This window comes from Streptomyces sp. NPDC058576 (assembly GCF_042718715.1).
Classification (GTDB): Bacteria; Actinomycetota; Actinomycetes; order Streptomycetales; family Streptomycetaceae; genus Streptomyces.
Genome location: NZ_JBHXPF010000021.1, coordinates 56,146 through 109,657 on the forward strand (window position 1 = coordinate 56,146; position 53,512 = coordinate 109,657).

The window sequence follows — 53,512 nt, forward strand, 5'->3', positions numbered from 1 at the left end:
CGGGCGGTGCGGGCGTAGGTGCGGGCGTGCGCGCAGTCGGCGCGGGCGACGCGGGCGTAGGTGCGGTCGGCACGGGAGCGGGAGGCTCGGGCGTAGGTGCGGTCGGCATGGGCGCGGGCGGCGCGGGCGACTCGGGCGCGGGCCCGTTCACTTCAGGCCTTTCAGGCCCGCCGGAGTGCGCCCGCGCACCGCCGCCGAGGTGAGGACGGCCAGCGCGCCGAGGGCGGCGAGCGCTGCGGCGGGGGCGAGGACGGCCCAGGGGGCTCGTTCCGCGTACGGCATGTTCTCCGACAGCATCCGGCCCCACTCCGGCGCGGGCGCCTGGGTGCCGAGGCCGAGGAAGCCCAGGGAGGCGAGGGCCAGCGCGATGGCGGGGACGCGGAGGAGGGCGTGGCGCACCACCGGCGGCAGGACCCCGGGCAGGATGTGGCGGCGCAGCAGGTGGGCCCGGTCCGCGCCGAGGGCGACGGCGGCGGCGAGGTGCGGGGCCGCCTTCTCCTGGGCGTGCAGGGCGGCGGTGTGGGCGGCGAGCGGGGCCCACCCGACGGCGGCCACGGCGGCGGCCGCGCCCCAGGGGCCGGGTCCGGCGATGCCCGCGACGACGAGGCCGGCGAGGACGGCGGGGAGCGCGTTCGCGGTCTCGGTGAGCGCCCCGGCGCGCAACGCTCCGAGGAGCAGCCCGAGCACCAGGGTGACGGCCCCGACCGCGACGGCGGCCAGGGCGGTGCGGGCGGCTCCGTGGCCGAGGCGGGCGAGGACGTCGCGGCCGAGGTTGTCGGTGCCGAAGGGGTGCGCGGCGGAGGGGCCCGCGAGGCGGGCGGCGGTGTCGACGTGGAGGGGGTCGCGCAGGAGGCCCACGACGGTGACGGCGACCAGCAGGCCGCCGAGGAGGAGGGCGGCGACGGTGAGCGCGCGGCGGCCGGGGAGCCGGGGCGCGACGAGCGCGGGCAGCGCTCGGTCGGTGAGGGCCGGGCCGAGCAGCACGCGGACGGCGAGCCGGGAGGCCAGCCCCGCGGCCACCCCGAGGAGCAGCAGCACCAGCACAGCGGCCTGGAGGACGGGCAGGTCCTGGGCGAGGGCGGCGGCCAGGGCCGTACCGCCGAGGCCGGGGATCGCGAACAGCGTCTCGACGGCGACCGCCCCGCCGGTCAGCCCGACCGCGACCAGGCCGAGCTGGGGCAGCAGGCCCGGGAGCGTACGACGCAGGGCGTGGCGGGCGACGGTCCGGCCCGGCATGCCGCTCGCGACGGCGGCCCGGGCCCAGGGTTCGGCGAACGCGCCGGGCAGGGCGTCGTCCAGGAGCCGGCCGAGCAGGGCCCCGGCCGGTACGCCCATGGCGAGCGCGGGCAGCACGAGCTGGCCGGGGGCGCCCCAGCCCAGCGCGGGGAACCACCCGAGGTGCACGGCGAACACGGTGGCCAGCACGGCGGCGAGCAGGAACTCCGGGAGCGCGGCGAGCACCGCCGCGCCCACTCCGGCGCGCACACGGACGATCCGGCGCGCGGCCCCGCGCCGGAGGGTGGCCGCACTCAGGGCGAGGGCGAGCAGGACGGCGACGGCGAGCGAGACGCCCATCAGGGTGAGGGAGTTGCCGAGGGCGGCGGTGACGTCCGGGCCGACGGGCTGTCCGGAGACCCAGGACTCCCCCAGGTCGCCCCGGAACAGTCCGCCGAGCCAGCCGCCCAGCACGTGCGGCGGCCCGCCGTCGAGCCCGGTCTCGGCACGGATCGCGGCGAGGGTCTCGGGGGTGGGGGCACGGTCGGCGTACCGGGCGTGCAGGATCGTGCGGGCCGGGTCGGTCCGGGTCAGCCAGGGCAGCAGCCCGATCACCGCGACGACGGCGAGGAGGGTGCCGAGCCGTCCGGCGAGGTACTTCACGCGGTCACCCGATGCGGGTGTCGGCGGTGATGAGGGTGCGCTCCATCGGGTCGAGGGCGACGCCCTGGACGCGGGTCTCGTCGTAGCCCTGCACGAAGCGTTCGTGGACGAGCGGGACGAGGGCGTCGGAGCCGAGGATCGCGGCCTCGGCGGTCATCTCGGCCCGGTGGCGGGCGTCGGTGCCGGCGAGGGCGGCGGCCTGGTCGACGGCGGTGTCGACGGGCTCGGCGCAGAGCTGGGTGATGTTGAAGCTGCCGTCGCAGGTGAAGTCGGAGGCCAGGTAGGAGACCGGGTCGGCGGTGTCCAGGAGGGTGTTGCGGGCCTGGATGAACGCGTCGTACTTCCCGGCGAGCGCGTCGGCCTCCATCTGCGCGTAGTCGCGGACGACCTGCTTGACGGTGAACCCGCGCTTCTCCAGCTGCTGCTGGACGACGGTGGCGGCCTCGGGAAGCTCGGGCCGGTTGGTGTAGGTGGCCAGCACGATCTCCTTCGTCTTCGCCACCTCGGCGGGGGCGGCGGCCTTCGCGCGGCCGGTGGGGGCGGTGCGCAGGCCGGCGGCCCAGGGGACGCCGGGGCCCAGCAGCCCCTCGGCGGTGTCGGCGCGGCCTTCGTAGACGCCGTCGACGAGGGCCCGGGAGTCGATGGCCTCGCGGGCTGCGGCGCGCATCGCCGGGTCGGCGAAGACGCCGCGCTCGGTGTTGAGGGAGAGGCCGTTGGTGCGGGCGGAGGGGAATGCGTGGACCAGGCCGTCGCCGAGCAGCGAGGCCTGCGAGATGGGGACGTACTCCGCGATGTCCACGTCCCTGGTCCGCAGCGCGTTGGCGCGGGCGGTGCCGTCGGCGACGAACTTCACGTCGACGCCGGGGGCCTTGGCCTTCGAGCCCCAGTAGGTGTCGTTGCGCTCCAGGGCGGCGCTGACCGCGCCGTTGACCTCGGCGAGGGTGAAGGGTCCGGTGGCGTGCCCGGCGGGGTTCACCTTGCCGCCGTCCCCGTACGCGGCGGCGGACAGGATGCTCAGGGAGGGGTTGGCGAGCCGCTGGGGCAGCAGCGGGTCGGCGTCCTTCGTGGTGATCCGTACGGTGGCGGCGCCCTCGGCCGTGGCGGTGAGCGTGGTGTCGGAGAGCACCCGGGGCTTCGGGGAGGCCTTCTGCGCGGCGGTCAGCGAGCGGGCCACGGCGGCGGCGTCGAGCTTGCTGCCGTCCTGGAAGACGGTGTTCCCGCGAACGCTGAACTCCCAGGCGCGGTCGCCCTCGCGCTTCCAGGCCGTCGCCAGCGCGGGCTTCGCCTCGCCGTTCTTGTCGAGCCGGGTGAGGCCCTCGACGACGGCGAGCCGGCTCAGGGTGACGGCGTCGTCGCCGTACGGGGACATGGCCTGGGCGGGTGGGAAGGCCAGGGCCGCCCTCAGCCGCTGGTTCCCGTCGGAGCCGCCGGATCCTCCGGAAGAGGTGCAGGCGGTGGCGGCGGTGGCGAGGAGCGCGGTCGCGGCGATCGGCAGCGCGGCGCGGTGGAGGCGGCGGGGCGTGAGCATGGGATCGACCTTATGTGAAAACGATTGTCATCTAACCGGCGGGGGTGGTGGTCGCACCGAGGTCCGGCAGCGGCATCGGCAGTTCGAAGTGGACGATCCCCTGCCCGCCCCCGGGCAGCGTCCGCTCGTCGCACACCTCGTGGGCCAGCGAACGCCAGAAGGGCTCGGCGCCCGGGACGGCGGGGTCGGTGTGCAGGTACAGGGCCGTGTAGCCGCCCGCCCGCGCGGCGAACTCCCTCAGCTCCCGGACCAGTTGCCGGGCGAGTCCGTGCCTGCGGTGCTCGGGGCGCACATAGATCCGGCAGAGCTGCGCGGTGGACCCGGAGGGGAAGCGGTCGGCGACCCACCGCGGGTTGGGCGGCGCCTGCGGCCCACGGTCGCGTACGGCCCCGGTGGCGACGATCTCGCCGCCGTGCTCCACCACGAGCAGGGTGCAGCGCTCCGGGCGCAGATAGGCGGACTCGGGGTCGATGATGTCGGCGTGCCAGCGGGGTACGTAGCCGGACTTCAGGTCGCGGTAGACGGTGTCGAGCATCACGGCCCGCGCCCCGCCGAGGTCGTCGGCGGTGGCGGTGCGCAGGACGTACCCGGCGTCCCCGTGACCGCTGTCGGCGCCGGTCCGGCCGGCCACCGCCCCCGTCATCACCGTGGTCGCGCTGGTCACCGGTACCACTCCTGCCTCATGGAGCACATCGCTTGCACCTTCAGCGTACGTGCAAGCGATGTGCAGCAGGCGCGGCGGCGCAGGCCGGCGGGTGGGGCCTGAGCCCGGGTCGGTCAGCCGGTCCGGTAGACCAGGGCGGTCGCGATACCGGCGATGCCCTCGCCACGGCCGGTGAAGCCGAGCCCGTCGGAGGTGGCGGCGGAGAGCGAGACCGGGGCGCCCACCGCGGCGGACAGCACCTTCTGCGCCTCCTCGCGCCGCTTGCCGATCTTCGGGCGGAGGCCCACGACCTGGACGGCGACGTTCCCGATCTCGAAGCCCCCGGCGCGGACGATCCGGGCGGCTTCGGTGAGCAGGGTGATGCCCGCGGCTCCGGACCACTCGGGGCGGCCGGTGCCGAAGTGCTGCCCGAGGTCGCCGAGGCCAGCGGCGGAGAAGAGCGCGTTGCAGGCGGCGTGCGCGACGACGTCGGCGTCCGAGTGGCCGGCGAGGCCGGGCCCCTCGCCCTCCCACCTCAGGCCCGCGCACCACAGCTCGCGGCCCTCCTCGAAGGCGTGGATGTCGGTGCCGATCCCGACGAGCGGGATGACGGGGGCGGGGGCTCCCGTTCCGGGGTTCTCAGAAACCATCGTGGGCCCTCCTGCGGGCGAGTACCGCTTCGGCCAGCACCAGGTCGAGCGGCCGGGTCACCTTGAACGCCTCCTCGTGGCCGGGGACGACGACGACCGGCGCGCCGAGCCGTTCCACCATGCCCGCGTCGTCCGTGGCGCCCTCGCCGTCGACCGCGACCTCGGCGTGCGCGCGCACCAGCGTGTCCCGGTCGAAGCCCTGCGGTGTCTGCACCGCGCGCAGCCTGGCCCGTACGGGCGTGGCGAGCACCGGCTCCGGCTCACCGGGCGTTCCGGCGGGCTCGACCTCCTTGACGGTGTCGGCGAGGGGCAGCGCGGGGACGACGGCGGGCGCTCCGTCCCGTACGGCGGCGGCGACCGCGTCGACCGTGTCGACCGGCACCAGCGGGCGGGCGGCGTCATGGACGAGGACGACGGCGATGTCCTCGGGCAGCGCGTCGAGGCCCAGGCGTACGGACTCCTGGCGGGTCTCACCGCCCGGCACGACCAGGTAGTCGGTGCGCTCGGGCAGCGCGTGCGCGTCGAGGAGGTGCTTCACCTCGGGCGCGCCGTCCGGCGGGGCGACGACCACGACGAGGGAGACGGCTCGGGACGCGGCCATGGCGCGGACGGCGTGGATCAGCATGGGCGTCCCGCCGAGCACCCGGAGGGCCTTGGGCGCGCCCGGCCCGAGCCGTACGCCCCGCCCGGCCGCGGGGATCACCGCGGCGGTACGGGGAGGGCGCGGCCGGTCGGTCGGGGGTGGCGTCGATGACATCGATTGCACTCCGAAGGTCCGAGGGGAAGGTCCGAAGGTTCGGCAGGTTTGTTTCCACGACCGACATGGGTAGGGGCCCAGCGAGCCGGGCGCGACGCCCTGACTCGCGCCGGGCCCCTTCCGTGACCCGCCCGGCCGAGCGCAGGTCGTGGCGGACGGCCACGCAGCACCCGGAGGCCGCCTTGGCCGGCGGCCTTCCGCACGCGGGAGCACACCGCGGGCGTGGGGATCACAGCACGGGCACAACCGGCAGCCGGGCACATGACCGGCGGTCGGGCCCCGGATTCGGTCGGCCACGGGATTCGGCCGGCACCGGATTCGGGTCCGAACATGCCGCAGCGCCCGACGACACAGCGTGAAAACGACTGGTCAGCGGGCACCGCGGCACATTCATACGACCGGTGTGATCCGGTTTCAGGACGCGAGGACCTCGTCGAGCAGAGCCTCGGCCTTGTCCTCGTTCGTGTTCTCCGCGAGGGCGAGCTCGCTCACCAGGATCTGGCGCGCCTTGGCGAGCATGCGCTTCTCCCCGGCGGAGAGACCGCGCTCGCGCTCCCGACGCCACAGGTCACGGACGACTTCCGCGACCTTGATGACATCGCCGGAGGCGAGCTTTTCGAGATTTGCCTTGTAACGCCGGGACCAGTTCGTCGGCTCTTCGGCATACGGTGCACGCAGCACCTCGAAGACCCGGTCCAGCCCGTCCTGCCCGACCACGTCGCGCACGCCCACGAACTCCGCATTGTCCGCCGGCACACGAACCGTCAAGTCGCCCTGGGCGACCTTGAGCACCAAGTAGGTCTTGTCCACGCCTTTGATCTGGCGAGTTTCGATAGCCTCGATCAGCGCGGCCCCGTGATGGGGATAGACCACGGTGTCGCCAACCTTGAACGTCATGTGACAGGTACCCCTTCCGTGGCTATCCAGAGTAACACGAGAATCGCGTCTCCTGAATGGCGTTTTCGCAGGTCAGGGCATATCTCGGGGCTTGACAACAGCAACACGAACGTGCTGCGGAAGGCTTCCGGAAGACGGTATTCGCAGGTCGGAGCCACTGTGCGCCATGAGCGAAACACCCACGTCGCACAGCCCGGAAGCCCCACAGAAGAGGGCGAAAGTCCCGTTTTGTCGGTTTCGAGATGGCGATCATTCCCTACTCCGTTCGGTGATCGCTCACCCGTACGGACGTAACTGTCCGGGCGCAATGAAATTGATCAAGCCACACACGGGACGCCACTTTCCGCCCCGCGAACACGAAGGCGAAGAAGGGCGCGAAGCGGAGAAAGGGAAGGGGCAGCAGGGCGTCCGGAAGAATTGATCAAGCGGATTATGTGAACGGCACATGACCTACCGACCGGTAGAACACTGCTGGAGGGGGCGCCGGCCCGCCCCTGATCGACCAGACTCCGCCTAGAGGCGGGTCGGGTGCAGGGCGGGCGCGGCGGCTCGGTAGCCTAAGGCCGCTGACACACCCTTAGGGCGGCTTTACACCACCGCTCGACGTTCGACGTCCCGAAGCCCGCAGTCCGATCGTTCAAGGAGTTGCCGCCGCCGTGAGCCGCAGCCTTCGACACGGCGCTCTCGCCGCCACCGCCACCCTGTTCTCGATCGTCTCCCTGTCCGCCTGTGCGGCGGGCAACAACGCCGAGACACTCAAGGTCAGGCCGGACAACCCGGCCACCACGGTGGGCAACATCAAGGTCCAGAACGCGAACGTGATCACGCTGCCCGAGGGCGGCGCGGACGGCCCCGCCGTCGTGGCCGCGACGTTGTTCAACGACGGCACCGAGCGCGAGGTGCTGGAGGCGATCACGCTGCCCGGCAGCAACGTCGAGGTGAAGCTCCAGGCGGCCGGCGGCAAGGGTCCCATCGTCGTCCCGGCCGGGGGCCGGGTCATCATCGGCGGCAAGGGCAACGCCGCCGCCGTGATCGAGAACAGCGGCGAGGCCGCGCGCAACGGCGATGTCCAGCAGGTCGTCTTCAAGCTCAGCCTGACCGGCGACGTCGGCCTCGGCGCGAGCGTCTACCCGGCCGAGGGCTTCTTCAAGGACTTCGGCCCCAGCCCGCAGGCCGAGGCGCCCGTCCCGAAGCCCACCTCGACGCCGTCCGGCAGCGCGACCGGCGACGCGGAGAACCCTGGCGCGGCCGAGGGCGGGACGCCCGGCACGCCGGCGGACGGCGCCGCCACCGAGGGCGCCCAGGGCGAGACGGGCGCGCAGGGCGACGCCGGTACGGGCGCGGGCGACGCCGCCTCGGTGCCCGCGGCGAACTGACGCGGCGCTCCGGCCCCGTCACGCAGGCGCACACCAGCACGCACCGCATACGCCGAAGGGGCGCTTCCCGGCCGGGAAGCGCCCCTTCGGCGTACACCGCCCGCGTGGCTCGCGGTTTACGGCTCGAACTTGTACCCCAGGCCCCGCACGGTGACGAGGTAGCGCGGAGCGCCCGGGTCGGGCTCGATCTTGGCGCGCAGGCGCTTGACGTGGACGTCGAGGGTCTTGGTGTCGCCGACGTAGTCCGCGCCCCAGACCCGGTCGATGAGCTGCATCCGGGTCAGCACGCGGCCCGCGTTGCGCAGGAGCATCTCCAGGAGGTCGAACTCCTTGAGCGGGAGGTCGACCTTGCCGCCGGAGACGGTGACCACGTGCCGGTCGACGTCCATCCGGACCGGGCCCGCCTCCAGGGCGGCCGGGGTGACCTCCTCCGGCTCGCCGCGGCGGCGCAGGACGGCGCGGATGCGGGCGACGAGCTCGCGGGAGGAGAACGGCTTGGTGACGTAGTCGTCGGCTCCTATTTCCAGCCCGACGACCTTGTCGATCTCGCTGTCCTTGGCGGTGACCATGATCACCGGAACGTTGGAGCGGCTGCGGAGCTGGCGGCACACCTCGGTGCCGGGCAGGCCGGGCAGCATCAGGTCGAGGAGGACCAGGTCGGCGCCGTTGCGCTCGAACTCGTCAAGACCGTCGGGGCCGGTGGCCGCGATGGCGACCTCGAAGCCTTCCTTGCGCAGCATGTAGGACAGGGCGTCGCTGAAGGATTCCTCATCCTCGACGACAAGCACTCGGGTCACGGAAGAGCCTCCGGGGCAGGGATGGGGTCAAAGGTGTCGGTCTCGTACGGCCCCTCGTCGTCGCCGTTGACGATAAGCGGTCCGCCGGTGGTGCGCTCCCTCGTGACACCCGTTTCGGGCAGTCGGAGGGTGAAGGTGGAGCCCTGGCCCTCGGAGCTCCAGACGGTGACCTCCCCGCCGTGCGAGGCGGCCACGTGTTTGACGATGGCGAGGCCGAGACCGGTGCCACCGGTGGCCCGTGAGCGGGCCGGGTCGACGCGGTAGAAGCGCTCGAAGACCCGTTCGCGGTCCTTCTCGGAGATGCCGATCCCCTGGTCGGTGACGGCTATCTCGATGAGGTCCCCGCCCGGCGAGGCGAGGCGGCGTGCGGCGATGCCGACGCGGGTGTGGGCGGGGCTGTAGTTGACGGCGTTCTCGACGAGGTTGCCCAGGGCGCCGACGAGCTGGCCGCGGTTGCCCCAGACCGTGAGGCCCTCGGCTCCCGCGGAGGCCATGGTGATCTGCTTCGAGCCGGCCTGCTGGCGGCAGCGGTCGATCGCCTCGGCGACCAGCGTCTCCACCTTGACCGGCTCGGCGTCCTCCAGCGGGTCGTCGTTCTGCACCCGGGAGAGGTCGATGAGCTCCTGGACCAGGTTGGTCAGCCGGGTCGCCTCGATCTGCATCCGTCCGGCGAACCGCTCCACCGCCTCCGGGTCGTCGGAGGCGTCCATGACCGCCTCGGAGAGCAGCGAGAGCGCTCCGGTCGGCGTCTTGAGCTCATGGCTGACGTTGGCGACGAAGTCGCGCCGTACCGCCTCTATCCGGCGGGCCTCGGTGAGGTCCTCGACCAGCAGCAGCACCAGCCGGGAGCCCAGCGGGGCGACCCGGGCGGAGACCGCGAGAGTGTCGCCCCGGCCCGTACCGCGCCGGGGCAGGTCCAGCTCGCCCTGCCGTATCTCGCCGTCCCGCCGGGTGTCCCTGGCCATGTTGAGCATCGGCTCGACGGCCAGCCGGCCGCCCCGCACCAGGCCCAGGGCGTACGCCGCCGAGCTGGCCTTGACCACGCTGTCGCTCTCGTCGAGGACGACGGCGGAGGAGCTGAGAACGGAGAGGACGGTGTCCACTCCGTTGGGGAGAGCGGCGTTGTTGTCCGGCCGGAGCGACGTACGCGTGGGGCTTTTCAGGTCGCGCTCGCTCCAGCGGAACGCCAGCATGGCGATCACGCCGGTCAGGAGACCGGCTATCGCCGCAGCTGCGGCGACCGCCGCGTTCACGTCCATGCTTCAAGGTTATGCGGGTGCGCCGACTCCCTCCCAGCCGTCCGAGTGCCTTCTCGAACACTCGTCGCCCAGAGTTCACCGAGGGGTAGGGGCCGGTTCACTTAGGGGGCCGGATCCGGACGCGTTACGGCCCCACCGTGTAACCGTGGGGGTCGGTCCGAGACCCCGGCCTCAGTTTGAAACTGGAGAGGGACTTCCATGCGCGACGCTTACCACGAGGAACTCGATTCGATCGGAGAGGGCCTGGTCGAGATGGCCCGGCTGGTCGGCTCGGCGATCGGCCGGGCGACCACGTCCATGCTCGACGCCGACCTGACGCTGGCGGAGAACGTGATCGCCGGCGACCAGAAGGTCGACGAGCTCCAGCACGACCTGGAGGCCCGCGCCATCGCGCTCCTGGCCCGCCAGCAGCCGGTGGCGACCGACCTGCGCATCGTGGTGACCTCGCTGCGGATGAGCGCCGACCTGGAGCGCTCGGGCGACCTCGCCCAGCACGTGGCGAAGCTGGCCCGGCTGCGCTTCCCGCAGTCGGCGGTCCCGCACGACCTGCACGCCACCATTCTGGAGATGGGCCAGCTCGCCCAGCGCCTGATGGCCAAGGCGGCCGAGGTCATCATCACCAAGGACGTCGATCTGGCGCTCCAGCTGGAGCAGGACGACGACGAGATGGACCTGCTGCACCGCACGCTGTTCCAGCACCTGATGGACGACCGCTGGCAGCACGGCATCGAGACGGCCGTCGACGTGACGCTGCTGGGCCGCTACTACGAGCGCTTCGCCGACCACGCGGTGTCGGTCGCCAAGCGCGTGGTCTACCTGGTGACGGGCGAGCACGCGGACGAGATCCAGGCGGCGTCCCCGGTCGAGGGCGCGTAAGGGCCGATCCGGCAGGGCGCGGCGCGCAGGGCTGTTCCCCGCGCCTCCACGTCGTACCGGCGCATCACCGGCGTACGTGAGTCGCACATCTGTTCCTGCGCGCGTGCGCCGTTGATGCGCCCGCCGGGATGGGCATGCAATGGGGCGGGGGCGGCGCCGTGACCGTACGCAGCGGGTCATGCCGTACGTCCCCGGCGGCGGCGCACCGGCGTCCGCCGCCCTGCCGTATGCCCTGAGGAGGGACCATGGCCGATTCCCCCACGACCGAACCCCAGCGGGAGACCCCGACCGGAGTCGTGCACCGAGCCGTGCTCGGCGCGTGCGGATGCGGGTCGGGCTGCGGATGCGGCTGCCAGTCCGGTGCTCCGTGCCAGTGCGGCGGCTGCTCCGGCTGAACCGCGCCGCGTACGCGACGGCCGGCGCCCGCCCGGAGGGATCCGGACGGGCGCCGCGGCCGTACGAGTGTCGTGGGCCGGTTCAGCGGGCCCGCTCCGCCGCGGGTGCGGCCTCGACCGCCGCCGCGGGTGCGGCGGCCGGCTCGGCCTGGTCCGGGCGGGCCTCGGCCGGTACGGGCGCGGGCTCGGGCAGCACGTCCGCCCCGGCCTGCTCCGCGCGCGGCAGGTTCCGCATCAGCAGCCAGTAGCCGAGCCCGGCGACGGTGCCGATCACGGCGCAGGCGGCCCAGAGCCAGGCGGCTCCGTAGTGGTCGATCACGAAGCCGGACATCAGCGGCGCGACGAGCGCTGCCACCGACCAGGACATCGTGTACATGCCCTGGTAGCGCCCCCGGCCCCGGGAGGGCGACAGCTGCACGACGATCCCCGTCTGGGTGGGCGCGTTCACGATCTCGGCCAGCGTCCAGACGCACACGGTGAGGGCGTACGCCGCGACCGATCCGGCGAAGGCGGTGAGCCCGAAGCCGTACCCGGCGAGCAGCGAGGAGATGATCAGCAGCCGGCGCGGGTCGCGGTCCTGGATGAAGCGGGTGACGGGGATCTGGAGGACCACGATCAGCACTCCGTTGACGGCGATGGCGGTACCGAAGTCGGAGCTGGACAGCCCGTCCGTGCCCATCGCCACCGGCAGCCCCACGTAGCCCTGCTGGAAGATCAGCGACACCAGGAACGACAGCCCCACGACCCCCATGAAGCGCCCGTCGCGCAGGACGGTGGTCAGCCGCACCTCGTCCTTGGTCCGCTTGCCGCCCACGGTCTTCACGACCGCTTCCTCGGGCCGTGACTCCGGCACCTTCAGGAAGACGAGGACAGCGCACACGAGCGTCATCAGGGCCTCGCCGATGAAGCCGGCGAGGTAGCTGTACTCGGCGATGAAACCGGCCCCGGCGGAGGAGATCGCGAAGCCGAGGTTGATGGCCCAGTAGTTGAGCGAGAAAGCCCGGACCCGGTCCTTCGGGGGCACGATGTCCGCCATCATCGCCTGGACGGCGGGGCGGGACGCGTTGCTCGCCATGCCGACGAAGAACGCCACGGTGGCGATGGCGAACGGGTGTTGCATGAACCCGAGCACCGCCACCGACACGGCGGTGGACGACTGGGCGATCAGCATGGTGGGCCGCCGCCCGAGGCGGTCCGTCATCACACCCGCGCCGAGCGAGGAGATGACGCCGCCGAGCCCGTGGAGGGCGGCGACGAGCCCGGCGTACGAGGCCGAGTAGCCCCGGTCCAGGGTCAGGTAGAGGGCCATGAAGGTCGCGACGAACGCGCCGAGGCGGTTGACCAGGGTGCTGGTCCACAGCCACCAGAACTCGCGGGGCATCCCGGAGACGGTCTCGCGGGCGGCTGTGCGCAGACCGGCGACGGACATAAGGATTCCCCCCACGGGACGTGACGACGGATGCGGAAGCGGGTCTCGGGTAACACCCCCGACACCGTTCGAGACATTACGAAGCCCGGCTCCCCGCCCGCCACTGGATTGACGCCCCCCGTCAATCGTCCGCAGGCCGGGCGCCCGCCGGCCCGGCACTGTCCGCGTTGCGGGCGGGCGCGCGGGGGTCGCGCGGGTTCGATTACGCTCGGTCCCATGGCCGACGCACCGTACAAGCTGATCCTCCTCCGCCACGGCGAGAGCGAATGGAACGCGAAGAACCTGTTCACCGGTTGGGTGGACGTCAACCTCACCGAAAAGGGCGAGAAGGAAGCAGTCCGCGGCGGTGAGCTGCTCAAGGACGCCGGTCTGCTCCCCGACGTCCTGCACACCTCCCTCCAGCGCCGCGCGATCCGCACCGCGCAGCTGGCCCTGGAGTCCGCCGACCGCCTCTGGATCCCGGTCCGCCGCTCCTGGCGCCTGAACGAGCGCCACTACGGCGCACTCCAGGGCAAGGACAAGGCGCAGACGCTCGCCGAGTTCGGCGAGGAGCAGTTCATGCTGTGGCGCCGCTCGTACGACACCCCGCCGCCGCCGCTGGCCCGCGACGCCGAGTACAGCCAGTTCGACGACCCGCGCTACGCGACCCTCCCCCCGGAGCTGCGCCCGGACACGGAGTGCCTGAAGGACGTCGTCGTCCGCATGCTGCCGTACTGGTTCGACAGCATCGTCCCGGACCTCCTCACGGGCCGTACGGTCCTGGTCGCCGCCCACGGCAACAGCCTCCGCGGTCTGGTGAAGCACCTGGACGGCATCTCGGACGAGGAGATCTCGGGCCTCAACATCCCGACCGGCATCCCGCTCTCCTACGAGCTGGACGCCGACTTCAAGCCGCTGAAGCCGGGCGGCACGTACCTCGACCCGGACGCGGCGAAGGCGGCCATCGAGGCCGTGAAGAACCAGGGCAAGAAGAAGTAGCTTCTCCGATCATGCCCCCGGCCTGCGCTCACGGCGCGGATCGGGGGCATTTTCACGGCCTGGGCCCGCTCAGGCCGCCGGCTTGCGCCACACCGAGATGTGCTTGCCGGAATCATCGGTGAACGGCGACCCGTCCCAGTCCGCGACCCGGCGTTCCGGCTCCAGGCCCGCGATCCGGGCCATCAGGTCCAGTTCCGCCGGCCAGGCGTACCGGTGGCGGGAGTTGGCGCGGCGGTAGCGGCCGTCCTCGCCGTCGCGGGTGAAGTGGTGCGAGACGAGGATCTGTTCGACCAGGTCGAAGGTGTCGAAGCCCAGATGCCGTTCGGAGACGTCGAACGGGACCGCGACCTGGCCGGGCGGCAGGAACCGCAGCGGTGGCACTCCCAGTTCGATGACGAACCGTCCGCCGGGCGCCAGGTGGCGGGCCGCGTTGCGGAAGCACTCGACCTGTTCGTCCTGGGTGAGCAGGTTCGAGATGGTGTTGTAGACGAGGTAGACCAGGGTGAACTCGCCGGGGACGACGGTGGTGGCCATGTCCCCGATGGTCACCGGGAGGGTGTCCTCGTCGACCTTGCGGCGCAGCACCTCCGCCATGGGCTCGGACAGTTCGATGCCCGCCACCGGCACGCCGCGCTCCCGGAGCGGCACGCCCACGCGTCCGGTTCCGATGGCGAACTCCAGGGCCCGGCCGTTTCCGGCGAGTTCGGCGAGGAAGTCGAGGGTCGGTTCGAGGACGGCGGGCGAGGAGTTCTCGGCCTCCTCGGCGTCGTAGCGGTCGGCGGTCGCTCGGCTCCACAGTTCGCTGCTCGTCACGGGCGACCACTCTGCCGGGCGCCCGGGGGGCCTGTCGACGCAATTAGCCCCTGAGGACGGCCCGGCGCTGTCAGTGCCTGCTGCCACGATGGCCCTCATGACGATCTACCTCCTCACCGACATCGAACAGGCTCTGCGCGGCAGTTGGAGCGCCGAGACCTGCACCTCGGAGTACCGGGACCGCTGGACTCCGGACAATCCGGCGCGGGACCAGTGCGGGGTGACCGCCATGGTGCTCAACGACCTGCTGGGCGGCGAGCTGATCCGGGGAGAGGTCCATGTGGAGGGGGTGCGCACCGACTTCCACTGGTGGAACCGCCTGGGGCTGGGGGTGGAAATCGACCTGACCCGGGAGCAGTTCGGTCCCGAGGAGATCGTCGTCGGCGGTGACGTCGTCGTCCGGCCGCCCGGCGAGTTGCCGCGGCTCCAGGAGGAGTACGCGCTCCTGCGCGAGCGGGTCGCGGAGAAGCTCGGTCCGCGCTGAGCGGCTCGGCCGGGGACGGTCGTGTCGCTCCTGATCCGTGGCCGATCCGTGCTCGGTCGGTCAGGCCGAAATACCCCTCGTACGCACTACGGTGGGCCCATGCCGTCCGTCTGCTTCCAGGGCAAGGAGATCGAGGAGCGCGATCATGGGTGAGTCTCTGAAGACCTTCGTCGGCGGTACCGAGGTCGAGGTGCCCAACAGCATCCCGGACATCCGGGCGGCGCTGCCCGACGAGAGACGCGAGGAGTTCGACCTCGCGATCAACGAGGCCGGGGTGCACGAGATCCAGGCCGTCATGCGGCACTGGATGCTGGAGGCCGTCCCCGATCCCGAGGCCGAGAAGATCCTGGACCGGCTGGCGCAGGACGAGGCCGAGAGGCGGAGCGTCGCTTGAGCTTCCGCATCTCCTACGCACCGCCCGCCGACGACACCCTGGCCAAGATGCGCGGCGGCGAGTCCTTCCGGGACGAGATGGCCCGCACCCTCGGCGAGGAGCCGTACGGCCACGCCTCCTCCGCCGTCAAGAGCGAACGGGACCGGCGTGAGGCGACCGTCGCCGGGGCCATCGTCCTCTACTACGTCTCCCGGTCCGTCCTGACCGTCACCGTCGTCCGGCTCGTGCCCCTGCCCTGATCCACCACGGCAGAGGCACCCCGCCGTACGTCAGGCGAGCTTCTTGTCCTGTGCCGCCACGACCTCCGTCGGCACCTCGAACTTCACGTCGCCGCCGCCGGCCGCCGCCAGGTTGAAGGCGAAGAACGTCGCCATGGTGCCTTCCTTGCGGAGCACCACCAGCTTGAGCGGGGTGGCGTCGCCGTCGTCCTCGGAGGTGACCGTCCAGGCCGCGGCCTCGTCGCCGCCGGTGACCTTCTCCTCGGTGATCGAGGCGACCTTCGTCGGCGTCCCGCTGACCGTGGCGGTGAAGCCGCCCGCGCAGTCCGCCGCGGCCTTCTTCAGCGTGGCGAACGCGTCCGGACCTGCCGTCCCCTCGTACGAGCTGAGGGCGACGAACGTGGACGTCAGGTTGAACGCGTCCTTGAACAGGTCGTCGGCCTCCCCCTCCGCCAAGTCCTCCAGCGACTTGTCGTCGGTCTTCTTCGGCTCCTCGACCACCTTGCGCTTCGTGGTGGCCACCGCCCCCTTCTGCGGCACGCCGGACATGGCGTGGGCGATCGGCAGGCAGGCCGCCTTGTCGACCTTGACGCCGTCCGCCGGAACCTCGTCGGCCGGGCCGGCCTTGGTGACCTTGGTGCCCTTCACGTCGCCCTGGGCGAGGGTGGCCTTCTCCAGCTCGGCGGCGGTGAGCGCCTTGGCCGGGGTCTCCGGGGCCGAGCTGCTCCCGTTCGCGGCGTCCTTGCCGTCCTTGGCGTCGGCGTCCGACGAGCCGCCGCAGGCGGTGGCCAGCAGGGCGAGGGCGGCCGCTGAGGCGGCGAGGGCGGTACGTCGTACGGCAGTGGCGCGCATGGTTCTTCTCTCCGGTTCGAGGAGCAACCGTCCCTTCCCCGTCGGCATTTGGACGCCGTCTGGGACGGGCCGTCGCAGTGAGCACACTTTACGATCGAACCTGTGCTCGATGACCGGTCCGGCGACCCCTCCGGTGATCGTGATTCTGCTGTGATCATCCTGTGAACGCACTGTGGGGAACCGTCGTACAACCCTCCGGGGCAAGACCACCGCCGCAGCCGAAAGGACGTCATCCACCGTGTCCGACCAGGCCCCCGCCGCCCCTCTCGCCCGCGTGCTCGCCGCCCTCGGGGTCCGCGAACGCGACATCGCCTCGCGTGCCACCCTCACCGGTGGCACCTACAACACCGTCACCCGCGTCACGCTCACCGACGGCCGCGACTGGGTGGTCAAGACGCCCCCGCCGCACAGCGCCGCCCTGCGTTATGAACGCGACCTTCTCGTCAACGAGGTCGCCTTCTACACCGCGGCCGCGCGGACCGGCAGCCCCACGATCCCTCGCGTCGTCCGCGGCGAGCCGGACCCGTCCTCGCCGACCGGCGCGTACCTGGTCATGACCGCCCGCCCCGGCCGCCCCTGGCACGAGGTGAGCACGACGGAGGGCCGTACGGGCGGCGGCGACGAGGCCCGGCTGCGGCGCGAACTGGGGCAGCTGGTCGGCCGGTTGCACACCGTCGCCGGGCCCTGCGGCCCCGGGTCCGGATTCGGCTACCCCGCCGAGCCGTTCGGGCCGCTCGCCCCCACATGGCGTACCGCGTTCACGGCGATGACCGAGGCCGTGAACGCCGACGCCGAGACCTACCGGGCCCGGCTGCCCTACCCCGTCGGCCATCTCCGTACGGTGCTCGCGGGCGCGGCCCACCTCCTTGACGAGGTCGCCCGGCCCGCCCTCGTGCACTTCGACCTGTGGCCGGGAAACCTGCTGGTCACCGGGGAGCCCGGCGCGCGCACGATCGGCGGGATCATCGACGGGGAGCGGATGTTCTGGGGCGACCCGGTGGCCGACTTCGTCTCGCTCGCGCTCTTCGGGGACATCGAGCGGGACCGCGACTTCCTCGACGGGTACGCGCAATCCAGCGGCGGAGAAGTGGAGTTCACGGACTCTCTGCGGACCCGCTATGCCCTGTATCGCGCCTATCTCTGTCTCATCATGCTCGTCGAGACCGTCCCCCGGGGCCTCGACCCCGAAGCAGCGGACGAGACCCGGGAGTTGGTCGCGCCGCACCTCGTCGAGGCGATCGACGCGGGAAGGGCCGTCGACGCCTCGGGCGCGGCCGGGGTCAGTCCTCGGCCGGGCGCTTGGTCAGGTGGCTGAACGCGTCCAGATTCCGGGTGGACTCGCCGCGCGACACCCGCCACGCGTACTCCTTGCGGATCGAGCTCGCGAATCCGAGCTCCAGGAGGGTGTTGAAGGCCCCGTCGGCCGCTTCGAGCACCACGCCGAACAGCCGGTCCAGCTCCTCGGCGGTGACCACCGCGAGGGGGAGCTTGCCGACCAGATAGACGTCGCCGAGCGAATCGATCGCGTAACTCACCCCGAACAGGCGGAGGTTGCGCTCCAGCAGCCAGCGGTGCACCTCGGCGTCGTTCTCGTCGGGGTGCCGGACGACGAACGCGTTGAGGGAGAGGGAGTGCTTGCCGACGATCAGGGAACAGGTCGTCGACAGCTTGCGGGTGCCCGGCAGCGTCACGACGTAATTGCCGCGCTCCGGGCTCTCCCAGGCGAGCCCGGCATCATTCAGCGTCGCCTCGATGACCTGGGCCGCTGCTGTCTCGTCGGGTGCGTCAGCCATACAGCGAGCGTACGACAGCCCGGGGCGGACGGCAGGAGGGGCCTGCCCGGGCCGTGACGCACCCCGGTGTCCCGAAGCGGTCAGCCGTGGTGCGTCACGGCCCGGCGGCGGTGGTCGCAGAGCGCGGCCGTGTACACGTCGGCGGTCGCCGAGGCGGCCGTGTCCCAGCCGAAGGACTGGGCGTGCGCCGCGGCGGCCGCCCCCATCCGTTCGACCAGCCCCGGCGTGTCCGCGAACCGCCCGAGCGCGCGGGCGTACACCTCCGGCTCGTGCCCGGGTATCAGAAAGCCGCTGACCTCGTCGCGTACCGCCACCGGCAGCCCGCCCACGGCCGCCGCGACCACCGGCGTACCGGTCGCCTGGGCCTCGATCGCGACCAGGCCGAAGGACTCGCTGTACGACGGCATGACCAGCACCGAGGCGGCCCGGAACCAGTCCGCCAGCCGGTCCTGGCCCACCGGCGGACAGAACCGTACGACGTCGGCGATGCCGAGCCGCGCGGCCAGCTTCTGGAGCCCCTCGGGCTTCGCGAGGCCGCTGCCGCTCGGGCCGCCGACGACCGGCACGACGATCCGGGAGCGCAGGGACGGGTCCCGGTCCAGCAGCGCCGCCACCGCGCGCAGCAGCACGTCGGGCGCCTTCAGCGGCTGGATGCGGCCCGCGAAGAGCGGGATCAGCGCGTCCTGCGGCAGGCCGAGCCGGGCCCGCGCGGCGGCACGGCCGTCGGCCGGACGGAAGCGGTCCAGGTTGACGCCGGGGTGCACGACGGCGACCGCCGCGGGGTCGGCGTCGTAGAAGCGGACGAGCTCGTCGGCCTCCTCGGCGGTGTTGGCGATCAGCCGGTCGGAGGCGTTCACGATCTGGGTCTCGCCGATGACCCGGGCGGCCGGCTCGGGGGTGTCGCCCTCGGCGAGCGAGGCGTTCTTGACCTTGGCCATGGTGTGCATGGCGTGCACGAGCGGGACGCCCCAGCGCTGGGCGGCCAGCCAGCCGACCTGACCGGAGAGCCAGTAGTGGGAGTGCACGAGGTCGTAGTAGCCGGGGCGCTGACCGGCCCAGGCCTGCATCACGCCGTGCGTGAAGGCGCAGAGCTGGGCGGGCAGGTCCTCCTTGGCGAGACCTTCGTACGGCCCGGCGTCGACGTGCCGGACCAGGACGCCGGGGGCCAGCTCGACCGCGGGGGCCAGGGAGCCGGTGGTGGCCCGGGTGAAGATCTCGACCTCGATGTTGATCGCGGCGAGGCGCTTGGCCAGCTCGACGATGTAGACGTTCATCCCGCCCGCGTCGCCCGTGCCGGGCTGGTGGAGCGGGGACGTGTGCACGGAGAGCATCGCGATGCGGCGCGGCTTGCGGGAGGCTCCGGAGAAGCCTCCGGGGAACCTGAGGCGCGCGGCCGTCCGGGTGGAGCCGAGCCGGGAGACGTACTGGCTCACCTCGTCGGTCCTCCTCGATAGGGGCATGCTGCGGGGGGAGGGCGTGGGGTCCCTCCGAAGGTCGAAACAGTGGAACGCGGTCTTTCATTTCCGCTTTGCCAAATCATTACGCGGCCCTCGGCGCGTCGTACGGCGCGCCCACCCGGCCGGGTCGGACCGAGGGGGACCGGGCACCCCTCACCGCGTCGCCTACGCTCGACCCATGCGCCAGCGCCCCATCGGCACCGCCACCCGCGGGACCACCAACCCGAACCGGCTGCGCCGCATGGACCGCTGGATCGCCGACGCGCACGGGCCCGCCCTGCGCCGCGCCGGGACGCCCGTGGCCGTCGATCTCGGGTACGGGGCGGCCCCCTGGACCGCCGTCGAGCTGCTGGCCCGGCTGCGTACCGCCGAGCCGCGCACCGCCGTGGCGGGCGTCGAGATCGACCCGGAGCGCGTCGCGGCGGCGAAGCCGTACGAGCGCGAGGGGCTCACCTTCGTGCACGGCGGCTTCGAGGTGCCGCTCGCGGTGCGGCCCACGCTCATCCGGGCGGCGAACGTGCTGCGCCAGTACAACGAGGACCGGGTCGCCGAGGTCTGGGCGCGGCTGTGCTCCCGCCTCGCCCCGGACGGGCTCCTGGTGGAGGGGACCTGCGACGAGATCGGCCGCCGGCACGTCTGGGTGGCCCTGGGTCCCGAGGGGCCGCGCACGGTCACCTTCGCGACCCGGCTCGGCTCGCTGGAGCGCCCCTCGGACCTCGCGGAACGGCTGCCGAAGGCGCTGATCCACCGCAATGTGCCGGGCGAGCCGGTCCACGCGTTCCTGCGGGACTTCGACCGGGCGTGGGCGGCGGCCTCCCCGTACGCCTCGCTCGGCGCGCGGCAGCGCTGGATCGCGGCGGTGCGGGCGCTGGCCGCCGCTTGGCCGGTGACGGACGGGGTACGGCGGTGGCGGCAGGGCGAGGTCACCGTGGCGTGGGACGCCCTGCGGCCGAACAGCCCCTGAACCGTGGCCCGGAAGGGCAGAGATCGCCCGCTCCGTGAACATCCGGGAACATGCGGGGCCGTCCGGGAACGTCACGGGGGCATCATTCGTCCCAGTGAGTGGGATGCGGGGATGACGCGGATCGAGACATCGCGCGCACCGGGGGGCTTCCTGTCGAAGCGCCCCCGCGCGGGCGGTATGTGACGCGTCAGGTGCCGTCTGCCTCTGTTGCTTTGGGGGTCGGCGTGGCACGATCGCGACGTTGCCCAGAAGTTACTGACGGTACGTCAGATACGCGCCCGGAGGGGGAGCTCGTGAACCGACGGCACTGCGCCACTGCCGCCATCACGCTGATCTGTGCACTGGCCCTGCTGACGTCCACGGGCCAGGCCACGGCCGCCCCGGTCCCGGACCCCTCGCCCTCCCCGTCGTCCTCCTCCCCCGCCGACTCGCCGCAGCGCTACTCCAACGCGGACCTCGAAAAGGTCCGCGAGAAGATCGACACGCTGTACCGGAAGGCGGGCGCGGCGACGGACGCGTACAACCTCGCCGAGGAGCAGACGAAGAAGCAGTCCGGCGAGATCGTGAAGCTCGCCAAGGCGATCGTCGACGGCCAGGCGCGCATCGCCGCGCTGAAGGACCGGGCCGGCGCCCAGGCCCGTGAGCAGTACCGCAACGGCGGCCTGCCGCCCGGCGCGCAGCTGGCCCTGAGCAATGACCCGAAGCTGTTCCTGGACGGGATCAACAAGGTCCACCAGAGCCAGCAGGCCTCCAAGTCGCTCCTGACCGAGCTGAACCAGACGCAGCAGGACCTGGAGACGTACACCCAGGACGCCAGCGCCAACTGGGAGAAGCTGGAGACGAACCGGGTCGAGCAGGCCAAGGCCAAGAAGAAGATCAACGCCCAGATCAAGGCGGCGGAGAAGCTCGAATCGCAGCTGGAGGGCAAGGAGCGCGACCGGCTCCGCCGGCTGGAGCAGGACGCCGCGGACAAGGCGCAGACCGCCTGGCTCTCCTCCGGTGCCGTCAAGGACGTCAGCGGCGAGGCGAGCGCGGGCGGAGCGGCGGCGGTGGCCTTCGCGACGGCGCAGATAGGCAAGCCGTACGTCTGGGGAGCCGAGGGCCCTGGTTCGTACGACTGCTCGGGGCTGACCTCGCAGGCGTGGCTGGCGGCGAAGCGCCCGATCCCGCGCACCTCGCAGGAGCAGTGGCGGCTGCTGCCGCGTATCGACATCCAGGACATGCGCCCCGGTGACCTGATCATCTACCACGCCGACGCCAGCCATGTCGGGATGTACGTCGGCGACGGCGCGATCGTCCACGCCCCGCGCCCCGGCCGCGACGTCACGCTGGCGGGCGCGGGCTCGATGGAGATCCTCGGCGTGGTCCGCCCGGACAAGTAGCGACGCCGCGGGAGCGGGAGCGATCCGCTCGACGCGATCGGGCCCCGCCGGGGGCCGCGATCGGACCGCAGCGGGCCCGTGATCGGACCTGCGAGGCCCGTGATCGAGCCTGTGGAGGCGCCCCGTGATCGCCCCTGTGAGGCCCCGCGATCGGGCCCTGTGAGCGGGGCCACGCCGCCGTCGGTGGGCGCGTGATGTTTGTCATGGGCGCTTGCGCCCCGGTACGGCGGTCCATCGCGCCGGATCCGTGGCGGGACGCGGCTTATGACGGCGCATATGACAGGGGCCGGTCCCCGCGTGCCATTCCGTTCCCCCACCGCGGACCGCTATCGTCCCCGACTGGCGGATCGTCGATCGTCGACCCGCCGCGCCCTCGGGGGGAGGGAAGGAAACCTGAACCGATGCCCGTACCCGTACCGCAGCAGCGCTCCGTTCCCGCTGCGGAGACCTCGCACGGCGACCTCACCCTGCTGGTGATCGAGGACGACCCGGCGGGCACCACCATCACCGTCCCCGAGCTCTCGGCCGCGGCCGGGACCCGGGTCCGTATCCGTACCGCCCGTAACCTCACCGAGGCGGCGCGGCTGCTCACCGACGACGTGGACTGCATCCTGCTGGACCTGGCGCTGCCGGTCGCGGGCTCCGGTGAACCCGCCTCCGAGCGGGCCGACGAGCTGGCGGCCCTCACCCACGTACTCCGCATCGCCCCGCTGCACGCGGTCCTCGCGCTGACCGCCGAGGACGACACCGCTCTGGCGGCCGAGGCGGTACGCGTCGGGGCGCAGGACTACCTCTTCCGGGGCGAGCTGGACGCCCGCGTCCTGAGCCGCGCCATCCGGTACGCCGTGGAGCGCAAGCGCGCCGACATCGCGCAGCACCAGCTGACCGAGTCCCGGCTGCGCGCCCAGGAGAACGCCCGCCTGGAACGCGGCCTGCTCCCCACCCCGCTGCTGGAGGGCTCCGGACTGAGCTTCGCCGCCCGCTACCGCCCCGGCCGCAGCCGCGCCCTCCTCGGCGGCGACTTCTACGACGTCGTCCGCACCCCGGACGGCACGGTGCACGCGATGATCGGCGATGTCTGCGGCCACGGCCCGGACGAGGCGGCGCTCGGCGTCGAGCTGCGGATCGCCTGGCGGGCGCTGACCCTGGCCGGGCTGTGCGGGGACGAGCTGCTCTCCACGCTCCAGCAGGTGCTGGAGCACGAGCGGCAGAGCGAGGAGATCTTCGCGACGCTCTGCACGGTCGACATCGCGCCCGACGGGCGACGGGCCGGACTCTGCCTGGCCGGACATCCCGCGCCGCTGCTCGCCCGCCACGAACGGCCGGCGCGGCTTCTCCCGTACGAGGACGGCGGACCGGCGCTGGGGCTGCTGCCGCGGGCCCGGTGGCCGCGCCGCCAGGTCGAGCTGGGCGCCGCCTGGAGCCTGATGATGTACACCGACGGGCTCATCGAGGGGCGCGTGGGGACCGGCGGAAGCGAGCGGCTCGGCCAGGACGGCATGGTCTCGATGATCAACGGCCGGCTGGCGGAGGGCCTGACGGGCGACGAACTGCTGGAGACGGCGGTCGCCGAGGTGCGGGAGCTGAACGGCGGCGAGCTGACCGACGATGTGGCGGTCCTGCTGCTGGGCCGCGATCCGGAGCGGATACGACGATGGGGCGGCAGCGCACCGCGCTCCCACCCCGCGTCCGTCGACCGGCCGTCGTCGCCGCCCGCGAGGGCGGCGAGGGCTCAGCGCCCGCCGTTGTAGGGACCGTACGGTCCGTCACTGCTGGAGCCGCCCTTGCGGCCGCCGCCACCGCTGCCGCCCGAGACCTCCTTGAGCGCGGGACGCACGTCGACCATGAACACGATCGACGCGATCACCCCCGCGAGCTGCAGGAAGAGCATCGGGATGAGCAGGTTCACCGCGACGGCGACGCCGAGGATGATCAGCCAGAAGGACTTCTTCTTCTTGTCGGCGGCACGGTAGGCGTCCTCCCGGGCGGTCGCCGCGAAGACGAACGCGACCACGGCCAGCACCAGCATCGCCAGATAGAGCAGCTGGAGGAGTGAGCCGAATGCTGAGAGCAACATGGTGTGTACCGCCTAATGAGTGGATGAGCGCCCTGCGGCCGTGAAGGCCAAGGTACCGGGACAACGAGCCGGCCACCCCTAAAGGTGCCCGCCCCGCGCCCCGGTCACGCGTACCGCGCCCCGGAAGGCCCTGGGGAGGTCAGGCCTGTGGTGCCGGACCCCTGAAGGGTCACTTGCCGGCGGGCGGCGGGGTCTTCCTGGCCGCGGGCTTGCGCGGCGCGGGCGTCTTCTTGGCGGGCGCGGCCTTGGCCTCGGCGGACTTCACCGCGGCGGGCGCGGTCTTCGTCGCGGCGGGCTTGCCGGCGGGCGCGGTCTTCGTCGCGGCGGGCTTGGCCGGAGCGGCGGGCTTCACCGAGCCGGCGGCCGGGGCACTCTTGGCCTCACCCTTGGGCGCGGCCTTGGGCTCGGCCTCGACGACGGCGGCGATCTCGACGATCTCGTCGGCCGTCTCGCCGCGCCAGGTCCGTACGGTCTGCTCGCCGTGCTCGGCGACCTTCTCGTACGTCTCACGGGCCTTGATCGCGTACTCGGCGGCCACGCCCACGCTGCGGAGTGCCAGGTCCTGGGCGTTCTCGCCCAGCTTCTTCAGGTCGGCGGCGTCGAACGAACCGAACACCTCGGTGACCTTCGCCTGCACGGTGGCCTGGGCCTCCTTGGCCTGCGTGGTCACCTTCTCCTGGACGACCTTGGGGTCGGTGTTGCGCACGGCGTCGATCCGCTCGGGCGCCTCGGCCCGCAGCTGCTCGATCAGTGCCGGGACCTTGCGCGCCTGCTGCACGGCCAGGTCGGCCGTACCCGCGGCGAAGTAGAGGGGGGTGGGGTCGGTGAGGGTCTTGCGCAGGTCATCGGTGATGGCCATGACTGTGGTCCTCCCGGATCATCAGAACCAGCTGCTAGCTGTGAGGGTCTTGGTCTTTGGTGACGTCCGTACCGGCGTCGTCGCCGTTACGGGGCGCGGCATCGCCGCCCGCGCCGGTATCGGCGTCCGCGTTCACGCCATCGGCGGAGTCAGCGTCCGCGTCCGCCTTCACGTTCACGTCGGCGTTCGCCTCCGCGTCCGCGTCGGGCCCGGGGGCGAATCCGTTCTCGCGGCGGAAGGAGTCGTAGATCTGCAGCAGAACGTTCTTCTGCCGCTCGTTGATCGACGGATCGGCCAGAATGACCGCCCGCGTCTCCAGCTCCTCCCGCTCCCGCTCGTCGAGGATCCCCGCACGTACGTACAGGGTCTCGGCCGAGATCCGCAGCGCCTTGGCGACCTGCTGGAGCACGTCCGCGCTGGGCTTGCGCAGACCGCGCTCGATCTGGCTGAGATACGGGTTCGACACCCCGGTGGCATCGGCGAGCTGCCGCAGCGAGAGCTGCGCTGCACGGCGCTGCTCCCGCAGGTACTCGCCGAGATTGCCGACGTTGAGTGATGCCATGACCCGATAGTGCAACACCCTTGCTAACTTTTGCAAGCAGGTGCTTGCAAAAGTGTCGCGCGCCACCGGCTCGCTCAGGGGTCGAGCAGGAGCCCGAGGACGCGGGCGAACTCCACCGGCTCGGAGCTCGCGCCGAGGTGGTTGCCGGGCATGTCGATCAGAGGCAGCTCCAGAAGTCCGGCGAGTGCTCGCGTCGCCCGGCGCGCCATCTGGTGATGGCTCAGCGAGCCGGCGCACAGCGTCACCGGAACGCGGCGGATGGCCTCGACGTCGGGGACGTAGAAGACCGTGGGGCCGGCCATCCGCCCCAGGAAGTAGCGGTTCTTGTCGAGTTCCTCGACCGGTAGCCCGGGGAGCGCCAGATGGGCGGGGGGCGTCTGGTCCGGGCCGGTGTGATGGGCAGCGCCGCTGAGGTCGAAGAACTCCTGCACCGCCCTCTGAGGATCAGCCTCCGCGGCTTCGAACGCCGCTGCGGCTCGGGCCGCCAGGTCCGCGTCGTCCAGGAGGGACACCAGGGGCGGCTCATGCAGGACGGCCCGGCCGACCAGGTCAGGATGGTGCTTGCCCAGCTCCAGCAGCGTCACGGCACCACCACTCGTACCGACGAACAGCGCGGGCCCTCCGGTGAACCTGTCGACCAGTGCGGCAAGGTCCTCGGCAAGGACCTCGGGGGTGGGCGCGGCCATCCCCTCGACCGCACGGCTGGCATTGATCCCACGCGGATCGTGGGTGACGACGGTGAACCGGCCGGCGAGCTCATGCGCCAGCGCCGCGAAACCGGCCCGCCCCGCCGGCGCGCCGACGAGGAACAGCAGGGGCCCCTCACCCTGGACGTCGAAGGCGATCGTGCAGTCCGGTCGGTCGAGAAGGCCCACCGGACTCGTGATCCGATCACCGAAGTCCGCGATCTTCCGAGTGATCACATCGAGCGCACGGTCCAGCTCCTCGCGCCGGTCGCGGACGCGACGGCGATGGGCCGTCAGCAACTCCACCCGGAGCCTGGCCGGATCGGCCGCCTTGTCGTCCGCGCCGGTGAACTGCGCGATATCGGCCAGGGGCATCCCCGTCTCACGGAGATGCACCAGCATGCGGATCAGCTCGACGTCCGCCGTCGCGTACTGGCGACGCCCCGCACGGTCGCGCCGTGGAGACGGCACAACCCCCTGACGTTCGAAGTACCGCAACGTGTCGGGCTCCAGACCGACCCGCGCCGAGACCTCCGCGATACCGAACAGCTCATCTGCCTCACTCATCCCTCAAGCCTCGCCCCTGGACCTCGGTACAGGTCAAGCGATCGTCGGCCGACCACGGCTCCGACGAGATCCTGGCGTCCGGGGGCAACCGTCACCGCTCGGCCCGGCGGACTCCCGTGCAGGCGAGGACCCCGCTCGCGTCGTCGGCGAGGAAGATCATGAAGGTCCACGCCCGGTCCGGCGTGCGGATGCGGCCGGTCCTGACCCGAGCGGCTCCGAGCCGGGTGAGGATGTCGACGGCGGACGGCAGGGCGAGAGTCCCGGTACCGCGCTTCCTCGCCCGTCGGAGGCGAGCCGCGTAGATGTCCGCGAGTTGCCGGGCGGGAACACCGCCGTCCCAGACGACGAAGTCCCCTCCGTCGAGGAGCGCGGCTCTGGCGGGTTCGCAGGCCGTGGTCCGGCCGCCCAGCATCCCGGCGAGTTCCGCCCGTTCCACCCGTCCTCCTCCTCTTCCGCGGTGCCCGCTGTCCGCTCTTCGTCGTCCGCTCAGTCGTCGACGTGGGGTTCGCGCCGGGTCGGTTCGGGCCGGGTCCACAGCGTGAGGTCGCTGCTCGTGGCGACTGCGAGGGTCCGGCCGGAGGGGGAGAACCCGGCTGCGCGGAATTCCGAGTACGTGGAGTGGAAGATGTGCCACCACCTCCCCCCGGCCGCCGATCCCGTGTGCGCCCCGCCCCCGGCGGAGAGGATCACGCGGTCGTGGGGCCACTCGGGGCTGACGACGTCCACGACCCAGCCGTCCGGCGTGGTTCTGTGCAGGCCACCGCCGTACAGCCCGGCTATCCGCACCGGGACGCCCGCGATCGGGCCGAGCCCCGGGCAGGTGAGGTCCGGGTCGTCGTCGGGGGTGCTCGTCCAAGGGTCGGGATCCCGGTCGCGGGCGGTCTTCTCACCGGTGACCGCGTCGAACAGTCCGTGGCCGTCGCCGGACACGACCATGACGAGGTCGTGGCCGCTGTCGGGATGGACGGCGAAGCCGATGCCGAGGAGGCCACCGATGGGCGTCCTGCGGTCCAGCACCGGCCGCCACGGATCCGGGGCCGGCACGACAGGGGCGGCGATGTAACGCTCGCGCAGCTTCTGCTGGTACTCCGTGATCAATTCTTCTCCTCGGCGCGCGGCGCGGCTGAGTTGGGAGCTCAAGCGTATGTACGTCAGCGATGAGCATCCCGGCGGGGGGCTTTCCCGGTCGGTTCTGGCTTCGGCCACCGCGCCGGCGTTCCGCTCACCTTCTGTCCGGTACAGGTGCCTGTCTGTCGGGAATCGAGCCCTGGATCTTGCTCCGAAGATCGTTCTGTTGGAGGCTGAAGCATGCCCCATCACCCGACATTCGTCTTTGTTCACGGAGCCTTCGCGAACGCGTTCTCGTTCGCGCCGCTGCAGGCCGAACTCGCCCTGCTCGGGCACCGCTCGGCCGCGGTCGACCTTCCGGGCCACGGCTTCGAAGCGACCTTCCCCGCCGCCTACCAAGCGCCTCAGGATCTCGAAGGCCTCGCCGCGGAACCGGGTTCCATCAAGGGAGTCACGCTCGCGGACAACGCGGCCCGCGTGATCCGGGCCCTCGAACGGGCCAAGCGGAACGGGCCCACCGTCCTCGTCTCCCACAGCCGGGGCGGCGTCACGGCCACCGCCGTCGCCAACGCCCGGCCCGACCTGATCGACCGGATCGTCTACGTCTCCGCCTGGTGCCCCGTCGACCTCGACGTGGGCGACTACTACGCCGAGCCGGAGATGGCCGACGTCGACGCGGGCGCCCTGGCCCTCGCGCTCGTCGGTAACCCGGCCGAACTCGGGCTGCTGCGAGTCAACTTCCGTACGTCCGAGCCGACGGCGCTCGCCGCGTTCAGGCATGCGTTCGCCGCCGACCTCACCGATGACGAGTTCCGGACCTTCCTCAACACCTTCCAGCCCGACGAGAACCTCGACGTCGGTACGTCCGCCGACCGGGCGCAGGCCGCGACCTGGGGCCGGATTCCCAGGACCTATGTGCGCCTGGCCGCCGACACCAGCCTGCCGCCCGCCGTGCAGGACCGCATGATCCGCGAAGCCGACGCGCTCACACCCGACAACCCCTTCGACGTCCGGACTCTCGAAGGCAGCCATCTGCGCTGGCTCGTCCACCCCGAGCAGGCCGCCGAGTTGCTCGCCGGCCTGCACCCGGGCCCCACCCCGCTCTGACCCCCCGTACGGAGCCGTCGGAGGTGGACCCCGCCACCTCCGCCGGCGTGAGCCCGGCGGCCGGCCACGTCGGCATCGAAGGCCACCGCAGGAGAACAGGCATGACTACGCACCGCACCCCCGGCGACGCCCCGGCCTCCGCTCCCGCCTGCCGCACCTTCGACGCCGTGCTCTGCGATCTCGACAACGTCGTCCGCTTCTACGACACCGCCCCGCTCACCGCCCTGGAGCGGGCCGCCGGGCTGCCCGAAGGCACCACCACGGACATCGCGTACGCGCCCGAGGTCGATCTCCCGCTGCTCCTGGGCCGGATCACCCCGGACGCCTGGGTGGAGTCCGTCGTCGCAGGGCTCGCGGAGCGGGTCGGGCCGGAGCGGGCCCGCGAGCTGGGCCGGGCGCTCGCGGACGCGCCGTTCCGGGCCGACGAGGAGGTGGTGGCGCTGCTCCGGCGGGCCAGGACGCACGTCCCCCTGGTGCTCGTCACCAACGCGACCCTCCAACTGGACGCGGACCTGGCCCTGCTGGGCCTCACCGACCTGGCTGACGCGGTCGTGAGCAGCGCGGTGGAGCAGGTGGCCAAGCCGGACCCGGCCATCTACCGCATCGCGGCCGAGCGGGCGGGCGTACCGATGGAGCGGTGCCTGTTCGTGGACGACCGCCAGGAGAACGTCGACGCGGCCGCCGCCCTCGGCATGACCGCCGTCCTCTACCGCGAACCGGCGGACCTGCGAGGGGCGTTGGGGCCCTGCGCGGAGCAGGACCCGCAGCCGGGCCGGGAACGCTGAGCCCCATGGACCGGGAACCGGAAGCACTGGCCGGCGGACTGGCCAACGCCGGAGCCGTCCTCCGCCACGGCGACACCGTCGAACGCCCCGCTCCCCCGCACGTCGCTCCGCTGCACGCCCACCTCCGGGCGCTGCGGAGGCAGGGGTTCGACGGCCTGCCCGTGCCCCTGGGAGTCTCCGCCTCCGGGCGGCGCGAGCGGCTCTCGTACGTCCCCGGCGAGGTTTCCGTCGCCCCGCATCCGCCCTGGACCTGGACGGACGAGGCCCTGCGCTCCGTGGGGGCACTGCTCCGGCGGATGCACGACGCGGCGGCGGCCGTTCCGTTCGACCGTGCGGCCGGCTGGCCCTCCGACCTGGCCGACCCGGAGGGGGCGACGGCTCCCGGCGCGGTGGTCTGCCACAACGATGTGTGCCTGGAGAACGTGGTGTTCCGGGGCGGTCATGCCGCCGCCCTCATCGACTTCGACCTGGCTTCGCCGGGGCGCCCGGTGTGGGACGTGGCCATGACGGCGCGTTACTGGGTGCCCATGCGGGGCCGCGCCGGCCTGGACCCACCGCACCGCCTGCGTCTCCTGGCCGACAGCTACGGACTGGGGCGCGTGGACCGGACCGTGCTGCCTCGGGTGATCGAGCAGGCCACCGCGGTGTGCCGGGGGTTCGTCGAGCGGCGAGTGGAGCTAGGGGACGCGGCGTACACGGCGGCGTACGAGCAGAGCGGGCGTGCGGAGTGGGACCGGCACCAGAGCTGGCTGGCAGACCATCGCCGCGCACTTGCCGCCGCCCTCCTGGCCGGGCACTGACCGTCACCCTCCACGCCGCGCGTTGACCGCCGCGCGCCGGCCGCCCGCCCGCGCGTGTCCGGCCGCCCGGGCCCGCGAGCGGGCTCCCTCAGCCGCGCCGCTGCGGCTCCAGGCCCGTCCGCAGTTGGACGAACGCCTGCTCGGCCGACTGCACCGCGCCCGCGTAGACCCGGTCCGCGCTCTCCCCGGCGTCGATCCGGCGCCAGTTCTCCAGGGCCAGGATGCGCAGGACCGCGATGATCTGGCCGGCCGCGAGACGGTCGGGGACTTTGCCGCCCAGGGCGCGGGCGAGCGCCGTCTCCGAGCGGCCCTGGTAGGCGTGCAGGCGGGCGACCAGGGACGGGGTGCCGTACAGCAGGCGCAGGAAGGCCAGGACCTCGGGGATGTCGCAGAGGCCGGTCACCGGGTCGCGGCGGTCGAGGCCGGCGAGGAAGTTGCGGCGCAGGGCGTCCAGCGGGGTCTCGTCCGGGGAGCGGCCGGTGACCACCCGGGCGGCCTCGTCCTCGTGGTCGGCGAACCGGTGCAGGACCAGGTCCTCCTTGGCGGGGAAGTACCGGAACAGCGTCGGCTTGGAGATGTCCGCCGCGGCCGCCACCTCCGCCACCGAGACCTTGTCGAAGCCCCGCTCCAGGAACATCGTGACGGCCGCGTCCGAGACCGCCTGGTAGGTCAGCCGCTTCTTGCGCTCCCGCAGACCGCCCCGCGCCGGCCCGCCGCCGATTCCGGCATCCACACCCGCACCCGCATCCGCACCGGTTCCGGTTCCGGTTCCGGTTCCGGCACTGTTGCCGTTCCCGGCTTTCTCTCCACTCATGACCATGAAGCGTACGCCCTTGATCTCAAGCGGACTTGACGCCGACGTCCGGGGCAGGGGAGCCGTCGGCCGCCTTCCGGATCAGCGCCTCCACCCCGTCCAGCAGCACACCCATGCCGAAGGTGAACTCGTATTCGGGGTCGTCCGGTTCGCTCATCACCCCGGACTCCAGCAGCCGGGCGATCCCCGCATGCCGCTCGGGGTCGACCAGCCGCCTGAGCGTGCGCTCGTAGGACGCCGTCACCTCTTCGGGGGAGACACCGCGCGCGGTCACGGCGGCGGCCAGATCGCTCATCAGGAGCGCCTCGCTGCGGACGAAGTTGGAGATCAGCAGGATGACCGAGATCTTGTCGCCCTCGTCGAGCCCGCTGCCCTCCAGCGCCTGGAGCCCCTGCTCCCACCAGGCGAGCGAGTTGGGGGTAACGGGCGGGCCCCCCACCGGGATCCGGAGCACCCAGAGGTTGGCGCGGAACCGGTCCCGCTGCGCGGACGCCCACTCGGTGAGCGCCGCGCGCCAGCCCGCTCCGGCCTTCAGCGCGGCCAGCGGCTCCGGCGGGCCGACGGCCGTCTCCTGCATCAGGACGTACAGCTCGTCCTTGGCGGAGACGTAGCGGTACAGGGACATCGTGGACGCGCCGAGCTCCTGGGCGACCCGGCCCATCGACACGGCCGCGAGCCCGTCGTCCGCCGCGACGCCCACCGCCGCGGCGACGATCCGCTCCAGGCTCAGTCCGGGCTTCGGGCCCTTCGCCGGGCGGTCCCGCAGCCCCCAGGCCGCCTCCAGGCTGGCCGGGAGGTCACCGCCGCCCGCGCTGTTCTTGTCCGTCACCACATCCCCTTGCCCGGCTTCTCGTCCGCGGCGCCGGCCTGCCCCCGCACCCCCGTGCGCCTTGACCCCATCCTAGAGATGCGTAAAGCTTACGCAATAACGCGTATGGCATACACAGAAGGGGACTCCGAGATGACCGCCCCGAACCGACCGAGCGGAAATCCCACCGCCGCGACCGCCGCCCCTGCCGCTTCCGCCGCCATCGAGGCGTACGGCCTCACCAAGTCCTACGGAAAGCCCGCCGTCCGCGTTCTCGACGGCATCGGCCTCCAGGTCGACCGCGGCACCGTCTTCTCCCTCCTCGGGCCGAACGGGGCCGGCAAGACCACGGCCGTGCGGATCCTCGCGACGCTGACCGCGGCCGACTCCGGCACCGCCCGCGTCGCGGGGTACGACGTCGTCACCGAGCGGAGCGCGGTACGCCGGTCGATCAGCCTCACCGGGCAGTTCGCCGCCGTCGACGAGACCCAGACCGGCGAGGAGAACCTGCGGATGATGGCCCGGCTCACCGGGCTCTCCCGGTCCGCCGCCCGGCGCCGGGCGGCGGAGCTGCTGGAGCGCTTCGACCTCGCCGCGGCGGCCCGCCGCCCTGTCCGGACGTACTCGGGAGGCATGCGCCGCCGCCTCGACCTGGCCGCCGGGCTCGTCGGCTCACCGGAGCCCGGGGTGTTCTTCCTGGACGAGCCGACCACCGGTCTCGACCCGCGCAGCCGTCAGGAGCTGTGGGAGGTCGTCCGCGAGCTGGCGAATCGCGGGGCGACCGTCCTGCTCACCACCCAGTACCTGGAGGAGGCCGACCGCCTCGCCGACCGCATCGCCCTGCTGAACCACGGCCGGATCGCCGCCGAGGGCACCGCGGCCGACCTCAAGTCCCGCGTCGGCGGACACCGTCTCGACCTGGTCCTCGCCAGCAGCGCGGCCTACCTCCGGCTGGCCGGCCGGGCCGTCCACCACTCCCCCGAGACCCTGACGCTCGGCCTGCCCACCGACGGCTCGGCGGCCCAGGTGCGCGCCCTGCTCGACGAGATCGACCCGGCGGGCCGCGAGGTCGAACGCTTCAGCCTGCACACCGCGACCCTCGACGACGTCTTCCTGACCCTCACCTCGAACGCGCCCACGCCCCGGAACCCGACCCCGACCTCGGCCCCGGAGGCGTCCGCCCATGTCTGACACCGCCGTCCAGCGACGAGCCCCGGCCCGGCAGCCCGACGGGGCCGCGGAGGACCCCGGGCGCGGGCCCGGTCCGCTCACCCACACCGTCGTCATGGCCGCGCGTGCCCTGCGCATCAGCAGCCGCAACACCGACGCGCTGATCACGTCCCTGGCTCTGCCGATCATGCTGATGCTGATCTTCGTCTACTTCTTCGGCGGCGCGATCGACACCGGGACGGACCACGACTCCTACGTCATGTACGTCGTCCCGGGCGTCCTGCTCCTGTCCGCCGGGTTCGGCGCGGCGACCACCGCCACCGCCGTCAGCGAGGACATGAAGGGCGGCATCATCGACCGCTTCCGCTCCCTGGACGTGGGCGGTACGCCGGTGCTCGCCGGACACGTGGCGGCCAGCACCGTCCGCAACCTCTGCGCCACCGCCCTGGTCTTCGGCGTCGCGCTGCTGATCGGCTTCCGCCCCGCCGCCTCCTGGAGCGGCTGGCTCCTGGTGGCCGCCGTGCTGGTCGCCTACATCGTCGCCCTGTCCTGGATCTCGGCGGCGATCGGCCTGCTCGCCCGGACCCCGGAGGCGGCGAGCGGCTTCACGTTCTTCATGTCGTTCCTGCCCTACCCGAGCAGCGCGTTCGTCCCGACCGACAAGATGCCGGACTGGCTGCACGGCTTCGCCGACCACCAGCCGGTCACCCCGGCCATCGAGTCCCTGCGCGGGCTGCTGCTCGGTCAGGAGGTGGGCAACACCCCCTGGATCGCGCTCGCCTGGGCGGCGGGGATGCTCGCCGTGGCGATCAGCGCCTCGGGGGCGCTGTTCCGGATCCGGACGCGCTGACCGCCCGGGCCGGCCGGAGCTCCAGTGCTCCGGCGCTCTCCCGGCCCGCTCAGAACACGTCCGGGCACCAAGGCCGCCGGCCCGTGCGGAACACCGCGTCCGCCGTCGTCGCCGCACCCGGCCGCAGCTCCTCCACCCGGCCCAGGTCCACCAGCCGCCGCACGGACTCGTCGCCCAGATACAGGGTGGCCAACTCCGTCACCCCCAGGGCCAGATCGGCGCTGCGGGTGGTCGGGGTGCAGCGCGCGCCGGAGTCCGAGACGTCCAGCAGGAAGCGGCCCCCGGCCAGCCCCGCGTCGTCCCGGACGTCGAGGACCAGCGACGCTCCGACGGCGTACGTACGGGCCTCCAGGGCGCGCGGCACGTCCAGCATCCGCAGCCACAGCCAGTCCGTGTCGGTGACGATCCGGGCCGCGCGCGGGTCGGGGAGCAGCAGCGGGAGCAGGGCGTCGGGGGCGCGGTAGCCCGAGCGGACCGTGGCGATCCAGTCGATCGAGCAGAGGTAGTGCCACAGAGCCCGCTCGGCCGCCGGGTTCAGCGCGATCAAGTCCCTTACGGAGGCGGTGTTCTGCGGCTGATTGCCGTCGCCCCACTTGTCGTCCGCGTCGTACACCAGCAGGCCGTCGGCTGTACCGTCGGCGGCTCGGTGCACCACGTAGAAGGGCTCGGTCCACTTGTCGTGCTCCGGGCGCGGCCCGGTCCCCGTCCGCTGCCGCCACCAGCGCTCGTCACGGGTGACGATGCCGGGCTGCCGGGCCGCGAGCGCTCCATGCACCTCGGGGCCGATCTTGCGGACGTCGGCGCCGTCCACCATCTCGATCCGGCCGCCGTCCGCCGGCTGCCCGGAGCGTCGCGGGTCGAGGCCGGCCCGGTGCACGGAGACCTCCCACTCGGCGGTCCGGGCGGCGGGGCCGAAGCCGTACCGCCCGTAGATCGGGTACTCCGCGGCGATCAGCGAGGCGACCGGCTCGCCGCGCTCCTTGGCCGCCGCCAGGTCCGTCGCCATCATCCGGCTGAGCAGTCCGCGACGGCGGTGCGTGGGCGCCACCGTGACCCCGCTGACCGCGTCGGCGGTCACGGTGGCCCCGCCGACCACGGTCAGCTCCTGGGCGAACGAGCGGAACGTCGCCACGCAGCGCCCGGCCTCGAAAGCGCCCTGGACACGGGAGAGATCGGTGTCGGCGAGCCGGTCCGCGACATCGTCCTCACCCGGCCTGCCGGGCGTCAGGAAACCGTTCTGCACCGCCCTCAGCCAGTCGGGGTAGTCGGACGCGGTGACGGTGCGGACATCAAGGCTCATTCCTCCACGCTAAGCAGGCACGGCTCAGAATGTCGCGCGAATTTCCCCGACCTCCGCCGCCCCGCCGAGCAGCGGAGATCGCCCGATCCTGGCGACCACCGGCGCGTCCACGCCCAGCAGTCCCAGGGCGCGGGCGAGCACCGGGCCGAGCGCCCGGACCGACCCGTCGTCGATCTTGAAGGCGAGGGCCCGGCCGTCGGCCAGGGCGACGGCCTGGACCGCCTCGGCGCCCATCTTCGAGAGCGTCCCGGGCACCTCGCGCATCAGCCAGGTGTCCGGACGCCGGGTGCCCGCGACGTACTCCGGGTGGGCACGCATCGCGTCCGCCACCCGGCGCTCGGCGCTCCCGGGCTCCGCCAGCACGAAGGACCGGAAGGCGCGGGCGAGGCCGGTCAGCCCGATCGCCATCAGCGGGGCCCCGCAGCCGTCCGTGCCGACCGAGGCGACGGGCTCGCCCGCCGCCTCGGCGACGACCTGGCCGACGAGCTGCTGGAGCGGGTGGTCCGGGGCGAGGTAGGTGGCGGTGTCCCAGCCGTTGCGGACGCAGACGGCGAGCATCGCCGCGTGCTTGCCGGAGCAGTTCATCGTGATCCGCTCGCGTACGTTCCCGCTCGCGAGGTAGGCCTCCGCCTCCACCGGGTCCAGCGGCAGGTCCGGCGGGGTCTGCAGGTCGGCGGTGGTCAGTCCGTGCTCGGCGAGCATCTTCCGCGCGAGATCGAGGTGGAAGGGCTCACCGGAGTGGCTCGCGGCGGCCAGCGCCAGCCGTTCGCCCGAGAGGTCGAGTCCGGCCCGCAGGATCGCGGCGGCCTGCATCGGCTTGTTGGAGGACCGGGGGAAGACCGGCGCCGCCGGGTCGCCGATCGCCCGTTCCACGCTGCCGTCGGCGGCCAGCAGGACCAGCGACCCCCGGTGGTGCCCCTCCGTGAACCCGGAGCGCACCACCTCCGCCAGCACGGGCGGGGCGGGTGCCGGGGCGGGGGATATGACGGACGGGGCGTCGGGCGACGTCATGGCGGCCTTCCGGGGACGGGGGTGCGGGACCCGCGCCCGGAAGGGTCGCTTCAGGCGAGCAGGTCGTCCACTTGTGCTTCCCCGTCACGGTACCTGCGGGCGATCTCCGCGCCGCAATCGTCGGCCGTGCGCTGAAGCTCGTGACGACGCCGGGAGACCTGCTGTTCACAGCGGACGAGCCGCCCCATCGCCGTGTGCAGTTCCTCGTCCGTCCGGGCGTCCAGGTCGGACAGCTCGACCTCGGCGAGGTTCTCGGCGGCGAGCTGCCGGAACTCGTCGCCGCGCGGCGTCGTCAGCGTGACGTGCCGGGCGGAGGTGCGGTGCCGGGACGGGGTGTCGGTCAGGATCTCCGAGAGCCGGCTCACCACCGCCGCGTCCTCCACCGGGGCCTGCGGATCCCGGCGGCGGGCCAGTTCGGCGCGCAGGATGTCGATCCGGCCCTGCACCAGCCGGCGTACGTAGCTGAGATCGGCCTCGTCGCGCTGGGCGTCCCGGCGCAGCGTCCGCAGTTCCGGCAGCCGCAGCCCGCCGAAGCCCGCGTCGCCGCCGGCCTGCTCCGGCACGGTGGCGGGCGCGTTGGCCGGTGCGGGCGGCAGCACGGGACCCTGCCCTGGCAGACTGCGCTGTACGGGTGACCGCAGGGTGCTGGTGCGGTGACGTGCGCCCGGTACGGCACCGGGAGATTGTCCGGCTCCATATGTACTCATGCTGTTCCGTCCCCTCGACCGGTGCGTCGGCACACCGACATCGTGCATCGTGCCACCCCGCGAGGGGCCGACGCAGGTGCTCTGTACCCGTTCAGCCCAAGATAGGTTGGTCTGTATGCGTGCAGTGGTACAGAGAGTGGATGGCGCGAGCGTCTCCGTCGCCGGTGCGACGGACGATCCCTCGGCACCCGGAATCGTCGGGGAGATCGTCGGCGAGGGCCTGTGTGTGCTGGTCGGGGTCACCCATGACGACACCCCTGAGAAGGCGGCGCAGCTGGCCCGCAAGCTCTGGTCGGTGCGCATCCTGGAGGGCGAGAAGTCCTGTTCGGATATTAATGCGCCCCTCCTGGTGATTTCTCAGTTCACTCTCTACGGGGACGCCCGCAAGGGCCGCCGGCCCACGTGGAACGCCGCGGCGCCGGGCGAGGTCGCCGAGCCGCTGGTGGACGAGGTCGTGGCGCGGCTGCGGGCGCTGGGGGCGCACGTGGAGACGGGCCGGTTCGGAGCGGACATGCGCGTCTCGCTCACGAATCACGGCCCGTTCACGGTGATCGTCGAGGTGTAGCCGTACGGCCGCAGTCTCGGGAAGACGGCTACGGCTCGACGACCGTCTCCTGGGCCGCCGCCGTGTCCCCGGCGATCAGCTCCGCGTCGACGGCCACGTTCCGCTTGACCAGGGCCAGGGCGATCGGGCCCAGCTCGTGGTGGCGGGCCGAGGTGGTGATGAAGCCGAGCTGGCGGCCCTCCTGGCCGTCGGCGGCCAGGCGTACCGGCGTCCCGTGGCCGGGCAGGTGCACCTCGCTGCCGTCCAGGTGCAGGAAGACGAGCCGGCGCGGCGGCTTCCCCAGGTTGTGGACGCGGGCCACGGTCTCCTGGCCCCGGTAGCAGCCCTTCTGGAGGTGGACGGCGGTGCCGATCCAGCCCAGCTCGTGCGGGATGGTGCGGTGGTCGGTCTCGAAGCCGACGCGCGGCCGGTGCCCCTCCACGCGCAGCGCCTCGTACGCCAGGATCCCGGCGGCGGGCCCGTTGGCGGCGGCGTACGCCTCCAGCTCGGCGCGCGGCAGGAACAGGTCGCGGCCCTGCGGGGTCTCCCGCACGGCCACACCCTCCGGGACCTCCGCGATGGAGCCGGCCGGGAGGTGGAGCACCGCGAGGTCCGCGGTGCGGTCGGCGACCTCGACCCGGTAGAAGAACTTCATCGACTCCAGGTAGGCGATCAGGTCGGCCTGGGTGTCCGGTTCGACGTGCATCCACACGGTCGTGCCGTCGTCCACCAGATACATCGCGTGCTCGATGTGCCCGTTGGCGGACAGGATGAGGGACTCGGTGGCCTGGTGCGGGGCGAGGTCGCTGACGTGCTGGGTGAGCAGCAGGTGCAGCCAGCTCAGCCGGTCGTCGCCGGTGACGGCGACGACGCCCCGGTGGGAGAGGTCGACGAAGCCGTTGCCGTCGGCGAGGGCGCGTTGCTCGCGGAACAGGTCGCCGTAGTGCGCGGCGACACCTTCGTCGCGGCCTTCGGCGGGGACGGCGCCGGGCAGGGACAGCAGGGGGCTCTTCATGCGCCCAGCCTACGACTTGGCGGAAGCGTCCTTCGCGGCCGTCTTCGCCGCTGTGCAGTCCGCGCAGCGGCCGAAGATCGCGAAGTGCTTCATATCGGTGTCGAAGCCGAAGTCGGCGCGCAGCTTCTCGGTGAAGTCGGCGACGACGGAGATGTCCGCCTCGACGACGTTCTCGCAGTCCCGGCAGACCAGGTGGATGTGGTGGTGCCGGTCGGCCAGGTGGTACGAGGGGGCGCCGTGGCCGAGATGCGCGTGGCTGACCAGCCCGAGCTCCTCCAGGAGCTCCAGGGTCCGGTACACGGTGGAGATGTTCACGCCGGACGCGGTCCTGCGCACCTCGCACAGGATGTCGTCCGGAGTCCCGTGCTCCAGGGCGTCGACCGCCTCCAGCACGAGCTGACGCTGAGGCGTCAGCCGGTAGCCGCGCTGCCGAAGATCGGTCTTCCAGTCGGTGCTCACCACAGGGCCAGTGTAGGGCGGAGCGAGCGCCGACCGGCAGGACCCGTTGCTCAGGGGCCGGCCTACTTGAAGAACGCGATGCCGTCGTCCGGCATGTCTTCGAGGTTCCGCGCCATCTCGGCGACCTCTTCCGGGGTGACGACCTTCTTCAGGTGCGCCGACATGTACGGGCGCAGCTCGACCTCGGGGGTGGCCTTCTCGCCGACCCACATGAGGTCGCTCTTGACGTACCCGTAGAGCCGCTTGCCACCGCTGTACGGGCCGGAGGCCGCGGTGCGGGCCACCGCGTCGGTGACGAGGTCGATCTGCGGCTTCTGGTCGGCCAGCTCGCCGTACCAGATCTCGATGACGCCCTGGTCGCGGGCCATGACGACCTCGACCTTGCGGTCCTTGTCGATGCGCCAGTAGCCGGTCTCGGTCTCCAGCGGCCGGACCTGCTTGCCCTCTTCGTCCAGGACCCAGGTGCGGGAGACGTACTCCAGGAAGTCCCGGCCGTCGTGGCTGAAGGTGACTTCCTGGCCGAAGTTGCACTTCTCGGCGCCGGGGAAGTCGGACACACCCGCGCCCGCCCAGTTGCCGAGGAGGAAGGCCAGCGGGACGAGGTCCGGGTGGAGGTCGGACGGAATCTCGATCATGAGCGGCTCAGACGATCTGTGAGGGTGCGAGGGGTGGGCGGGGAACCGTTGGGGCGCCGAGGGTCAGCGCTGGCCCTGGTACAGCTTCTTCACGGTGATCGCGGCGAAGGCGGTGACGCCCACGCAGACCAGGATCAGCAGGGCGGAGAAGAATGCCTCAAGCACAGGGGGCTCCTCGTGACGAGCGGGTGGCGGCGGTGACAGGGCCGGGCCCCCAGCCTAATGGGTGGGGGCCCGGCCTTCTCGTCCAGGTGTCGGCCGGCGCAGCTGCCGCGGGGCTCAGGAGAGCAGCTGGTTCTGCAGGATCAGCGTCTGCTGGAAGGGGATGCGGGGCGTCTCCCGCTTCCCGGGACGCTCGTGCACGATGAGGGCCATCGTGTCCCCCGCCAGGGTGTACGCCTGCCGGACGTGCTCGGCCCCGAAGGGCGCCTGCTCGGCGAAGACGAACGAGGAGAGGTTCTCGAAGTCGTTCTGCGAGCTCCAGGAGCCGTCGATCTCGGTGGTGTCCGTGCGGGCCAGCGGCGTACCGGCCGAGGAGCCCACGTTCAGGTCGTCGATCATGCCGCTCGCGAACGCCGTCGAGTTGAACCGCACCAGGTAGATCCGGGACGTCGTGCCGTCCGGCATGGTCCAGCCGCGTGCCGCGATGTGGCGCGGCGCGGAGTCCTTCAGGAGCTGGGACACCGACGGCCGGTCCTGCTGCCGGTAGGCGTCGAGGAACGTCTCCGTGGAGATCCAGCCGCCCGGCAGCTTCTTGTCCGGCACCGCTCCGGCGGGGGCCGGGAGCAGCAGCTCGCGCAGGTCGGCGTGGTGGATCTCGGCCGGGTTGCCGGCCCCGAACGGCCGGGGCGAACCGGCCGGGAGCGCGGGCAGGGACAGTTCCGGGTAGTCCCAGCGTCCGTCGCTCGCGGTGGCGAGCCCGGGGACGTCGGTCCGCTCCAGGGAGGCGATCCCGAAGGCCGTACCGGTGCCGAGCACCCCGAACGCCAGGGCGGCGGCGGTCCACCGGGCCACGGCGCGCAGGACCCGCCGGGGCGGCTTCGGCGACGTGTCGGGCGCGTAGGACGCCTCGGGCGGGAGGACGGGCGGCGCGAACACGCTGACCGACGGCGGTGCTTCGGGCATCGCGGGCGTCCCGGTCGCACCGGGGGCTACTGTCTGCTCGCTCATATGTACTCCCCCGGGGACGCGATGTGGTCGAGCTGGTCCTTCACCAGATCCGCGACGTCGGACGGGCTGAACGGATCGCGGCCGTTCGCGTCGACGGTGACCGAGACCTCTCCCTCGTACGCGACGCAGGTGACGCCGTCGAGGGTGTCCTTGTCGCCCTTGGGCAGCCGGTAGCAGGTGGCCTTCTTGTGGCCGTCGATCGAGGGCCCCTTGCGGAAGACGTCGAAGGAGTCCAGCAGCTCCTTGCGGTTCACGTACGACGTGCGGACCGCCCGCTTGTCCTGCATCTTCATGATCTGGACGTTCACGACGAGGTCGTTGGCGTCCGAGGTGTACGAGCGCTGCGCGATGCCCCGGATACGGAGCTTCTCGACGTACTTGTTCAGTTCGCGGCGGTCCTTCCCGGCCAGGCCGCGCCCCATCTCCTTCATCGCCGCGGCGGCCTTGGCCCCGCTCGTCTCGCTGTCGTTGCCGAGTTCGCCGATGTCCGGGCCCAGCCGGTAGCCCTTGGGCACCGGGAGCAGGAGCTTGGTCAGCTCGGTGTCGTGGCGGCCCGGGGCCGGACCACTCGCCGAGTCCTCGTCGGAGGGCATGTGCTCCACGTCCAGGACGGTCGTGGCGACCGTCCGGTCCGCGGTGTCCACGGTGTTCTTCGTGTAGGCGGCCGCGCCGCCGACCGCCCCGAGCACCAGGACGACGGGCAGCGCGGTCAGCACCACCCGGCGCATCCGGCGGGCGGGGGCGGGGGCGGGCACGGGTGCGAGGGGCGTAGCCGGGTCGGTCGCGCCGGTGGCGGGGTTCGTTTCGTCGTCGTTCACAGCCGCTCCAGCTGTCGCTCGGCCAGCGTCCGGATGTCCTTCTTGCCGATCGGGACGGTGTCGTAGATGTTGATGTCGAGGACGATGTCACCGCGTACGGCCAGAGCCCTGGCCCGGTACGACGGGAGGTATCCCGCCTTCCGCTCGACCGGGTAGAGGAAGTAGCGGCCCGCACGGCTGCCCTTGATCGGGTCCCCCGAGTTGCCCGCGCCGTCCTCGTCCCACGGCATGTACATCAGCTGGTCGCCGAAGTGCTCCGCCGCGCCGTGCCGGTCGCCGGAGCGGAACTGCAGCAGTTGGACACCGGTCTCCCGTTGCTCCCCCTGCCGCCACGCGACCGAGGCGACCCGGCGCAGTTCGAGCTCGGCCAGCGACTCGAACATGAAGTGCGGGTCCTCGTAGTACGTCTCGGCGTACTGGTCGAGCGGCTCCCAGCCGTCGTCGAGCCCCAGCTCGTCGGTGAGTGTCTTCTTCGCGCCCTTGGGCCGGTCGACGAGCAGCTCGCGCAGGTCGCCGTCCGTCCTGACCTGCCGGTCCTGGGCTGCGGGCAGAGTGTCCGGAACCCGGTCGGCGGACAGCGGCTTCGCCGGGTAGCCGACGCCGGGCTGCGACAGCACGGCCAGGGGCGTCGGCGCCCGTTCGGCCTGGATGCCGTAGCCCACCGCCGTCCCGCCCGAGATCCCGAGCAGCGCCGCCGCCGCGATGATCAGCGTCGTACGGCCGCGCGGCCGACGACGTGCGGGTGGATCTCCCGAAACGGGCGGCTCCACCGGCGCGGGCGGCACGGTCGGCCGGCCTTCCGGCGCGGCGGGAATGGTGTCGTTCGGTTCCAAAAGGGTCCCCCCAAGAGACCTGAGGCGCGGGTTCCCTTACCTGCGCGCACAAGTGACCCCCAGGTCAGCGAGGAGGTTGCGTCCCGGACGATTACAGTTCGGCATATGCCGAAGAAGCTTGTGATCAAGGTGACCGCCGGGCCCGAGGCCGCCGAGCGCTGCTCGCAGGCCTTCACCGTGGCGGCCGTGGGCGTCGCCAGCGGGGTGGAGGTCTCGCTCTGGCTGACCGGGGAGTCCTCGTGGTTCGCGCTGCCGGGCCGGGCCGCCGAGTTCGAACTGCCGCACGCGGCCCCGCTGCCCGACCTGCTGGACTCGGTCCTGGCGGGCGGCCGGATCACCCTGTGCACCCAGTGCGCGGCCCGGCGCGAGATCACGGAGAAGGACGTGCTGGAGGGCGTGCGCATCGCGGGCGCGCAGGTCTTCGTACAGGAGGCCATGGCGGACGACACCCAGGCGCTCGTCTACTGACGCCCGCCCGGGGTCGGCCTCAGTGCCGCTTCCTGCCGTCCAGCTCGTCCCACCACTCGTCGGACTTCGGGTCGCCGGACGGGTCGTCCCACCAACGGTCGTCCGGGCCACGCCGGTTGGCGATCATCGCGGCGATCGGCGGGATCACCATGGCGACCACGCACATGCCGACGGCCACCGGCATGGACCACAGGCGCACCACGGCCCAGGCGGACACGAAGAGCGCGACGCATCCGCCCATCATCAGGAAGTAGTTCCGCCTGCGTCGCGCGTACATGCTTCCAGCCTAGGACTCCGCACGCCGGACGGCACGAAGGGCCGCACCCCGCGTCAGGTGGCGTCCAACCCCCTGGGGTGCGGCCCTTCGGCCGTTCTGTGTGCCGTACGGAACGGCGTGCCGCGGATCCCCGGGGGATCAGACGGCGATGGCGACCTCGGAGAGCCCGCCGGTCTGGGCGACGACCGTGCGGTCGGCGCTGCCGCCCGGAACCAGGGCGCGGAGCGTCCAGGTGCCCTCGGCCGCGTAGAACCGGAACTGTCCGGTCGCCGAGGTCGGAACCTCGGCAGTGAACTCGCCGGTCGAGTCCAGGAGGCGCACGTAGCCGGTGACGGGCTCGCCGTCACGGGTCACGCTGCCCTGGATGGTGGTCTCACCGGGCTTGATGGTCGAAGCGTCGGGGCCACCGGCCTGTGCTCCACACATGGTTCTGTCCTTCAGGTCGAAGTGGTGCTGGTCGGTGGGGTTACTTGGCGGGGCCGAGCTCGATCGGCACGCCGACGAGGGAGCCGTACTCGGTCCACGAGCCGTCGTAGTTCTTGACGTTCTCCTGGCCGAGCAGCTCGTGGAGCACGAACCAGGTGAGCGCGGAGCGCTCACCGATGCGGCAGTAGGCGATGGTGTCCTTCGCCAGGTCGACCTGCTCGGCCTCGTAGAGGGCCTTGAGCTCGTCGTCCGACTTGAAGGTGCCGTCGTCGTTGGCGTTCTTCGACCACGGGATGTTGCGGGCGCTCGGCACGTGGCCGGGGCGCTGCGACTGCTCCTGCGGGAGGTGGGCCGGGGCGAGCAGCTTGCCGCTGAACTCGTCGGGCGAGCGCACGTCGACCAGGTTCTGGCTGCCGATGGCCTTGACGACGTCGTCGCGGTAGGCGCGGATCGACTCGTCCTGCGGCTTGGCCGTGTACTGGGTGGCCGGGCGCGTGGGGACGGCGTCGGTCAGGTCGCGGGAGTCCAGCTCCCACTTCTTGCGGCCGCCGTCGAGGAGCTTCACGTTCTCGTGGCCGTACAGCTTGAAGTACCAGTAGGCGTAACTGGCGAACCAGTTGTTGTTGCCGCCGTAGAGGACGACCAGCGTGTCGTTGCCGATGCCCTTCTCGCTGAGCAGCTTCTCGAAGCCGGCCTGGTCGACGAAGTCACGGCGGACCGGGTCCTGGAGGTCCTTCGTCCAGTCGATCCGGATCGCGTTCGTGATGTGGTTCTTCTCGTACGCCGAGGTGTCCTCGTCCACCTCGACGATGGCGACCTGCGGGTCGTCGATGTGGGCCTCGACCCAGTCGGCGTCTACCAGGACATCGCTGCGGCTCATGTTGTTCTCCTCCGGGGCAGTCTGCGGCGGGGTGGTGCGAGATGCGGAGTTCGCTGGGTGCGGTGTACGCGCGGAGGCACGGAACGCGGCGCGTACGGGGCACGGGGTCGGCCCCGATGACGGTCGAGGGGCGACGGTCGAAGGGCCGGGGGAAACGGGGTGGCCGCGGTGGTGCGAGCGCCCCGCTCAGAAGGGGCGACAGAGCATGGCGGCGACGCGGCACAGGTCTACTGCCCGCCGCTTCGTGAGATCCGCCTGTCGCTTCATGGGTCCGATCGTAGGGAGGTACGGACGGAGATGTCACCGTCGTGTCGAATGATGAGACACGATCATCCGCGATGTGGGATGCGAGAGGCGTGGCGGGCAGCGGATCCCCCGTCCGGCTCCCCCGAGCCTTCCCCTCATCTGCGGACCGGACGCGGGCGTCTCACCATCCGGATCGGGCGATCGGATCAGCCCGTCAGGGTGACGTCCGAGCCGGTCACCGAGATCTCCAGGCCCTTCTCCGTCACCTTGACCTGCTGGAGCTCCAGGCCCTTCGGCAGCCCGTCGATGTCACCCTCGAAGTCGGTCTTCTTGCGGACCAGTTCCTCGACGCCGGGAATCCCCTCGCCCGGCACCTCGTCCGCGCGCACCTTGATCGTTTGGCCGTCGACGCGGGTCACGGTGGAGAGCACGCTGCGCGAGATCGGCCGGCCGAGCACCTCGACCGTGCCGGTGACCTTCGCCTTGCCCTTGCCGCCGTACTCCACGACGACGCCGTCGCTGGCCGCCGCCGTCAGGTCCCCGTAGCTGACGAGCGCGGTGCCGGTGGCGCGGGTGGCGGTGGCGCTGCGGTAGCCGGAGCCGAGCTTCACGTCGTGCAGGCGGGCCCGGACCTCGCTGACCCGGATCGTGCGGCCCGCGGCGCTGGTCTCCATGCCGGTGAGGCCGACGTCGACCCGGTCCAGCTTCGATCCGGCGAGCTGGGTGAGGAAGGGGAAGCCCTTGATCGAGATCTCGGTCGTGGCGGGGCCGTCACCGCTGATCGTCACCCGGTCCTCGGCCTCGGACTCGGCGAACCAGAGGGCCGCGCGGTCGACGGCGAGGAAGAGGCCGCCGAGCACCACCACCAGGACCAGCAGTATTCGCAGTGCGCGCATGTGTGTCGTTCCCCCACCCTGAGCCGATCGGTCCCCCTGGCGACCGTGAGCCTACTGCGGCTGGAGCGGACGCCCTGGATGATCGACGAGCGACGGCCCCCCGCCGGTTCCCGAGGGGCCGTCAGCAGCGTGGCGGAGATCAGGCGACGGCGCGGCCGACCAGGTACACGACCGGGGCCGCCACGGTCAGCGGCAGCGCCACCCCGGCGGTCATGTGCACGAACCGGGACGGGTAGTCGTAGCTCGCCACCCGCAGCCCGATGAGCGCGGCCCCGCCCGCCGCGAGACCGAGCAGCGCGCCCTTCGCCCCGAAGTCCGTCAGGGCGCCCACCGCGACGCCCGCGCCGGCGCCCGCGAGCAGGGCGACCGCGACGGAGACCGGGCCGGGCAGCGGCAGCGCCCGGGCGAGCACGGCGGCCGCGACCGCCGCCCCGCCGACGACCACCGCGTCCGGGAGCGCCGCGAGGTGTCCGCCCGCGAGCACCGCGAGGGACGCCGAGACGACGGTGGCCATCAGGCCGTACATCCGCTCGTCGGCCCCCGCGTGGCTGCGGAGCTGGAGGACCACGGTGAGCAGCACCCAGACGCCCAGGGTGCCCAGCAGTGCGGCGGGGCCGTGCTCCCGGCCCGCCGCGAGCAGGACGACGTCGGCGACCAGGCCCCCGGCGAAGGCGAGCGCGATGCCCTGGCGGGCGGGCCACATGCCGTTGAGCCGGAACCAGCCGGCGGCCGTCACCGCCTGGAGGAGCACCACCGGGACGAGCAGGGCGTACGGCCCGATCGCCGCGCCCCCCGCGAGCAGCAGCCCGAGCACGGCGGTGAGCGCCGCGGGCTGCATCCCCGGCGCGATGACCGGCGAGCGCCCCTCGGCGCGGGCCCGCTGGGCGTCGGTGATCCGGGCGTTGCCCAGCGTCGTGGGCGCGCCGTACCCCGTGTCGCCGGGCCCGGCCTGCACGGCGGCGCTCGCGGGCTCCGGTACGGCTACGGGTACGGGAGCGGGTGCGGGCTGTGCGGCCGGTGCGGACGGCGTGGCCGGGACCTCGGGCGGCAGCGGCAGGGAGCCCGAGGCGCCCCGAGGCGGCAGATACGCGGTGTCGGCCGCCGGGGCCGGGTACGGCTGCTGCTGGTACTGAGGCTGCTGCTGCCCTTGGTAGCCCTGGGGCTCCTGATAGTGCTGAGGCTGCTGGTACTGGTCCCCGTACGGCTCCTGGTACGGCTCCTGGTACGGAGCGTGCGGCTGAGGCGCCCCGTAGGAACCGGGCTGCTGCGGTTGCCGTCCGTACGGGTCCGGCTGCGGCTCCTGCGGCTGCCAGTGACCGTGCCGGCCGTTCCCCTGCGCCCCGTGCGGGTCCCCGTCCGGGCGGATCGTCGGCTGGTACTGCGTGTCCCAGGTCGGCGCCTGCCACGTCTGCGTCGCGCCCTGGTCGAAGGCGGCCGGATCTTGGGGCGCGGCGGGCGCGGCCTGCTGCCCGGCCGTGCCGTCGGGCCAGTGCGGCTCCGGATTCCGCGGCTGGTGCTCGGGGTCGTACGGATACGGGTACTGCTGATCGCTGCTGCTCATGGCCTGCGGTTCACCCTCCTGCGAACGGCGGGAGCACCTCGACCGTGCCGCCCTCGGCAAGGCGTACGGTCTCATGCCCGCGGGTCCCGACGGGGTTCCCGTCGATGAGGAACGAGCACCGCCGGAGCACCCGGCTCAGCTCGCCGGGGTGCCTCTCGCGCACCGCGTCGAGCGCCTCGGCTAGGGTCGCCGCCGCGTACGGCTCCTCCGCGGTGCCCGCGGCGGCCTTGGCCGCAGCCCAGTAGCGGATCGTCCCCGCTGCCATGGCGCCACTCCTTCGGTCGGTTCGTCGGACGCCTCGTGCGTCAGCTCTCCGTAGCTCTCCATGATGGGTCACGCGGGCGGGGTGGCCGTCGCCCAGTCGGCGATGCGGGCGAGGAGGGCGTCGTCCGCCGCGTTCTCCGCGTGGCCCATCCCCCGCTCCAGCCACAGCTCGGCGCCGCCCGGACCGGCGGCGTCCGCCAGCATCCTCGGGTGGTCCAGCGGAAAGTACGGGTCCCGGTCGCCGTGCACGAGCAGCAGCGGGGCCGGGGCGATGAGCGGGACCGCGGCCACCGGGGAGAGCGGGACGGGGTCCCAGTCCTCGGTGGCGATGCGGGTACGGAATCCGTAGCGGCCGACGAGACGGCCCGAGGGGCGGGTGACCACCCAGTGCAGCCGACGCATCGGGGCCGTCCCCCGGTAGTACCAACGGGCGGGCGCACTGACGGAGACAACCGCGTCCGAGTGCGCCCCCGTGCGCCTTGTGCGCCCCTCACGCTCCCCACGCCCCTCGCGGCGCGCCTCGCGCCCCGGCACGCGAACGGCCGTATCCCCGGCCCCGGATTCCGCCCTTCCGGCCACCGGGTCCGCCGTATACAGAGCGCCGTGCCGGAGCACCACCGAGCCGCCCATCGAGAACCCGACCGTGACCACCCGCGTGTGTCCCAGCTCCCGCGCCCAGGCCACCGCCGCCGCCAGGTCCAGCACCTCGCGGTCGCCCACCGTGGAGCGCCCGCCGGACCGGCCGTGCCCCCGGAACGAGAACGTGATCACGGCCGCACGCTGGGCGAACACCCGCGCGGCACGGCGTACGGCGGGGCGGTCGGCGGAACCGGTGAACCCGTGCGCGACGACGATCGCGGGCGTCCGGGCCGGGGTCGCCTGGAGCGCCCCGGCCGCCCCGCCGTCCGGCGCCCCGAAGCCCGCCGTACACGGCTCGTACACCGCCTCGACCGGCACGCCGTCATCCGTCAGCAATGTGGCGCATCGTGGGGGTGGCGTGAGCAAGGGAACAGAGGAACCCGGGAATCGACCCTCGGACACGGAACTCATGTGGGCTATTCTGCTGCGAAGAGGATCCGGGCAATGCAGCCCCCGGGTCCTTTTGTGCTTTACCGGCGTTGTTACGACGACGTTTCGACAAGCTCAGCGGTCCCAGGGCGCGGGACCGCACCGTGAGAACCGCATGACGCAGGACGCATGACGTACGAAGCAGTGCCGCATACTCCCCCGGGTCCGACCCGGGAGTGCCCCTCTCGCAGGGAACGAGGAGGACCGACGTAATGGGCGAGCGAACCGTGCAACACGATCGACCGAACCAGGCAGGTGGGCGGCGATGAGTTCACTGCTGCTTCTCACGAACGCACTCCAGCCGTCGACGGAGGTGCTCCCCGCTCTGGGGCTGCTGCTCCACAGCGTGCGGGTGGCCCCCGCCGAGGGCCCGGCCCTCGTGGACACCCCGGGCGCCGACGTGATCCTCGTCGACGGACGGCGCGACCTTCCGCAGGTCCGCTCGCTCTGTCAGCTGTTGCGGTCCACGGGCCCCGGCTGTCCGCTGATCCTCGTCGTCACCGAGGGCGGCCTCGCGGCCGTCACCGCCGACTGGGGCGTCGACGACGTCCTGCTGGACACCGCGGGTCCGGCGGAGGTCGAGGCCCGGCTGCGGCTCGCCATGGGCCGCCAGCAGATCACCTCCGACGATTCCCCGATGGAGATCCGCAACGGTGATCTCTCCGTCGACGAGGCGACGTACAGCGCGAAACTCAAGGGCCGGGTCCTGGACCTGACCTTCAAGGAATTCGAGCTGCTCAAATACCTCGCCCAGCACCCGGGCCGGGTGTTCACCCGCGCCCAGCTCCTCCAGGAGGTCTGGGGGTACGACTACTTCGGCGGTACGCGGACGGTCGACGTCCACGTACGGCGGCTGCGCGCCAAGCTGGGCCCCGAGCACGAGTCGCTGATCGGCACCGTGCGCAACGTCGGCTACCGCTTCGTCACCCCGGAGAAGCCGGAGAAGTCCGAGCGCGCGGCGGAGGAAGCGAAGGAGCGGGCCGCCGCCCGCCAGAAGGCGGCCGAACCCGCCGGCCGGCCGGTCACCCGATCGGAGCAGTCCTCCTCGGCCACGACGGCGCAGGAAGCCCCGGTGGAGGCTGCCAAGAGGTAGGGGACACCCCCCAGGTCCATCCGCGTAGACTGCCGCGCGTGGCCAAGGTGACGCGGGACGATGTGGCGAGACTGGCGGGGACGTCGACCGCGGTCGTCAGCTACGTCATCAACAACGGACCCCGGCCGGTCGCCCCGGCCACGCGCGAGCGGGTGCTCGCCGCCATCAAGCAGCTGGGCTACCGGCCCGACCGGGTCGCCCAGGCCATGGCCTCGCGCCGCACGGACCTCATAGGCATGATCGTGCCGGACGCCCGGCAGCCGTTCTTCGCGGAGATGGCGCACGCGGTCGAACAGGCCGCGGCCGAGCGCGGGAAAATGGTGCTCGTCGGCAACTCCGACTACCGCGACGAGCGCGAGGTCCACTATCTGCGGGCCTTCCTCGGTATGCGCGTCTCCGGGCTGATCCTGGTCAGCCAGGGCCCCAGCGAGCGCGCCGCCGCCGAGATCGAGGCCTGGGACGCCCGGGTCGTCCTGCTGCACGAGCGCCCCGAGGCGATCGACGACGTCGCCGTGGTCACCGACGACGTGGGCGGCGCCCAGCTCGCCACCCGGCACCTGCTGGAGCACGGCAACGCGTACGTGGCCTGCCTCGGCGGCACGGAGGAGACCCCGTCGGTCGGCGACCCGGTCGCCGACCACGTCGAGGGCTGGCGGCGGGCGATGCACGAGTCGGGCCGCTCCACGGAGGGCCGGCTGTTCCAGGCCCCGTACAACCGTTACGACGCCTACCAGGTGGCCCTCGGGCTGCTGGCCGGCCCGGACCGGCCGCCGGCGATCTTCTGCGCCACCGACGACCAGGCCTTCGGGGTGCTGCGGGCCGCCCGTGAGCTGCGCATCGACGTGCCGGGGGAGCTGGCGGTGGCGGGCTTCGACGACGTGAAGGAGGCGGGTCTCACCGATCCGCCGCTGACCACGGTCTACTCCGACCGTCCGGCGATGGCGCGGGCGGCCGTGGACCTGGTGCTGGACGACGCGCTGCGGGTCTCCGGATCGCGGCGGGAGCGGCTGAAGCAGTTCCCCTCCGCGCTGGTGGTCCGGCGCTCGTGCGGCTGCGGGGAGCCGACCCGGGCCCGCTGACCGGCGGGGTTCGGACTTCGGACTTCGGGCTCCGGCCTGAGGTCTTTACAGCGGGCATACGCGGTTCTACCGGGCTTCTCAGGACGTATTCAGGCCCTTCTCATCTTCACCGCCCAGCCTGGTGCACATGACGGAGAACCTTCGCCCGAGCGGCGCGCACTCGACGGACCAGGACCCGACCTCGTACCCGTACGCCTCCCCGTACACGTATGACGGCACGGCGCACGCCGGCGCGGCCGGTGGCTATCCGCCGCCGCCCCCGTACGCCCCCACCACCGGCAGGCGCAAGGCGAAGCGGCCGGTCGCGCTGCTGGCGGCGGTGGCGCTCGCGGCGGGTGTGATCGGCGGCGGCGCCGCCACCCTCGTCGGGCAGCTCAACGACGGGGGCTCCGGCGCCACCGGCTCGGGTGGCGCGGTCAACGGCACCACCGTCTCGCAGAGCAGCAAGGGCACCGTCTCGGGCGTCGCGGAGGCCGTCTCGCCGGCCATCGTGGAGATCGGCGCGGCCTCGTCGGCGGGCAAGTCCACCGGGTCGGGGGTGGTGATCACCGAGGACGGGGAGATCGTCACCAACAACCACGTGATCTCGGGCGCGCAGCAGATCCAGGTCACCCTCTCCACCGGCAAGACCTACACCGCCGACGTCGTGGGCACCGACCCCGCCAAGGACCTCGCGCTGATCAAGCTCCAGGGCGCGAGCGGGCTGAAGACGGCCTCGCTCGGCGACTCCTCGCAGGTCAAGGTGGGCGATCAGGTCGTGGCGATCGGCTCGCCGGAGGGTCTGACCGGCACGGTCACCAGCGGCATCGTCTCCGCGCTGGACCGGGACGTCACGGTCGCCAAGGACGACTCCGGCAGCTCGGGGCAGGGCCAGGGCCAGGGCGGTCAGGGCGGCGGGCAGTGGCCGTTCGAGTTCGGCGGGCAGCAGTTCAACGGCGACACGGGCGAGGAGACGACCACGTACAAGGCGCTCCAGACCGACGCCTCGCTCAACCCCGGCAACTCCGGCGGGGCGCTGATCAACATGGACGGTGAGATCATCGGCATCAACTCCGCGATGTACGCGCCCAGTTCGTCGGCGGCGGGCAGCGGTTCCCCGGCGGGCAGCGTGGGCCTCGGCTTCGCGATCCCGGTGAACACCCTCAAGGCCGACCTGGACACCCTGCGCGCGGGCGGCGGCTCCTGATCCCGCGCGGCGCCCCGGCCGTGCAAGGCTGAGAGCACCCCCGCAGAGCACCGGGTCGACACGAGAAGAGGACCAGCAGCGATGAGCCCCGCCGAAGACGATCCCCAGCGCATCCTGATCGTCGACGACGAGCCGGCCGTGCGCGAGGCGCTGCAGCGCAGCCTCGCCTTCGAGGGGTACGGGACGCAGGTCGCGGTCGACGGGTACGACGCCCTTGCGATGGCCGAGGCGTACGGCCCCGACCTCATCGTCCTGGACATCCAGATGCCCCGGATGGACGGCCTCACCGCCGCCCGCCGCATCCGGGCCACCGGCTCCACCACGCCCATCCTGATGCTCACCGCCCGCGACACCGTCGGGGACCGGGTCACCGGCCTCGACGCCGGGGCGGACGACTACCTGGTCAAGCCGTTCGAGCTGGACGAGCTGTTCGCCCGGATCCGGGCGCTGCTGCGCCGCAGCTCGTACGCGGCGTCGGCGGCGGGCGCGGACGTTCCCGACGACGACGTGCTGTCCTTCGCGGACCTGCGGATGGACCTGACCACCCGCGAGGTCACCCGGGGCGAGCGGCGGGTGGAGCTGACCCGCACCGAGTTCACGTTGCTGGAGATGTTCCTGTCCCACCCGCGCCAGGTGCTGACCCGGGAGCAGATCCTCAAGGCCGTCTGGGGCTTCGACTTCGAGCCGAGCTCCAACTCCCTGGACGTGTACGTGATGTACCTGCGCCGCAAGACGGAGGCGGGCGGCGAGCCGCGCCTCGTCCACACCGTGCGCGGGGTGGGCTACGCGCTGCGTACGGGCGGGAGCGGCGAGGCGTGAGCACGGCGCAGCCTCCCGAGGACAGCGCGGCGCGGCCCCCCGCGGACCCTCCCGAGGGCGAGGCGGGCCCCGCCAGGCACAGGCGGGGGCTCGTACGCCGCTTCCGGGCGCTGCCGCTGCGCTCCCGGCTGGCGCTGCTGGTGGCCACGGCGGTGGCGGTCGCGGTCGCGGCGGTCGCGGTGGCGTGCTGGTTCGTGACCCGGGCCCAGTTGGAGGACCAGCTCGACGACTCGCTGCGCAACGCGAAGATGGACAACGCGCCGATGCGCGATCTGCTGACCTCGTGCCTGAGCGGCGGGCAGTTGCCCGCCCAGGAGTTCCCCGGCCAGTACACCGTGCAGATCGTCGCGGCGAACGGCGACTACTGCACGGCCCCGAACACCACGCCCGTGCCCGCCCAGCCCAGCGACATCGCGGTGGCGGCGGGGCGGGAGGCCGACGCCCTGCACACGACGGAGAACGACGCCGGACAGGACATGCGGGTCTACACCCGCAAGCTGCCGCCGGTGGTCAGCTCCGGCCAGGCCAACAACGAACTCGCGGTCTCGGTGGCCCGCCCGCTCAGCGAGATCGACGCACCGCTGTCCACGCTCGCCTGGGTGCTGGCCCTCGTCGGCGGCATCGGCGTCGTCGGCGCGGGGGCGGCCGGGCTGTGGGTGGCGCGGGCGGGGCTGCGCCCGGTGGACGAACTCACCGAGGCGGTCGAGCACGTGGCGCGCACGGAGGACCTGACCGTGCGCATCCCGGTCGACGGCGAGGACGAGATCGCCCGCCTCTCGCACTC

60 protein-coding genes (1 of these 60 cut by a window edge) are annotated in these 53,512 nt (G+C 72.4%); 22 read left to right on the forward strand and 38 right to left on the reverse strand.

The features are described 5' to 3' along the window. Window positions 1-147: 147 nt before the first annotated feature. The 6 genes from ACFWRV_RS17125 to ACFWRV_RS17150 all read right to left on the reverse strand — a co-directional run bounded on the left by ACFWRV_RS17125 (window position 148) and on the right by ACFWRV_RS17150 (window position 6,353). Window positions 148-1,878 carry an ABC transporter permease subunit gene (locus ACFWRV_RS17125; protein ID WP_384334943.1) on the reverse strand — a complete coding sequence of 577 codons (1,731 nt, stop codon included), beginning with the start codon at window positions 1,876-1,878 and terminating at the stop codon, window positions 148-150. A gap of 4 nt (window positions 1,879-1,882) precedes the next feature. Next, window positions 1,883-3,406 carry an ABC transporter substrate-binding protein gene (locus ACFWRV_RS17130; RefSeq protein ID WP_384334946.1) on the reverse strand — a complete coding sequence of 508 codons (1,524 nt, stop codon included), beginning with the start codon at window positions 3,404-3,406 and terminating at the stop codon, window positions 1,883-1,885. A 31-nt stretch (window positions 3,407-3,437) separates the two neighbouring features. Beyond that, on the reverse strand, window positions 3,438-4,049 hold the full coding sequence (locus ACFWRV_RS17135) for a GNAT family N-acetyltransferase (RefSeq protein ID WP_384335118.1): 612 nt from the start codon (window positions 4,047-4,049) through the stop codon (window positions 3,438-3,440). 134 nt (window positions 4,050-4,183) lie between these two features. Continuing rightward, window positions 4,184-4,699: a 2-C-methyl-D-erythritol 2,4-cyclodiphosphate synthase gene (ispF, locus tag ACFWRV_RS17140; protein ID WP_384334949.1), complete on the reverse strand. Its 516-nt coding sequence runs from the start codon at window positions 4,697-4,699 to the stop codon at window positions 4,184-4,186. Next, window positions 4,689-5,456 carry a 2-C-methyl-D-erythritol 4-phosphate cytidylyltransferase gene (gene ispD / locus ACFWRV_RS17145; protein ID WP_384334952.1) on the reverse strand — a complete coding sequence of 256 codons (768 nt, stop codon included), beginning with the start codon at window positions 5,454-5,456 and terminating at the stop codon, window positions 4,689-4,691. The genes ispF and ispD overlap by 11 nt, the downstream gene beginning before the upstream one ends. Before the next feature lie 414 nt (window positions 5,457-5,870). Next, window positions 5,871-6,353, reverse strand: coding sequence for a CarD family transcriptional regulator (locus tag ACFWRV_RS17150; RefSeq protein ID WP_003953493.1), 483 nt, complete (start codon window positions 6,351-6,353; stop codon window positions 5,871-5,873). A 656-nt stretch (window positions 6,354-7,009) separates the two neighbouring features. On the opposite strand from ACFWRV_RS17150, the gene ACFWRV_RS17155 reads away from it, so the two are divergent. Beyond that, window positions 7,010-7,729 carry a DUF461 domain-containing protein gene (locus ACFWRV_RS17155; protein WP_384334955.1) on the forward strand — a complete coding sequence of 240 codons (720 nt, stop codon included), beginning with the start codon at window positions 7,010-7,012 and terminating at the stop codon, window positions 7,727-7,729. A 116-nt stretch (window positions 7,730-7,845) separates the two neighbouring features. On the opposite strand, the gene ACFWRV_RS17160 is transcribed toward ACFWRV_RS17155, so the two are convergent. After that, window positions 7,846-8,526: a response regulator transcription factor gene (locus tag ACFWRV_RS17160; protein ID WP_003968183.1), complete on the reverse strand. Its 681-nt coding sequence runs from the start codon at window positions 8,524-8,526 to the stop codon at window positions 7,846-7,848. Continuing rightward, window positions 8,523-9,785 carry a sensor histidine kinase gene (locus tag ACFWRV_RS17165; RefSeq protein WP_384334958.1) on the reverse strand — a complete coding sequence of 421 codons (1,263 nt, stop codon included), beginning with the start codon at window positions 9,783-9,785 and terminating at the stop codon, window positions 8,523-8,525. The genes ACFWRV_RS17160 and ACFWRV_RS17165 overlap by 4 nt, the downstream gene beginning before the upstream one ends. A gap of 198 nt (window positions 9,786-9,983) precedes the next feature. Between ACFWRV_RS17165 and phoU the strand changes: the two genes are divergently transcribed. After that, window positions 9,984-10,661 carry a phosphate signaling complex protein PhoU gene (gene phoU, locus ACFWRV_RS17170; protein ID WP_384334961.1) on the forward strand — a complete coding sequence of 226 codons (678 nt, stop codon included), beginning with the start codon at window positions 9,984-9,986 and terminating at the stop codon, window positions 10,659-10,661. A 477-nt stretch (window positions 10,662-11,138) separates the two neighbouring features. Here phoU and ACFWRV_RS17175 read toward each other — a convergent pair whose 3' ends face one another. Then, window positions 11,139-12,485, reverse strand: coding sequence for an MDR family MFS transporter (locus ACFWRV_RS17175; RefSeq protein ID WP_384334964.1), 1,347 nt, complete (start codon window positions 12,483-12,485; stop codon window positions 11,139-11,141). A 216-nt stretch (window positions 12,486-12,701) separates the two neighbouring features. Between ACFWRV_RS17175 and ACFWRV_RS17180 the strand changes: the two genes are divergently transcribed. Continuing rightward, entirely contained in the window at window positions 12,702-13,463 is a 762-nt protein-coding gene (locus tag ACFWRV_RS17180; RefSeq protein ID WP_050356805.1) for a phosphoglyceromutase, read from the forward strand. Between the two features lie 69 nt (window positions 13,464-13,532). Here the strand turns inward: ACFWRV_RS17180 and ACFWRV_RS17185 are convergent, their stop codons facing one another. Continuing rightward, the gene (locus tag ACFWRV_RS17185; RefSeq protein WP_384334968.1) at window positions 13,533-14,276 is read right to left on the reverse strand and encodes a class I SAM-dependent DNA methyltransferase; all 744 of its coding nucleotides are present in this window, start codon (window positions 14,274-14,276) and stop codon (window positions 13,533-13,535) included. A 97-nt stretch (window positions 14,277-14,373) separates the two neighbouring features. On the opposite strand from ACFWRV_RS17185, the gene ACFWRV_RS17190 reads away from it, so the two are divergent. The 3 genes from ACFWRV_RS17190 (at window position 14,374) to ACFWRV_RS17200 (ending at window position 15,393) form a co-directional block, all read left to right on the forward strand. After that, a complete protein-coding gene (locus tag ACFWRV_RS17190; RefSeq protein WP_384334971.1) occupies window positions 14,374-14,760 on the forward strand; it encodes a hypothetical protein in 387 nt (128 codons plus the stop codon). A gap of 145 nt (window positions 14,761-14,905) precedes the next feature. After that, window positions 14,906-15,154 (forward strand): hypothetical protein, encoded by a 249-nt coding sequence (locus tag ACFWRV_RS17195; protein ID WP_384334974.1) that lies wholly within the window; start codon window positions 14,906-14,908, stop codon window positions 15,152-15,154. After that, window positions 15,151-15,393 (forward strand): hypothetical protein, encoded by a 243-nt coding sequence (locus tag ACFWRV_RS17200; protein WP_050356808.1) that lies wholly within the window; start codon window positions 15,151-15,153, stop codon window positions 15,391-15,393. The genes ACFWRV_RS17195 and ACFWRV_RS17200 overlap by 4 nt, the downstream gene beginning before the upstream one ends. Before the next feature lie 30 nt (window positions 15,394-15,423). Here ACFWRV_RS17200 and ACFWRV_RS17205 read toward each other — a convergent pair whose 3' ends face one another. Further along, on the reverse strand, window positions 15,424-16,224 hold the full coding sequence (locus tag ACFWRV_RS17205) for a hypothetical protein (protein ID WP_384334977.1): 801 nt from the start codon (window positions 16,222-16,224) through the stop codon (window positions 15,424-15,426). Between the two features lie 238 nt (window positions 16,225-16,462). Here ACFWRV_RS17205 and ACFWRV_RS17210 point away from each other — a divergent pair, with 238 nt between their 5' ends. Then, a complete protein-coding gene (locus tag ACFWRV_RS17210; RefSeq protein ID WP_384334980.1) occupies window positions 16,463-17,539 on the forward strand; it encodes a phosphotransferase family protein in 1,077 nt (358 codons plus the stop codon). Here the strand turns inward: ACFWRV_RS17210 and ACFWRV_RS17215 are convergent. Together ACFWRV_RS17215 and mshA are read right to left on the reverse strand one after the other, a co-directional pair. Then, window positions 17,505-18,017 (reverse strand): YbjN domain-containing protein, encoded by a 513-nt coding sequence (locus ACFWRV_RS17215; RefSeq protein WP_384334983.1) that lies wholly within the window; start codon window positions 18,015-18,017, stop codon window positions 17,505-17,507. The genes ACFWRV_RS17210 and ACFWRV_RS17215 overlap by 35 nt on opposite strands. An 80-nt stretch (window positions 18,018-18,097) precedes the next feature. Beyond that, entirely contained in the window at window positions 18,098-19,450 is a 1,353-nt protein-coding gene (mshA, locus tag ACFWRV_RS17220) for a D-inositol-3-phosphate glycosyltransferase (RefSeq protein ID WP_384334986.1), read from the reverse strand. Between the two features lie 202 nt (window positions 19,451-19,652). Between mshA and ACFWRV_RS17225 the strand changes: the two genes are divergently transcribed. The 3 genes from ACFWRV_RS17225 (at window position 19,653) to ACFWRV_RS17235 (ending at window position 23,571) form a co-directional block, all read left to right on the forward strand. Beyond that, complete coding sequence (locus tag ACFWRV_RS17225) at window positions 19,653-20,438, forward strand: class I SAM-dependent methyltransferase (RefSeq protein ID WP_384334989.1); 786 nt, start codon at window positions 19,653-19,655, stop codon at window positions 20,436-20,438. Window positions 20,439-20,731: 293 nt separating this feature from the next. Beyond that, window positions 20,732-21,820: an NlpC/P60 family protein gene (locus ACFWRV_RS17230; protein ID WP_384334992.1), complete on the forward strand. Its 1,089-nt coding sequence runs from the start codon at window positions 20,732-20,734 to the stop codon at window positions 21,818-21,820. Window positions 21,821-22,221: 401 nt separating this feature from the next. Beyond that, window positions 22,222-23,571, forward strand: a complete 1,350-nt coding sequence (locus ACFWRV_RS17235; protein WP_384334995.1) for a PP2C family protein-serine/threonine phosphatase — start codon at window positions 22,222-22,224, stop codon at window positions 23,569-23,571. Here the strand turns inward: ACFWRV_RS17235 and ACFWRV_RS17240 are convergent. The 6 genes from ACFWRV_RS17240 to ACFWRV_RS17265 form a co-directional block, all read right to left on the reverse strand. After that, a complete protein-coding gene (locus ACFWRV_RS17240; RefSeq protein WP_384334998.1) occupies window positions 23,553-23,897 on the reverse strand; it encodes a DUF2516 family protein in 345 nt (114 codons plus the stop codon). The genes ACFWRV_RS17235 and ACFWRV_RS17240 overlap by 19 nt on opposite strands. A gap of 169 nt (window positions 23,898-24,066) precedes the next feature. Further along, window positions 24,067-24,756, reverse strand: a complete 690-nt coding sequence (locus ACFWRV_RS17245; protein ID WP_384335001.1) for a hypothetical protein — start codon at window positions 24,754-24,756, stop codon at window positions 24,067-24,069. Between the two features lie 34 nt (window positions 24,757-24,790). Further along, window positions 24,791-25,318, reverse strand: coding sequence for a helix-turn-helix domain-containing protein (locus ACFWRV_RS17250; RefSeq protein ID WP_384335004.1), 528 nt, complete (start codon window positions 25,316-25,318; stop codon window positions 24,791-24,793). A 74-nt stretch (window positions 25,319-25,392) separates the two neighbouring features. Next, window positions 25,393-26,571: an alpha/beta fold hydrolase gene (locus tag ACFWRV_RS17255; protein ID WP_384335007.1), complete on the reverse strand. Its 1,179-nt coding sequence runs from the start codon at window positions 26,569-26,571 to the stop codon at window positions 25,393-25,395. A gap of 91 nt (window positions 26,572-26,662) precedes the next feature. Beyond that, window positions 26,663-27,007, reverse strand: coding sequence for a hypothetical protein (locus ACFWRV_RS17260; protein WP_384335010.1), 345 nt, complete (start codon window positions 27,005-27,007; stop codon window positions 26,663-26,665). Window positions 27,008-27,057: 50 nt separating this feature from the next. Further along, on the reverse strand, window positions 27,058-27,669 hold the full coding sequence (locus ACFWRV_RS17265; protein WP_384335012.1) for a hypothetical protein: 612 nt from the start codon (window positions 27,667-27,669) through the stop codon (window positions 27,058-27,060). A gap of 210 nt (window positions 27,670-27,879) precedes the next feature. On the opposite strand from ACFWRV_RS17265, the gene ACFWRV_RS17270 reads away from it, so the two are divergent. From ACFWRV_RS17270 to ACFWRV_RS17280, 3 genes are all read left to right on the forward strand, one after another. Continuing rightward, on the forward strand, window positions 27,880-28,746 hold the full coding sequence (locus ACFWRV_RS17270; RefSeq protein WP_384335015.1) for an alpha/beta hydrolase: 867 nt from the start codon (window positions 27,880-27,882) through the stop codon (window positions 28,744-28,746). A 101-nt stretch (window positions 28,747-28,847) separates the two neighbouring features. Continuing rightward, a complete protein-coding gene (locus ACFWRV_RS17275; protein ID WP_384335018.1) occupies window positions 28,848-29,531 on the forward strand; it encodes an HAD-IA family hydrolase in 684 nt (227 codons plus the stop codon). 5 nt (window positions 29,532-29,536) lie between these two features. Next, window positions 29,537-30,331: a phosphotransferase gene (locus ACFWRV_RS17280; protein WP_384335021.1), complete on the forward strand. Its 795-nt coding sequence runs from the start codon at window positions 29,537-29,539 to the stop codon at window positions 30,329-30,331. Window positions 30,332-30,419: 88 nt separating this feature from the next. Here the strand turns inward: ACFWRV_RS17280 and ACFWRV_RS17285 are convergent, their stop codons facing one another. Beyond that, a complete protein-coding gene (locus tag ACFWRV_RS17285; protein ID WP_384335024.1) occupies window positions 30,420-31,151 on the reverse strand; it encodes a TetR family transcriptional regulator in 732 nt (243 codons plus the stop codon). Between the two features lie 19 nt (window positions 31,152-31,170). Then, window positions 31,171-31,974 carry a TetR/AcrR family transcriptional regulator C-terminal domain-containing protein gene (locus ACFWRV_RS17290; protein WP_384335027.1) on the reverse strand — a complete coding sequence of 268 codons (804 nt, stop codon included), beginning with the start codon at window positions 31,972-31,974 and terminating at the stop codon, window positions 31,171-31,173. Between the two features lie 132 nt (window positions 31,975-32,106). Between ACFWRV_RS17290 and ACFWRV_RS17295 the strand changes: the two genes are divergently transcribed. Together ACFWRV_RS17295 and ACFWRV_RS17300 are read left to right on the forward strand one after the other, a co-directional pair. Beyond that, entirely contained in the window at window positions 32,107-33,144 is a 1,038-nt protein-coding gene (locus ACFWRV_RS17295; RefSeq protein ID WP_384335121.1) for an ATP-binding cassette domain-containing protein, read from the forward strand. Then, on the forward strand, window positions 33,137-33,973 hold the full coding sequence (locus ACFWRV_RS17300; protein WP_384335030.1) for an ABC transporter permease: 837 nt from the start codon (window positions 33,137-33,139) through the stop codon (window positions 33,971-33,973). The genes ACFWRV_RS17295 and ACFWRV_RS17300 overlap by 8 nt, the downstream gene beginning before the upstream one ends. A 49-nt stretch (window positions 33,974-34,022) precedes the next feature. Here ACFWRV_RS17300 and ACFWRV_RS17305 read toward each other — a convergent pair whose 3' ends face one another. From ACFWRV_RS17305 to ACFWRV_RS17315, 3 genes are read right to left on the reverse strand one after another with little or no spacing between them, the layout of a single operon-like run. Next, window positions 34,023-35,273, reverse strand: a complete 1,251-nt coding sequence (locus ACFWRV_RS17305) for a GNAT family N-acetyltransferase (protein WP_384335033.1) — start codon at window positions 35,271-35,273, stop codon at window positions 34,023-34,025. Between the two features lie 24 nt (window positions 35,274-35,297). Then, window positions 35,298-36,284 carry an asparaginase gene (locus ACFWRV_RS17310; RefSeq protein ID WP_384335036.1) on the reverse strand — a complete coding sequence of 329 codons (987 nt, stop codon included), beginning with the start codon at window positions 36,282-36,284 and terminating at the stop codon, window positions 35,298-35,300. 50 nt (window positions 36,285-36,334) lie between these two features. Further along, window positions 36,335-36,991, reverse strand: a complete 657-nt coding sequence (locus ACFWRV_RS17315) for an ABC transporter substrate-binding protein (protein WP_384335039.1) — start codon at window positions 36,989-36,991, stop codon at window positions 36,335-36,337. A 115-nt stretch (window positions 36,992-37,106) separates the two neighbouring features. On the opposite strand from ACFWRV_RS17315, the gene dtd reads away from it, so the two are divergent. Further along, entirely contained in the window at window positions 37,107-37,556 is a 450-nt protein-coding gene (dtd, locus tag ACFWRV_RS17320; protein WP_384335042.1) for a D-aminoacyl-tRNA deacylase, read from the forward strand. 28 nt (window positions 37,557-37,584) lie between these two features. Here dtd and ACFWRV_RS17325 read toward each other — a convergent pair whose 3' ends face one another. From ACFWRV_RS17325 to ACFWRV_RS17350, 6 genes are all read right to left on the reverse strand, one after another. Beyond that, window positions 37,585-38,550 carry a YgfZ/GcvT domain-containing protein gene (locus ACFWRV_RS17325; protein WP_384335045.1) on the reverse strand — a complete coding sequence of 322 codons (966 nt, stop codon included), beginning with the start codon at window positions 38,548-38,550 and terminating at the stop codon, window positions 37,585-37,587. A 9-nt stretch (window positions 38,551-38,559) separates the two neighbouring features. After that, window positions 38,560-39,012 (reverse strand): Fur family transcriptional regulator, encoded by a 453-nt coding sequence (locus ACFWRV_RS17330; protein WP_384335048.1) that lies wholly within the window; start codon window positions 39,010-39,012, stop codon window positions 38,560-38,562. A gap of 59 nt (window positions 39,013-39,071) precedes the next feature. Continuing rightward, a complete protein-coding gene (locus ACFWRV_RS17335; RefSeq protein ID WP_137234855.1) occupies window positions 39,072-39,644 on the reverse strand; it encodes an FABP family protein in 573 nt (190 codons plus the stop codon). A 279-nt stretch (window positions 39,645-39,923) separates the two neighbouring features. Beyond that, on the reverse strand, window positions 39,924-40,814 hold the full coding sequence (locus ACFWRV_RS17340; protein WP_384335052.1) for a hypothetical protein: 891 nt from the start codon (window positions 40,812-40,814) through the stop codon (window positions 39,924-39,926). Beyond that, window positions 40,811-41,632 (reverse strand): hypothetical protein, encoded by an 822-nt coding sequence (locus ACFWRV_RS17345; RefSeq protein ID WP_384335055.1) that lies wholly within the window; start codon window positions 41,630-41,632, stop codon window positions 40,811-40,813. Before ACFWRV_RS17345 ends, ACFWRV_RS17340 begins: the two co-directional genes overlap by 4 nt. After that, the gene (locus ACFWRV_RS17350; protein WP_384335058.1) at window positions 41,629-42,465 is read right to left on the reverse strand and encodes a hypothetical protein; all 837 of its coding nucleotides are present in this window, start codon (window positions 42,463-42,465) and stop codon (window positions 41,629-41,631) included. Before ACFWRV_RS17350 ends, ACFWRV_RS17345 begins: the two co-directional genes overlap by 4 nt. Before the next feature lie 105 nt (window positions 42,466-42,570). Here ACFWRV_RS17350 and ACFWRV_RS17355 point away from each other — a divergent pair, with 105 nt between their 5' ends. After that, window positions 42,571-42,933 carry a DsrE family protein gene (locus ACFWRV_RS17355; RefSeq protein ID WP_384335061.1) on the forward strand — a complete coding sequence of 121 codons (363 nt, stop codon included), beginning with the start codon at window positions 42,571-42,573 and terminating at the stop codon, window positions 42,931-42,933. A gap of 19 nt (window positions 42,934-42,952) precedes the next feature. Here the strand turns inward: ACFWRV_RS17355 and ACFWRV_RS17360 are convergent, their stop codons facing one another. From ACFWRV_RS17360 to ACFWRV_RS17395, 8 genes are all read right to left on the reverse strand, one after another. Continuing rightward, window positions 42,953-43,210, reverse strand: a complete 258-nt coding sequence (locus ACFWRV_RS17360) for a DUF3099 domain-containing protein (RefSeq protein WP_384335064.1) — start codon at window positions 43,208-43,210, stop codon at window positions 42,953-42,955. Between the two features lie 138 nt (window positions 43,211-43,348). Then, window positions 43,349-43,636 (reverse strand): DUF1416 domain-containing protein, encoded by a 288-nt coding sequence (locus tag ACFWRV_RS17365; protein WP_003968135.1) that lies wholly within the window; start codon window positions 43,634-43,636, stop codon window positions 43,349-43,351. Between the two features lie 40 nt (window positions 43,637-43,676). Beyond that, entirely contained in the window at window positions 43,677-44,516 is an 840-nt protein-coding gene (locus tag ACFWRV_RS17370) for a sulfurtransferase (protein WP_384335067.1), read from the reverse strand. A gap of 186 nt (window positions 44,517-44,702) precedes the next feature. Then, window positions 44,703-44,783 carry an Ms5788A family Cys-rich leader peptide gene (locus ACFWRV_RS17375; protein ID WP_350751515.1) on the reverse strand — a complete coding sequence of 27 codons (81 nt, stop codon included), beginning with the start codon at window positions 44,781-44,783 and terminating at the stop codon, window positions 44,703-44,705. Between the two features lie 185 nt (window positions 44,784-44,968). After that, entirely contained in the window at window positions 44,969-45,658 is a 690-nt protein-coding gene (locus tag ACFWRV_RS17380; RefSeq protein WP_384335070.1) for a DUF2993 domain-containing protein, read from the reverse strand. Window positions 45,659-45,797: 139 nt separating this feature from the next. Further along, a complete protein-coding gene (locus tag ACFWRV_RS17385) occupies window positions 45,798-47,219 on the reverse strand; it encodes a hypothetical protein (RefSeq protein ID WP_384335073.1) in 1,422 nt (473 codons plus the stop codon). A 10-nt stretch (window positions 47,220-47,229) separates the two neighbouring features. Next, window positions 47,230-47,484 carry a MoaD/ThiS family protein gene (locus ACFWRV_RS17390; protein ID WP_384335076.1) on the reverse strand — a complete coding sequence of 85 codons (255 nt, stop codon included), beginning with the start codon at window positions 47,482-47,484 and terminating at the stop codon, window positions 47,230-47,232. Between the two features lie 68 nt (window positions 47,485-47,552). Continuing rightward, window positions 47,553-48,533, reverse strand: a complete 981-nt coding sequence (locus tag ACFWRV_RS17395) for an alpha/beta hydrolase (protein ID WP_384335080.1) — start codon at window positions 48,531-48,533, stop codon at window positions 47,553-47,555. A gap of 283 nt (window positions 48,534-48,816) precedes the next feature. On the opposite strand from ACFWRV_RS17395, the gene ACFWRV_RS17400 reads away from it, so the two are divergent. The 5 genes from ACFWRV_RS17400 to ACFWRV_RS17420 form a co-directional block, all read left to right on the forward strand. Further along, window positions 48,817-49,644 carry a response regulator transcription factor gene (locus ACFWRV_RS17400; protein ID WP_384335083.1) on the forward strand — a complete coding sequence of 276 codons (828 nt, stop codon included), beginning with the start codon at window positions 48,817-48,819 and terminating at the stop codon, window positions 49,642-49,644. A gap of 38 nt (window positions 49,645-49,682) precedes the next feature. Beyond that, complete coding sequence (locus tag ACFWRV_RS17405; protein ID WP_384335086.1) at window positions 49,683-50,723, forward strand: LacI family DNA-binding transcriptional regulator; 1,041 nt, start codon at window positions 49,683-49,685, stop codon at window positions 50,721-50,723. Between the two features lie 127 nt (window positions 50,724-50,850). Next, entirely contained in the window at window positions 50,851-51,909 is a 1,059-nt protein-coding gene (locus ACFWRV_RS17410) for a S1C family serine protease (protein WP_384335089.1), read from the forward strand. A gap of 81 nt (window positions 51,910-51,990) precedes the next feature. After that, window positions 51,991-52,728, forward strand: coding sequence for a response regulator transcription factor (locus ACFWRV_RS17415; RefSeq protein WP_384335092.1), 738 nt, complete (start codon window positions 51,991-51,993; stop codon window positions 52,726-52,728). Window positions 52,729-52,838: 110 nt separating this feature from the next. Continuing rightward, window positions 52,839-53,512 carry the 5' end (the start) of an ATP-binding protein gene (locus ACFWRV_RS17420; protein ID WP_384335124.1) on the forward strand. 724 nt of this gene lie beyond the right edge of the window, so only the first 674 of its 1,398 coding nucleotides appear in the window; its start codon is at window positions 52,839-52,841; its stop codon lies beyond the right edge, outside the window.

What these genes read in the sequence shown, in the direction of transcription:
- ACFWRV_RS17130 (WP_384334946.1), bottom strand. Translation starts at nt 3,406, where the DNA reads ATGCTCACGCCCCGCCGCCTCCACCGCGCCGCGCTGCCGATCGCCGCG.
- ACFWRV_RS17135 (WP_384335118.1), bottom strand. Translation starts at nt 4,049, where the DNA reads ATGACGGGGGCGGTGGCCGGCCGGACCGGCGCCGACAGCGGTCACGGG.
- ispF (WP_384334949.1), bottom strand. Translation starts at nt 4,699, where the DNA reads ATGGTTTCTGAGAACCCCGGAACGGGAGCCCCCGCCCCCGTCATCCCG.
- ispD (WP_384334952.1), bottom strand. Translation starts at nt 5,456, where the DNA reads ATGTCATCGACGCCACCCCCGACCGACCGGCCGCGCCCTCCCCGTACC.
- ACFWRV_RS17150 (WP_003953493.1), bottom strand. Translation starts at nt 6,353, where the DNA reads ATGACGTTCAAGGTTGGCGACACCGTGGTCTATCCCCATCACGGGGCC.
- ACFWRV_RS17165 (WP_384334958.1), bottom strand. Translation starts at nt 9,785, where the DNA reads ATGGACGTGAACGCGGCGGTCGCCGCAGCTGCGGCGATAGCCGGTCTC.
- phoU (WP_384334961.1), top strand. Translation starts at nt 9,984, where the DNA reads ATGCGCGACGCTTACCACGAGGAACTCGATTCGATCGGAGAGGGCCTG.
- ACFWRV_RS17175 (WP_384334964.1), bottom strand. Translation starts at nt 12,485, where the DNA reads ATGTCCGTCGCCGGTCTGCGCACAGCCGCCCGCGAGACCGTCTCCGGG.
- ACFWRV_RS17180 (WP_050356805.1), top strand. Translation starts at nt 12,702, where the DNA reads ATGGCCGACGCACCGTACAAGCTGATCCTCCTCCGCCACGGCGAGAGC.
- ACFWRV_RS17190 (WP_384334971.1), top strand. Translation starts at nt 14,374, where the DNA reads ATGACGATCTACCTCCTCACCGACATCGAACAGGCTCTGCGCGGCAGT.
- ACFWRV_RS17195 (WP_384334974.1), top strand. Translation starts at nt 14,906, where the DNA reads ATGGGTGAGTCTCTGAAGACCTTCGTCGGCGGTACCGAGGTCGAGGTG.
- ACFWRV_RS17205 (WP_384334977.1), bottom strand. Translation starts at nt 16,224, where the DNA reads ATGCGCGCCACTGCCGTACGACGTACCGCCCTCGCCGCCTCAGCGGCC.
- ACFWRV_RS17215 (WP_384334983.1), bottom strand. Translation starts at nt 18,017, where the DNA reads ATGGCTGACGCACCCGACGAGACAGCAGCGGCCCAGGTCATCGAGGCG.
- ACFWRV_RS17225 (WP_384334989.1), top strand. Translation starts at nt 19,653, where the DNA reads ATGCGCCAGCGCCCCATCGGCACCGCCACCCGCGGGACCACCAACCCG.
- ACFWRV_RS17235 (WP_384334995.1), top strand. Translation starts at nt 22,222, where the DNA reads ATGCCCGTACCCGTACCGCAGCAGCGCTCCGTTCCCGCTGCGGAGACC.
- ACFWRV_RS17240 (WP_384334998.1), bottom strand. Translation starts at nt 23,897, where the DNA reads ATGTTGCTCTCAGCATTCGGCTCACTCCTCCAGCTGCTCTATCTGGCG.
- ACFWRV_RS17245 (WP_384335001.1), bottom strand. Translation starts at nt 24,756, where the DNA reads ATGGCCATCACCGATGACCTGCGCAAGACCCTCACCGACCCCACCCCC.
- ACFWRV_RS17250 (WP_384335004.1), bottom strand. Translation starts at nt 25,318, where the DNA reads ATGGCATCACTCAACGTCGGCAATCTCGGCGAGTACCTGCGGGAGCAG.
- ACFWRV_RS17255 (WP_384335007.1), bottom strand. Translation starts at nt 26,571, where the DNA reads ATGAGTGAGGCAGATGAGCTGTTCGGTATCGCGGAGGTCTCGGCGCGG.
- ACFWRV_RS17270 (WP_384335015.1), top strand. Translation starts at nt 27,880, where the DNA reads ATGCCCCATCACCCGACATTCGTCTTTGTTCACGGAGCCTTCGCGAAC.
- ACFWRV_RS17275 (WP_384335018.1), top strand. Translation starts at nt 28,848, where the DNA reads ATGACTACGCACCGCACCCCCGGCGACGCCCCGGCCTCCGCTCCCGCC.
- ACFWRV_RS17280 (WP_384335021.1), top strand. Translation starts at nt 29,537, where the DNA reads ATGGACCGGGAACCGGAAGCACTGGCCGGCGGACTGGCCAACGCCGGA.
- ACFWRV_RS17285 (WP_384335024.1), bottom strand. Translation starts at nt 31,151, where the DNA reads ATGGTCATGAGTGGAGAGAAAGCCGGGAACGGCAACAGTGCCGGAACC.
- ACFWRV_RS17295 (WP_384335121.1), top strand. Translation starts at nt 32,107, where the DNA reads ATGACCGCCCCGAACCGACCGAGCGGAAATCCCACCGCCGCGACCGCC.
- ACFWRV_RS17300 (WP_384335030.1), top strand. Translation starts at nt 33,137, where the DNA reads ATGTCTGACACCGCCGTCCAGCGACGAGCCCCGGCCCGGCAGCCCGAC.
- ACFWRV_RS17305 (WP_384335033.1), bottom strand. Translation starts at nt 35,273, where the DNA reads ATGAGCCTTGATGTCCGCACCGTCACCGCGTCCGACTACCCCGACTGG.
- ACFWRV_RS17310 (WP_384335036.1), bottom strand. Translation starts at nt 36,284, where the DNA reads ATGACGTCGCCCGACGCCCCGTCCGTCATATCCCCCGCCCCGGCACCC.
- ACFWRV_RS17315 (WP_384335039.1), bottom strand. Translation starts at nt 36,991, where the DNA reads ATGAGTACATATGGAGCCGGACAATCTCCCGGTGCCGTACCGGGCGCA.
- dtd (WP_384335042.1), top strand. Translation starts at nt 37,107, where the DNA reads ATGCGTGCAGTGGTACAGAGAGTGGATGGCGCGAGCGTCTCCGTCGCC.
- ACFWRV_RS17325 (WP_384335045.1), bottom strand. Translation starts at nt 38,550, where the DNA reads ATGAAGAGCCCCCTGCTGTCCCTGCCCGGCGCCGTCCCCGCCGAAGGC.
- ACFWRV_RS17335 (WP_137234855.1), bottom strand. Translation starts at nt 39,644, where the DNA reads ATGATCGAGATTCCGTCCGACCTCCACCCGGACCTCGTCCCGCTGGCC.
- ACFWRV_RS17340 (WP_384335052.1), bottom strand. Translation starts at nt 40,814, where the DNA reads ATGAGCGAGCAGACAGTAGCCCCCGGTGCGACCGGGACGCCCGCGATG.
- ACFWRV_RS17355 (WP_384335061.1), top strand. Translation starts at nt 42,571, where the DNA reads ATGCCGAAGAAGCTTGTGATCAAGGTGACCGCCGGGCCCGAGGCCGCC.
- ACFWRV_RS17360 (WP_384335064.1), bottom strand. Translation starts at nt 43,210, where the DNA reads ATGTACGCGCGACGCAGGCGGAACTACTTCCTGATGATGGGCGGATGC.
- ACFWRV_RS17365 (WP_003968135.1), bottom strand. Translation starts at nt 43,636, where the DNA reads ATGTGTGGAGCACAGGCCGGTGGCCCCGACGCTTCGACCATCAAGCCC.
- ACFWRV_RS17370 (WP_384335067.1), bottom strand. Translation starts at nt 44,516, where the DNA reads ATGAGCCGCAGCGATGTCCTGGTAGACGCCGACTGGGTCGAGGCCCAC.
- ACFWRV_RS17375 (WP_350751515.1), bottom strand. Translation starts at nt 44,783, where the DNA reads ATGAAGCGACAGGCGGATCTCACGAAGCGGCGGGCAGTAGACCTGTGC.
- ACFWRV_RS17380 (WP_384335070.1), bottom strand. Translation starts at nt 45,658, where the DNA reads ATGCGCGCACTGCGAATACTGCTGGTCCTGGTGGTGGTGCTCGGCGGC.
- ACFWRV_RS17385 (WP_384335073.1), bottom strand. Translation starts at nt 47,219, where the DNA reads ATGAGCAGCAGCGATCAGCAGTACCCGTATCCGTACGACCCCGAGCAC.
- ACFWRV_RS17390 (WP_384335076.1), bottom strand. Translation starts at nt 47,484, where the DNA reads ATGGCAGCGGGGACGATCCGCTACTGGGCTGCGGCCAAGGCCGCCGCG.
- ACFWRV_RS17395 (WP_384335080.1), bottom strand. Translation starts at nt 48,533, where the DNA reads ATGAGTTCCGTGTCCGAGGGTCGATTCCCGGGTTCCTCTGTTCCCTTG.
- ACFWRV_RS17400 (WP_384335083.1), top strand. Translation starts at nt 48,817, where the DNA reads ATGAGTTCACTGCTGCTTCTCACGAACGCACTCCAGCCGTCGACGGAG.
- ACFWRV_RS17410 (WP_384335089.1), top strand. Translation starts at nt 50,851, where the DNA reads ATGACGGAGAACCTTCGCCCGAGCGGCGCGCACTCGACGGACCAGGAC.
- ACFWRV_RS17415 (WP_384335092.1), top strand. Translation starts at nt 51,991, where the DNA reads ATGAGCCCCGCCGAAGACGATCCCCAGCGCATCCTGATCGTCGACGAC.